Here is a 57671-nt window from a genome sequence, read left to right as displayed (position 1 = left end):
AGACGGTCCATACCAGTTAATTGCAATAAGTTAGCAATCAATTTAGCAGTAATTGGTTCACGAGAACGTGTCTTAGTATCTGAACGTGAATATGCTAAATATGGGATCACAACGTTAACAGTGTGAGCTGAAGCACGATGTAATGCATCAAGTACAATTTCAAGTTCCATAAAGTTTTCGTTAACAGGATCTTGAATTGATTGAATTACAAAAACATCGCACCCTCTGACACTTTCACCGATATTAACTTGAATTTCACCATCACTAAAATGATGTACGGCTGTTTCAATGAGTGGTTTATGCAAAATTGATGCAATCTTTTCGTTTAATGCTGGATTTCCGCCTAAACCAATGACCTTCATTGGATGCAATAATTGATGAAGTTCTTCCTTGTCCATAGCTACCTCTTTTAAATAAAAATCATATACAACACTATTATAAACAAAAATTTTCCTAAAAGCTTGAAAAAGAACAAAAAATCTAATTAATTATTCTTCTAGTTAACTATTACTTGCAAAATTCCTTTATTAAGTCAAGTAACTTTAAACTTTTAACAGCATAACTATCATGAGTTTGACGCGGCATTAAAATAAGCCGGCCATTTTTCATAAATTGGCTGTACCATCTAACGTGTTCAACTTTAACCCAATCTTTTTCCCCAACTACACATAAAGTAGGGATCACAATTTTTTTGATTGAATCTTCAGACATAAAACTTTCAGTAAGTTCTACTCTACTATCGCGATCAAGCCGTAAAAAGCGATGAAAACCTTCTGTTAAATAATGATATGGCCTTATTCCTGCCCCATTGACAAAAACTCCTGCTACAATCATTTTCTTAAAAAGGTGCTTATATTTGCTGGCAAGCATCATTGCTACCAACCCTCCAGCATCAAAGCCAAAACAGTAACATCCCTCTAAATTAAGCTGTTTAATAAAAGCATAAATATCTTCTACTTCGGTTTGATAATGCTCTGCACTCTCACCATTACTTAAGCCATGTCCTCTCATATCTACTACATAAACAGTATAGTAAAGAGATAGCGGCGATATTAACTTATCAAACATTCCACCATCAAGATGATGTCCATGTAGAAGCAATAATGGCTCACCCTTACCTAATTTATGATAATAAAGCTCAACGCCATTAACCTTTTCTCTCATTATTATTACCTTCGCTAATTAATTTACTATTATTTTGAGATTTTTGTTCTTTTCTTTCACAAATTAAACTCTTAATAATTTGCTTCCAAACAATATAATTCGCCTTAATATTATCTGGAACCATTTTAAAGTTAAAATTATGAACCATACTATCATCACGTTGCCAATAATGATAAAGCGGAACAGCATTAAAATAAAAACCCTCAGTTTCAGAAATATATTTCACATTAAAAATCTGATCTTCCATAAAGGCAAGTCCTTCAACAAACTCTAAACCAAATTTTCGTACAACTGCAGTTTTATATCCCTTATTCCACGTGTAACCTTTTACAGTTGAATTAAAAATATTGGTCATTTTGCCATAAGTTCTCAACTTCGACAGTTCGCCTTCTGCTGGACTTCCCACCATCCGATTTTTATGATGAGGTGAATCAATAAAATAGCCACAACTAACCATTGCAACAGTTGGATGTTGATGAAAAGCGCGCACAAAAAAATCAGTATAACCAGGTTCCACCCAGTCATCCCCATCATGGAAAGTAAAATATGGGGTATCCACATTTTTCATTCCAACATTTCGGGCATCAGAAAGACCGCCATTTGCTTTATTAATAATCTTCATATAGCGAAACTTGCTCCGATATGATTCCGCTACCTCAGCTGTCTTATCTTTAGAACCGTCGTTAACAATCAATAATTTAAAATTTGAATCAGTTTGCTCAGCCAAATGATCAAGTGCTTTACTTAAATATTTTTCCATATTGTAAACCGGCATAATGACGGTTAATTCAGGTTGCTCTTGCATATAAAATTTCTCTCCTCACATTGTTTCCTATTATAACATCTATTTAATGCTGAGGGTATTTATGCAATAACACTGAAGTATTAAGTCTTTTTTAGTTACCTCAACTTGGACTTGACGAATTCCTGACTTTTGCGAGTATAATGGTTGCATAATATTTAAGGAGAAAACAATCATAATGAAGAAAACTATTACATTTTTAACTATATTTTTAGCAACTGCGGTCGCGTTCTTTAACTTTTCAAGAACGACTTTAGCTGCAGATGATGATACACCTGTTGTAACTTTAGGAACTTCACTTACCACCAGTCAAAGAGAAGGGACAGTTAAAGTATTGACAGCTCCTCTTGATGGTGCCAATTATCAAACCATTACTGTAACAGGTAATGACTTAGTTAAATATCTCAATCCATCTGGTGACAACTTCACTACTGCTTCAGGCGTTTGGTCAAGTGCAATGATTCAAAAAACTGCTAAGGGTAGCGGAATTAACGTTAAAATCTTAGATTATAATGGTCAAAATAACATTACTACTATTACAGCTAATCAATATAAAAATGCTGCTCTAACAGCCGGAATTGAAGATGCCAATATTTATGTTACAAGTGCTCGTCCTATCGATGGTTCTGGGGCTTTGGCAGGAATTTATACAGCTTATGCCAAAAATGGAAATGCCTTAAACCAAAAACAAGTTAATGCAGCTCAAGATGAAATGGGGACTTTAAGTACTATCACCAAAGAAAATAAAGGAAAAGAAGGGTATAGCGACGCCCAACTTAACAATGCTGTTGCGGGTGCTAAAAGTGAAATGGCAAAAATTGGTAACAATATTTCTGATAGCCAAATTCGTGATATTGTAAATAATCAAATCAAGATCAATCATTTAGGTGACACTATCAATAACAACCAAAAGAATCAAATCATTAATGTTTTAATTGAAATTAGAGATTCTGGTGCTTTAAATGCTGGAAATTTCAAAGAACAAGCTTCAAAACTATCCCAAAAGATACAAGATGGCGCTAAAGGTATCTTTGATAAATTTAACACTCCTGAAAATCGCAATTGGTTTCAACAAATTATTGATTCAATTGTAAATTTCTTTAAAGGATTATTCGGTGTAATAATTATCAAATAATAACTAAAAAAACGAATGCACACGCATTCGTTTTTTCTATTCATTTTCATCCATATATTTATTGAGTAAGCTATCCACATACTCATTACCAGATTGACCTGCGTGACCTTTTACCCATTTAAATTCCATATTAGGAAATTTTGAAGCTAACTGATCAATTTCTTGCCATAATTCCTTGTTAAGGAGTGGACCATTAGCTTTTTTCCAGCCACGCTTTTTCCAACCTTTCATCCATTGAGTAGTTCCATTAATTACATATTGAGAATCTAAACAAAAAAGTATTTTTTCTTCATTAAAACCTAACTCAATAATCTTTTTCATAGCATTAATAAAGGCTGTCATTTCCATTTTATTGTTGGTTGCACCAAGTTCTCCACCAGCACCATCAATTCTTTGACCATCATATTCAATTAAATATGCCCAAGCAGCCTTATCAGTTGCAGCAACCTTACCGCCCTTTTTGCTTGCACCAGTATTTCTTGAACCACCATCTGTATAAACAGTTGCATAATAATCAGAGTTTTTAATTTCTTGTTTAACCATCTTTACTTGACCTTTTCTAGTTTTATTCACAGAATTTATAGCCTGATCTTTAATATTTTTACTAGCTAATTTTACCTTTTCAATTGCATTTTTCAAATTATCTTCTGATGGTTTCATTACTTCAAGTTTTTCTTCTTGACTCCAATTCATATAACTGGTCGCATCCGTAATTTTTTCAAAAGACTTATACTCTGCTCCACTAAAACCATCAACCTGAGCTTTTGCTTCATCCCAAGTGCGATAGATTCCCGGTACTTTTCCTTTTTTTACCGCATAAAACTTCATAGTTAGTTGACCTTTCTAAACGAAAAAACATGTTAAAATGTACTTATTATATTTTAAGGCGGTGCGTTATGTTCTTCAATTCAAAAAAATATACTGAGGAAGCCGAAAGAAATCGCAAACACAATTTATGGCAAGAGCCTTCAATGTTTAATATGATTTCTTTAGGTTTATTAGCAAGCTTTGCACCTACTAGACCTTTACTAAAAATGCATAAAAGGCGAATCGAAGATTCAGTAGAAATTGAAGAAAAAACTAAAAATTTTGAACAAATTCCAATTATTTATTTTCATGGTTTCCGTGGAGGCGACTATACTACCCAAGTAATGGTAGATCAAGCATGTAAAGATAAAAATAAAAAGGGATACTTAAAAGTTACTGCTAACTTATTAGGGAATTTCAAACTATCAGGGACATGGACAAATGATAAACAACCAATTATTCAAGTTGCATTCCGTCAACGAATTGTTGGTATCTATGGAATTGACTACTACCTAAGTTTTATATTGCCTTTTCTAGCAAAAAGATATAACTTTTCTCATTATACTGCCGTTGCTCATTCATTAGCCTGTCCTTGTATTATTAGAACCGAAATGAAAAATTGGCATAATAAAAAATTTCCACACTTAAAAAAAGCAGCTTTTATTGCTGGACCGTTTGATGGAGTTACTTATCTTGGAGATATTCCTAACGTCAATATTTTAAAAGAAAACGGACGCCCAAGTATGATGAATCCACACTATCTGTATCTTTTATTCAGACGAAAAAGATTCAATTCAAATATTGCCGTCCTTAATATTTATGGAAATGTTCTTGATAATACTAATACTGACAAATTTATTTCTGTTGTTTCCGCAAAAAGTATTCGCTATGTTCTAGCTCCAAATGCTCATTCATATCAAGAAGTGGAAGTCCGCGGAAAACAAGACGCAGAGCATAGCGGGATGCACGATAATCCATTTGTTATAGACATTGTTCACAGATTTATTGGAATAAAAAAATAGAAGGAGCCATTTTTGTGATTTTGCTTCACGACATAATTCGCATCATTATCATTACTAATACTATCCTTGCTTTTTACATTGTATTTCATAGAAGACGTTCTGTCTCTACTACTTGGGCATGGTTGATAATTTTATTAGTCTTTCCAGTTATTGGTATTATACTTTATGCGTTTTTCGGAAGAGGAATATCACAAGAAAACATTTTTGCTATTAATAAACAACACCACTTAGGACTACGTAATGTCCAAAAAGCAATTGCTAAAGCTCCAAAAAAAGTTAGTTCTTCCGATACCACTACTAAAGGAAAAATAGCCATTCATTACTTTAATAAAGATGGCTATTCTCCAGTGACTAAAAATAATCATGTTTCACTTTTTACAGATGGACGTAAAATGTTTGATAGCATGATTGAAGACATTGAAAATGCTAAAGAAACAATTAATGTTGAATTTTATACATTCTATAATGATGATATTGGAAATCGTATATTAGATTTACTAATAAAAAAAGCAAAAGAAGGAATTCAGGTTCGTGTTATTTATGATGCTTGGGGATCAATGGGAGCTACTAAAAGATGGTTTGATCAGCTTCGTAAAGTTGGAGGACAAGTTTTACCTTTTATCACTTCACGTAACATGATAACTCGCTATCGTATCAACTATCATTTGCACCGCAAAATCGTAGTAGTAGATGGAAGAATTTCTTGGACAGGTGGTTTCAATATTGGAGATCAATATTTAGGTAAAAATAAGAAATTTGGTTATTGGCGTGATAGCCAAGTTAGAATTGTTGGTTCAGCTTCTCTTCTTCTTCAAGAGCGCTTTGTCATGGATTGGAATGCATCCATCCAAAATGATTCTCAAATTATTACTTTCAATACTATCTTTTTCCCAGATTTAGACGAAACTGAAATTTCTCCAGGTGATATTGCTACTCAAATTGTTTCTGATGGACCTGACCGTTATGAACCATATATGCGTAATGGAATAATGCGACTAATGCTTTTAGCAAGAAAAAAACTCTGGATTCAAACTCCATACCTAATTCCAGATGACGCAATGCTTGCAACTTGGCAAATGATTGCTATGTCAGGCGTTGATGTTCGAATTATGATTCCATCAATGCCCGATCATCCATTTATTTATCGTGCAACACAATGGTATGCTAATGAACTTACTCGCTACGGGGTTAAAATATACATTTATAATAATGGCTTCATTCATGCTAAAACTGTAATTGTTGATGATAATTATTCTTCTGTAGGTTCAATGAACCAAGATTATCGTTCTTATGACCTCAATTTTGAAGATTGTGCTATTTTCTATGATAAAAATTTTGCTGAGCAAATGACAGCATCTTTTGAAAAGGATATGAAAGAATCAACTTTACTTACCAAAGAAATGATTAAAAATCAAAGTCGCTGGCTCAAAACTTTACAAAGTTTTTCAAGAATGCTTTCACCTATTCTTTAATAGAATTAAAATAGACCTCCAATTTCAATTCTTACACTTGAATCTAAATGTGGTTTAAGAACTTTCATAAAATGTTCAACATCCATATTGAATCTTAAAGCATATTGTCTGTCATTCTTAGTTTGAAATACACATAATACACTTGGCTTTTTAGGATTAGGGATATTGATAATTTTTACTGCATATAATTCATCATACTTGATTGTTCGCTTAAAATATCCTGCCACTACAATTCGCTTATTAGTTAAGCCTGTAAAACCATCAATTATACTTATTAATAAAAACAAAGCCAGAAATACCGTAATACCAACATCACCTCGAGCAATGTAATTCCAAGTAAATCCCAACCAAATAAATATTACTGCCCAAATAATTGAAGAAATGCGATAGCGGCAACGTACCACCAAGTTTGCTTGCCAATACCAACTATAACAAGCATAAAATAAAAATAGGGCATCAACTATAAAATAAAAATAAGATAAATTCGCCATAAAATATCCTCAACTAAAACAAACTTTATTTAATTATAACAAACTAAAAGGATTATAATTAAACTAAAGGGCTAACTTATGGAGGGGATTCATATGAGTATTTCAGAAAAAATCAAAGAATTAAAACAAGATATTCAAAAAGCAAATCACATAACATTCTTAACTGGCGCTGGAGTATCAACTCATTCTGGTATACCTGATTATCGTTCAAAAGGCGGAATTTACAACGGAATTGAAGAAAAACCTGAAACCATTTTAAGTGAAAACACTTTATTCAATCGCCCTAAATTATTTTATGATTTTGTAATGAATAATATGTATTTTCCTCAAGCAAAACCAAATCTAATTCATCAAAAAATTGCCAAAATTTGTAATGAAAAAGGAGAACTAATTACTCAAAATATCGATCAATTAGATAAAAAAGCAGGAAATGAGCATGTCATAGAATTTCATGGTAACCTATATAATATTTACTGTACTAAATGCAAAAAGCCTGTTTCATATAAAGAATACTCTCAAAATTATATCCACAAAAATTGTGGCGGTATAATTCGACCAGGTATTGTTCTTTATGGTGAAGGAATTAATCCAAATAACGTAACTAATTCAATCAATGCCATGAAAAATTCAGACTTAGTTATTATTGCAGGTACTAGTTTTATTGTTTATCCCTTTGCTCAGCTTCTTGCCTATCGTAAGCCATTTAGTAAGGTTTGGGTGATTAATAAAACTGAAATTCCAGCTCAAAATGTTAATTCAATTATTGGAGATGCAATAGATATTTTTCCTAATTTGTAATTGAATTACAGGCTACAAGTTGTTATTCTTGATGTAATGTTTTTTTATTTTTAATTTTTATACCAAAATAGGTGGTGGCAAAACATGACAGAAGTTTTTTACTATGATAATGTGACAATTGGCGATAATACTTATTTTTTGGCTGCAACCAACCTCGGTTTAGCCTATGTCGGGCTTAAAACTGCGGATAACTCCACTCCTATCTTTGGCTTTTATCCTAATAGAATGTTAATTCATGATGAAAAGAGATTAGCACCATACGTAGAACAATTAAAAGAATATTTTGCTGGTAATCGTCGCGATTTTGATGTACCAATCGATATTTCTGGCTTTGGAACGCCTTTTCAACGTAGCGTTTTAGAAGTTGTTAGGAAAGTCCCATATGGTTCTACAGTTAGTTATGGTGATATTGCAACATCTTTAGATAATGCGCGCTCAGTAAGAGCAGTCGCACATGCTGTTGCGCTTAATCCCGCTTTCATCTTCATTCCGGATCATCGAATAATTATGGCAAACGGAAAATTAGGTGGATATAGATTAGGGCCAAAAGAGAAAATGAACCTGATTAATTTAGAAAAGAGTTATGTTAATGTCCATTCTTAAACTTTATGCTCCATTTTTTGATGGAGGAAATTGGCTACACGTTATTTCTAGTGGTAAGGATTGGATGATAATCCTCACTTTAATTTTAATGGAGTGTTTACTTTCAGTTGATAATGCTGTAGTATTAGCCGCTCAAACGCAACGCTTATCTGATAAAAGTGAGCAAAGAAAATCTTTAGTATATGGACTTTGGGGAGCATATTTATTTCGTTTTATTGTAATTGGAATAGGTACTTATTTAATCAATTTTTGGGAGATAAAACTTGCCGGAAGTATTTATCTCTTTTATTTATGTTTTAAATTTTTCTATGATCAACGTCACCCAAAAGAAGTCGAAGAACATGAAAAAGAAAAAGAGAAACGACGAAAAAAACACCATAAAAATAAAACACAAAAAAAGCATGTACTTTCCCTATTTTGGAGAACTGTTATATCTATTGAAGCCATGGATATTGTTTTTTCAATTGATTCAGTTTTAGCAGCTCTTGCAGTTTCAGATAATCCCGTTGTAGTGCTAATAGGTGGAATGATTGGAATCTTATGTATGCGTGGAGTTGCGGAAATTATTATTAAACTAATGGAATTTATACCAGAACTTCAGCCAATGGCTTATTTACTAATTGGAATTATTGCATTAAAGCTTTTACTAGCGCTCCCACCACTTCATTATGAAATGCCAAACACCGCCTTTGCTATTATTGTATTTGCTATTTTAGGGTTAACAATTGTATTTCACTTTGTACGCGTTAAACGTCACGGTAAAAGACAATTATAATTTTCAAGTACAACTTTAGTTGTGCTTTTATTTTGGAGAAAATTATGGATTATTCAACTTATTTTTCAAATCAACCAACTGAAACTATTGCTCAGGATTTACTAGGACGACCGCTATATTTTGATAATGGAAAAGAAATACTAGGTGGATACATTGTAGAAACTGAAGCCTATTTAGGTAAAAAAGACCGAGCAGCTCATTCATATAATGGTCGACGTAGTCCTGCAAATGAAGGACTATACGGTAAAGCTGGCACTCTTTATATTTATTCACAAAGGCAATATTTTTTCTTTGACGTAGCAACTCAAGAAAAAGATGAACCACAGGGTATTTTAATTAGAGCAATTGAACCAAGCTTAGGCATTAATACAATGATAAAAAATCGTTCAGGAAAATCTGGTCCTCTCTTAACAAATGGACCTGGAAAAATGATGCAAGCTTTAGGAATTACTAGTCGCAAATGGGATTTACATTTTTTAGACGATTCTCCTTTTACTATTGATTTAAATGATAAACATAAAAAAATTCCCCAGGAAATAATTCCTTCTGCGCGCATTGGCATCAATCAATCTAATCCTGAATGGGCAAGCAAAAAGCTTAGATTTTTTGTGAAAGGTAATCCCTATGTTTCAAAAATGAAAAAACGTGAGTATCAAGAAAATCATGGTTGGACTTGACAAATCAAGATTTTTCCTTTAATCTATTTCTCAGTTAAATATTTCCAATGCAATAGAGGTTGCGACAAATCACGAAACCACCGCGAGTACGCGAATACTTTGACCGATGATGTAAGGATTGCCGCCGAAATAAACTTTTATTCGTGATAGAAGTTTGTTGGGCTGCAGGAGAATATGCTGCAGACTGTCTCGGTTCGTCCCCGGGGAGCGCTATAAGATTTGGTTTAATTACTGATGATTAACCTCGCTTGCATAAAGCGAGGATTTTTTTACGCTTTGTTGTATTGGCTTTGATAAAAATTGGAGGTTTTTTAGGTGAAGTCAAGGTTTAGATGGATAATTGCTAGTTTAACAATTATTCTCAGTTTATTTATTGGAGCAGGATTTACTAACGAAGTAAGTGCTGCAAAAAAAGATTCTGGAGTTCTTAAGATTGGTATGGAAGCTAATTATCCTCCATACAATTGGACTCAAACTAATGATGCAAATGGTGCTATTCCAATCGAAGGTTCAAAAACTTATGCTAATGGATACGATGTAAAAATTGCCAAAATCCTTGGTAAAAAAATGCACCGTAAGGTTGTAGCTGTTAAAACTGAATGGGATGGACTTCTTCCTTCTTTAACCTCTGGTAAAACCGATATGATTATTGCCGGAATGAGTCCAACCGCAGAGCGTAGAAAAGAAATCAACTTTACTAAACCTTATAAAAAAGGTACTTTTGTTGTCATTACTAAGAATAACAGTAAATACGCAAATGCGAAGAAACTATCAGATTTTAAAGGTGCTAAATTAACAGCTCAACAAGGTACTTTCCACTATAATTTAATTAAAGAATTAAAAGGTGCTAAGCGTGAACCTGCAATGCGTGACTTTTCAGCAATGCGTCAGAGTTTAATTTCCGGAACTATTGATGGTTATGTTGCTGAAGATACTGAAGCTACTTCATTTAAATTAGTTGATCCAGATATCAAAGCTATTCCTATTAGTAAGATGCCCGGTTTCCATGTTTCAGAAGAAGAATCAGTAACTTCAATTGGTATTGCTAAAACTCAACCAGGTCTTTTAAAAGAAGCTAATAAAATCTTAGCAACTATTCCAGCTTCTGAACGTACTAAGTTAATGACTGAAGCTGTAAAGCAACAACCAAAAGCTGACGACTCAAAGAATGGTAAAAAAGAAAGCTGGCTTGTTTCAACTTGGAAGCAATACGGCGGTATGATCATGAGTGGTATCGGTATGACTTTGCTCTTGGCATTAGTCGGTACCATCGTTGGATTCTTTATTGGACTTTTAGTAGGTATTGTTCGTACTATTCCATCTCCTACAACTCGTGGTAAGCGTTGGGGACTTAACATTGTTAAGTGGCTTCTTTCAGTTTATGTTGAAATTTTCCGTGGTACTCCAATGATGGTTCAAGCTGCAGTAATTTACTATGGTATTGCACAATTCTGGCACCTTAACTTAAATCGTACCCTAGCTGCATTAGTTATTGTTTCAATCAATACTGGTGCCTACCTTTCAGAAGTTATTCGTGGTGGTATTATTTCAACTCCAGAAGGTCAATTCGAAGCAGCCAGTGCTCTTGGTATGACTCATAATCAAAGAATGTGGCATATTATTTTGCCACAAGCTATCAAGAACTGCTTGCCATCAATTACTAATGAATTTATCGTTAACATTAAGGATACATCTGTATTGAGTATTATTTCAGTATCAGAATTATTCTTCGTTGGTACTACAATTGCCAGTCAAACATTCAAGTTCTTCCCAACTTACTTGATGATTTCAGCAATTTATCTTGTATTGACTTTCACTATTACTCGTATTTTCAACTTCATTGAAAAACGTCTTGAAGGCAATAAAAACTACAATCTTATGGCCAACCAAGTTCAAGTTGGCTCACCAAAAGATGCGGAGGCTAATAACTAATGAGTGAATCAAATGAAACTATTATCAGCTTGAAGCACATGCAAAAAGCCTATGGTGATCACCAAGTGCTTAAAGATATTAATGTAGACATTAAAAAAGGTGAAATTGTAACTATTATTGGTCCTTCTGGTGGTGGTAAATCTACTACTCTTCGTTGCATTAATTTGCTTGAGGAACCAACTGGTGGTGAAATAGATTTTCACGGTGAAAATATTCTTCATCCTGGCTATAATCGTAATGCTTTCCGCGCTAAGGTGGGAATGGTTTTCCAACAATTTGATTTATTTGAAAACAAAAACGTCCTTCAAAACTGCATGATTGGACAAGAATTAGTTTTAAGGCGTTCTAAAGCTGAAGCTAAAAAAATTGCAATGGAAAACTTAAAAAAGGTTGGCATGGATCCATTTATCAATGCTAAACCTCAACAATTATCTGGTGGACAACAACAACGTGTCGCAATCGCTAGAGCTATTTCAATGGACCCAGAAGTATTGTTATTTGACGAACCAACAAGTGCCTTAGATCCAGAAATGGTTGGAGAAGTACTTGATGTAATGCAAAAATTAGCTACTACTGGATTAACAATGGTAATTGTTACTCATGAAATGGGCTTTGCTAAAAAGATTTCAGATAATGTATTATTTGTCAGTGATGGTGTTATTACTGAACAAGGACATCCTGATGATTTATTTGATAATCCTCAAAATGCAAAAACCCAAAAGTTTTTGCGTAACTTTAAGAAGATGGATTTCTAAAAAATTAAGGATAGAAGTTTGTACTTCTATCCTTTTTTGTTACAATAAAAAAATAATTATTTGGAGGAAACTTATGAAAAACAAAGAATATTATTTCATCAAGCCATATAGCGCTGATTTACCAAAACCACCAGAAGAAAGCTTCAGCGAAATTCTAAGCGAAGCTTATTTGCACCCTTTCACTTGGAAAGCAAGAACTACCCGTAAATCTTATTGGATCAGTGTTTTAGTTAATTTAATTATTTCAGTTTTAGCAGGTATTATTATTTATTATGGTAATACAACTAATAATCTAGGTCTTAGATTAATTGACTATATTATAGCTACTGTGCTATTTATTTGGATATGGCTGGCTGGGCTAGGACAAATGATTCGCCGTCTTCATGACGTAGGCTATAGCGGTTATTGGTACTGGGCAAATTTAGTTCCATATGGAAGTCTATTTTTATTTTATTTGAGTTTACAGCCATCAACGCAAGCACCAACTGAATGGGGCACTTACCTATATAGCGATGTGGATGTTTATGGAATATTCGACCAAAATGAAGAAACTACTTCTAAAGTTCCAGTTCCAACTATTGGTCAAATTTTAAAAGAACACTTTTTTGACTGTTTCAAATGGAATGCTCGTTCAACTCGTACTTCTTATTGGGTAGGAACCGCCATTAACAGTGTTATAACTGCAGTTTTAGTGATTCCAATTTATTTCTTGTCATTCATGTTTAATTTAACTAATACTGTTAGTGACAGTGAATTTGATTCACTAATGCCATTTTTCTTAATTGTTATAGTTATTATGTTAGCCGGACTTATTTGGGCTTTCTTAGCTCAATTAGGACATACCGTACGCCGTCTTCACGATGCTGGAATGAATGGCTGGTGGTTCTGGATTACAATAATACCATATATTGGAAATTGGCTTTTAGCATTTTTACTTTTCCACCCAACTGTCGAACATGAAGTTAAATGGGATGGATATTTGTTTAATAAGAAAGATACTATTAGATAGTTAAAAATTGATAATCTATTCAAAATATAGATTATCAATTTTTTTGCTTCATTCTAAGAAAAAAGAACTATAATACATTTATAAGCTAATAAGCTTAATAAATTCAAAAGAGGCAAAAAATGAAATTCAAGAAATTATTAATTTCAGCTATATTATTAACATCTTCAGTTACTGCTTTATCAGTTGTTTCTATGCCTGCAAATGCTGCAACAACAAAAACTGCATCTGTAACTATTAAGAATAGCCCATTAACTAAAGACGGCTATCTTGTCAAAGTTACTAACGATATTTCTGGAAAAGTTTATGTTGGCGCAACTAACTACAAAAAACAACTAAAAAGTGTAACTCCACTAAAACATGCAAAAACAGTCAGTCCAAAGAATTTAAAGAAAATTAAATTTAGAATCGAAAAAGTAGCTACAATGAAAGGGAAAGCCTTTGGTGCTCCTGAATATTTAGTCGCTTCTAAAGATAAAAAGTACAGTGCTTGGACAACACAAACCGGCTTGCAATACTTCTACATGAACACTAAATCAATGCAAGGTGTTATTAAGCCTCTTAAACGTATTGCTAAGCGTTATAGCAATAAGATGGATGATTCAAGAGCTGGCAATTTAAAAGATGCTAAGAATAAAAAAGATCTTGAATTAGCTATTAAAGCTGCTAAAAAATTAAAAGGCAACCAAAGAAAGTTTGTTTTAACTTCATTAAATCAACTCAAAAAAGCCGGAACCATTAATAACGAAGGTACTAATTTATTATTATTCGGTATTCAATAACAAGAATTAAAATCATACAAAAAGCGCGGACCTAAAAATCCGCGCTTTTTTAAATTATATCTTCTTTTTCATTTTCTTGAGCAAGTTTCCAGCCAGTTACAAAATGCGTCTCACGCAAGCTTCTCAGTGCATTATAATCACTTTCCAAGCTATCAATTGCATCTTGTAGCTTTTTATTTTGCTTACGCATTTTATTCAATTCTGGATCATTTACAATGCTTTTTAAGTGAGCAGTAGCTGCAAGTTTTCTACGCCGACGTTCAAATTCTTCTTTTAAGCTCCCAAGCGAATTTTCATACTTAACTAGTTTTTTATTAATTTCTGGAATTTGATTGTTAAGTTTCTTAAATAGCTTATAAGGCATATTAGATTTAATTCGATTGCATTCACTACATGACAAAATCAAATTATCTAAATCATTGTTGTGAGAAAGTGATACCGGATCTTTATGATCAACACTTCGTCCGCGCCGACCGCAGTACTGACAGCGATAATGGTACTTAGCACGAATTCTTTCACGATCAATATAATCAACCTCATTAAGTTGAAAACTCACGTCTAAGCCCATTTTTTCAAGGTTTTTAGCAAATTCTATCCCTGAATCTGGAACGTAGTCAACTTGTCCAGTTTCACTAGCAATTACCGCTTCATTAAAGTCGTGCCTATTTATCTGCTGTTGAGCTAGTTCATTACCATCATAATCCTGAATAAACGCCTCATATCGCTTACGCATCTTTTTATCTTTAACTAGCCATCCATCCTCTTCATCTCCATCAAGCCCCACAAAAGTATAGAGAAGAGTTTGAGCAAAAGTATTCACACTACTATTGGCAAACTTCTCTGCTATTTCACCACGCTGAATACAGATGTCACAAATGCTAGTTAATTTAGGATTCATCAATCCCTTTTGCTTGAAATGCAGTGAATCTATCCTTAGACCACATCTACTGCATTGAAATTTCAATCTTATTCCCCCATTAACAAAATGCTAAAAGCTATTCTTTGCATTTTGTCCTTTCCAGCAAAGTCTCCTTTAAATAAGTCTGGCAAAATATGTTTAATAAAGTATTGTACACAAACCATGTCATCATATTTCTTGATAGTTTCAAGACTTTCTTTAAACATCTGCATATAAACAGGATTTGGATTTCCTAGTTCAATTTCACCATATGCTTCATAAAGTAAGTCTAACTTATCACAAATAGAGAGAATTTTCCCTTCTAAAGTATCGTCTTTAGCTTCTGAAAGACGCTTTTTGTAAATTTCTTGGAATTCTTTAGGAATTTCATCTTTAATAAATTTATGCGTCATAGTTTCTTCAACATCACCAATCATCTTTCGAAGTTGTGGTGTTGCATACTTTACAGGGGTCTTAATATCACCAATAAAGCGTTCTGTATAATCATGATTCAAGCTCTTTTCATAAAGAGCCTTCCAATTCACTTTTTGCTTTCCCTTAACTTCTTCGATGTCTCCCATCATCTGAGCAAGTTGTGCAGTTCTGAAGCAGTGGTCAGCAACTGAATGGTGGTGATATTTAAAGTAACCAGGTGCTCTATCAATTGATTCCAAACTGTTAAAACCTTGAATATATGCGTTTAATCCCATTCTTAATTCCTCCTTTTGTAATACTCTAAAATTTTATCTATGTTACCAAAAAAATATTTTTAATGCAAACAAAAAGTCAAGACCAATGTCTTGACTTCATATTCTTGTGTTAAACAGAGACTACTTGTTTTCGTCTTCTGCGGCCTTGTTAAGAAAAGCAACAACTGCTGCTACGTGAGCAACACGCTTCTTAGCGTTACGCTTGTTCTTAGGTCTTTGGTTTGGTTCACAACCAGTGTTGTAGTTTTCACCTTTACGCATAGCTATACTTCCTTTCAGATTTTCGAAAATCTAGTATAGTTTAACATTTAGAGTGAGTTTATGCAAGGTGTTTTTCTACACTTCTAAACTAGAATGAGTTGGCAATACTAAAATATAGTTCAAAATTCGATTGGCATAAGTAGAATTATTTTGAAAATCTTCAATAGCTGTCTTTACTTCTGGCAAATCATCAGTAATCACACCATCAACATGATCAAACATCAATTTTTTCATTAAGTTTGCATCATTTACCGTCCATGCATACACTGGATGATGATTAAGATGAGACTGCCAAATAAAGTCAGAATTCAGAGTTGAATATTCCATAGAATACCCATTTGCATTACTTTTAGGATAAGTAAAGTTGTAAGGCTGAATATACATTACATCAAGTTTAGGATTTATTTCATGAAGTCCTTCAATTACGCGATAATCCAACGATTGAACTTTATAGTGATTTTTTATAATAATTTTGCCGTATTTTTTATTGAATCGCTCAAGCATCTTTTTAGAATCATTAGGTGTAGTTTTTATTTCAATCAATAGTTTTTGATGCAATTTTTCTGCTTCATGCAAATATTGATCAAAGCTAGCTAATTTAGCACTATGACCATTTTCACGTGCTGTAAGCCTAGTCAATTGACTTAGAGTTAATTGACTTGGAGCTTTATCAACACCAGTTAGTTTCTTTAAATTTTCATCATGTAATACAATAAATTGCTTATCACGTGTTTCATGTAAATCAATTTCAACATAATCTGGCTTCATTTTAGCTGTTTTCTTTAAGGCTGGGATTGTGTTTTGAACTCCATTTTTACTACTTACTCCTCTATGCGAGACAACAATAGGAGCTTTTGAATCTTTTCCATTTAAATACAAAATGTTTGTAGTAATTGCTCCCCCAATTAGCGCAATGCCTAAAGTTATTACTCCCACAGTTAATTTAAATTTTTGTTTCGGTACAATATACTTATTTTCAGCACCAAAATCAACTAATTTAAATAAAATTAAAAAAGCAATTACAGATGACCATACTAAAATCAATTCACTAATTATTTGAATCGTAGTTAAGTTTATTACAGCTAATATTTCTGGTAATTTCCCAGGAAATACATCCCACACTAACTGCAAAACATATAAACTACAATAAAATCCTATTAACAATAACACGGTCATAATAAGTAAAATCAATAATTTTACTAATATTCTCCACCATCCAAAATTAGCTGTTTTATTCCAACTTTCTTTCATAGCTGGCCATGTTTTTTTATCATTAAAAATCATAATCGGCAAAGTTAAAATTAACCTAATTCCTAAAACGCCAACTATTAAGTAAAATACAATTAAAATTGTAAGTAAAATTCCATTTCTTGTCATATAGTCAAGAATGAACTCTGGAATTTGAATTTTTGAAAGAAGCGGTGTGCGATAAATAATATCTGCAAAAGGAATTATAAATAAAAAATATGCAATTAGTAATAATAATGATGATGGTCTTATTTTTTTACAGACATTAATAGTCTGCTTTATATTTTTTTGTATATTATAATTATTCGAACTAATATCACGAATTCCAATCAATAAAAAAGCAAACTCAGCATAAATAATAACCATTAATAAAATTAATTCAATTAATAACGCTATAAATACCATTGTATGCGTCGTAATTATGGTTACAATATTTTGATAAGAGACAAAGGGAATTGCTCCAGCTTGCAAAATATACGTTGTGAGATATCGAAATATCGGAATTACTATAAATTGACTAATTAAATCTATTCCTAGAAAAAGCATTAAATATTGCAAGAAATGCTCTTTAAAATTTATAGAATAGTGTTGAATATCTTTAAATTTCATTTTTTCTCCTCTAGTTTTTGCCTCAATTCTAACAAAAAAGGACACACTTTCTATAAAGAAAATGCATCCCTGATAGTAATTTCTTAATTTTAATATTAGCAAGTTTTTCCTTCTTGCATATCCTTAGCAGTTACACTACTTGGCTTATATTCTTCAACACTCACTGCTCCATCAATAATTCCACTATCATCTGATAAGCTTAAAGTAGAATTACGAGCATTAACTACTAAATTATTTTCTAAAAATCCCATTTCTGGCTTGGCGGTCCATAAGTCGAGACCTGCATTATTTTCAATCTTAATAGTATAATCTGGATCCTTCTTATCCAAAATTACAAATTGAAAGTTAGCACCAATTGTACAAGTTCCACCAAGCTTTGAATACTTATTAGATCCATCATTAAGTGCCAAAAGAACAACTTGGCCTGGTGACACATGTTTTTTGATAATTTCAGCTGCTTCTGGTTTAATATTCATCTTTACTTCTTCAGTCATGTTTTTCCCTCCTAAAATGGAATTTTCTTACTTGATATTAGCAAGAAAGCGTTTTTTATGCAAAAAATATGCTTTTTCGAGTAATTTTTATAAATTAAGCATTGCAAGCATTGCCAAAAAGGCTCAAAATGGTAAATAGGGTTTTTAGACGATTGTAATATGTGAGGGGGACCTTTTATGACCGTCTTGAAGAATATTGCTAAAGATAGAATCTTACAAATTACAGTATTAATTACTGTAGTGAGTCTTTTTTTTGCTAGACCACGACTAGCTGATATTAATTTTCATACATTATGGTCAGTGGCGGCAATGCTTACAATTATTCAAATATACGCTTATTTGCACGTACTAGATGTATTGGCATATAAATTAACTAGTATCGCTGATAATACACGTAAATTAAACATGCTATTTACGTTATTAGCAGTTATTTCTGGTATGTTTTTGGGTAATGATATTACTTGTTTAACTTTAATACCGTTATATTTAAATATAGCCAAGAAATATGATTTGCCACAGATTTTACCAGTTACCTTGATTGGTATGGGTGCTAATATTGGAGCTGCTTTTACTCCATGGGGAAATCCACACAATATCTTCTTAGTTAGTCGATATGATGTAAACGCTGTGCAATTTTTTGCATGGTCAATTCCTTATTTAGTAGCGTCTATGATAATTTTAGGGATTATTTTCTTATTTATCCCTAAAGAAAAAATACCTGTTCAGAAAACTGAAAGTATTAAAATTAGCTGGCGTCCAACTCTGATTACTACAGCCGTATTTATCTTTTTCTTCTTTGGTGTTTTCCGAGTTGTTAATATTGTCTGGCCAATGCTTTTAGCAATTGTATTGGCACTTTTGATTAATCCTAGAATAATGCTCAAGATCGACTATGCCCTACTTTTAACTTTCACTGGTTTCTTTATTTTTATCAGTGATATTCAACAAATTCCAGCAATTGTGAATGGAATCCATATGATGGTTGGTTCAGAAATGTCAACATACTTTGCTTCTATTATTACAAGTCAAGTTATGAGTAACGTTCCATCTACTATTTTGGTTGGTAAATTTACTACATACGCTGAAGCACTATTTCTTGGTTCTAACATTGGTGGATTTGGTTCCGCAATCGGTTCAATGGCAAACATGCTAGTTCTTAAGACTTTTAACCAACATGCTAGTGTAGATAAGACTAAGTTCTTTATTGATTGGTCTATTATGCAATTTATCGGATTAATTATCTTGACTGCTGCTGGTTGGATTTTACTATTAATTTAGAAATTTTTAAGCAATAAAAAAAGATGCCTTTAAAGCATCTTTTTTTATTGCTTAAAAATTATCAAATTAGTATAATTTCTATAACAAAATTTATCTATACAGGAGGAAAAATTATGTCACCCTTATTATGGATTATCCTTATTATCGTTGTCTTAATAGTAGCTATCTATATTACTACTTACAACGGACTTCAAAGAGCTAAAGTTTATACAGATGAAAGTTGGAGTCAAATTGACGTTCAATTAAAACGTAGAAATGATTTAATTCCTAATTTAGTTGAAACTGTTAAGGGCTATGCAAAACATGAAAGTGAAACCTTTGAAAAAGTGGTTCAACTTCGTAATCAATTAACACAAGTTCCAAGTGGAGACAGAGAAGAGACACTTAAAGTTTCTAATGAAATAACCGATTCACTTAAAACAATTTTTGCATTATCTGAAAATTACCCAGATCTAAAAGCTAACCAAAACTTCTTAAAACTTCAAGAAGAGTTGACTAATACAGAAAACAAGATTGCTTATGCTCGTCAATTGTACAACTCAAGTGCTGCACAATATGATCAAAAGTTATTAACTTTCCCATCAAATATTGTTGCCAAAATTCACGGCTTCAAGAAGGTTGATTACTTAGAAACTCCTCAACAAGAAAAAGAAGTTCCAACAGTTAAATTTTAATTTATAGGTAAAACAAAATGTTATACCAACAAATTGCACGAAACAAACGCAAGACTGTCATCGTTATGACAGCCTTTGTCATTATTTTAACTTTAGTAGGTGCAGGATTTGGCTACTTATTTAGCAACTCTCCTGGCGTAGGGATTGCCATAGCCTTTTTTGGTAGTTTAATTTACATGTTCATTGTCATGCAAAATCCTGCAAATATGGTTATGAGTCTTAATCACGCTCAAGAGATACATGAATCAGACGATCCAGAGCTTTGGCATATTATAGAGGATATGGCAATGGTCGGACGTGTCCCAATGCCTCGAGTCTTCATTATTCCAGATTCTAGTCCGAATGCCTTTGCCACGGGACGAGACCCGGAACATAGTGCTGTAGCTGTCACACAAGGTTTACGTGATATGATGAATCGTGAAGAGTTAGAAGGGGTTTTAGGGCATGAAATTTCCCATATTCGCAATTATGATATTCGTCTATCAACCATCGCTGTTGTTCTAGTTGGAGTAATATCATTTATTTCTGGAATGGCTAGTCGCTTTATCTGGTGGGGCGGTGGACGCAGTCGAGATGATGATGATCGTGAATCTAATCCAGTTGAGATGATTTTTAAAATTATTGCTATAGTATTTGTATTAATTTTAGGTCCACTTTCAGCAAGTCTTGCACAAATGGCACTTTCACGTAACCGAGAATATTTAGCTGATGCTTCTTCAGTCGAATTAACTCGGAATCCTCAAGGATTAATTTCTGCTCTTCAAAAAATTGAGGGCAGTGCTCCAATGAAGCAAGCAGATAGATCAAGCGCTGGAATGTATATTGAAAATCCATTTAAGCATAGCGGTTCTTTATTTGATACTCACCCACCGACAGAAGACAGAATTGCTAGACTTGAAAAAATGTAAACAAAAAACCATTTCCTAGGAAATGGTTTTTTGTTATCTCAAATGAATACCAGCATCTCTAAATAATTCTTCTCGCATAGCTGCTGGAGTTATTTGGTAATAATCATTGAACTTTTTATAAAAGAATGACTTACTTGAATAACCAACTCTTGAAATAATTTCTTTTAAGGAAATATCAGGTTGTGCAAGCAAAACTTTTGCTTCTTGCATTCGTCTATCATCAACATGATCTACAAAACTCTTCCCTGTTTTTTGTTTAACCATATTAGAAAAGTAATTTGGATTAAAACCGAAATATTTTGCAGTTTTAGATAATGAAATATCCTCAAAATTATTATCAATATAATTATCGAGAGCCTTTTTCTCAAATTTAGTCTTATCAAGACTCGTTGAAGAAACCATACGCTGATTACGAATTGAAATAATCAACATCACAGTTAGTTCAGCACCAATTAAAGCTCTTGTAAATAACTCCTCATTAAGATACCCATCAATAATATGACGCATAATTTGAGATGGACGAGTTAAAGGACTGTTCTTCATCCACAGAACATGTTCTTCACTTAAGCTTCGAGCAATTTTATCAACTATTGCTTCCTCTTCAATACCCTTACAAGCAAAATCGTTAAAAAATTTTCTATATTCAAATCCTGGTTGAAACTTAAATTTTGTAATTAAAGCATCTTTTGACTGATTAAGTACGGAATATTTGCTATTTTCTGTAAGTAATAAAACACTACCAGACTTCAAATTCAGACTTTTTTCACCACTCTTAATCGTTACACTTCCATTAACAACGTAGATAATCGTTGAAACATCCATTCGGTAATGATGAACGTCAGTATCATGATTTTCAAGATAGATGGTAAACAAATCAAAATTTTTATTGCCTGCCTCAAGCTTTACTTCATTACTTCCAGTCTTATCCGCTTTAAGTACACTCATAAGGTACTGATCCAACGCAACAGCTGTCATATGTCCATCCTTTCTATTTCTATTAAATATAACACTATACTTATATTATATATCAAAAGTTGATATTATTTTAGTGTAAGAGCTTACACTGTTGTAAAATAGACATTTTATATGATATTTTCTATAATTGTCTTGAGGGGTGCTATAAAATAGCTGAGAATATACCCATTGAACCTGATACAGATAATGCTGTCGCAGGGAAGATACTATTTTATACGCCGCCTAACTTAGGAGGCTTTTTTTATGAAAAATATCAAAATTAATAATTTGTCTTTTGGCTACGAAAAAGATAAAAATATTCTAAAAAATATTAATTTAAATCTAGAACCTGGAAAATTTTATTTATTATCCGGTCCTACAGGATGCGGTAAAAGTACACTTTTAAAATTGCTTGCAAATCTATATCCAAAACTAGCTGGACAAGTTTCATCAGGAAATATCAATCGAAATCATTCAACTTACGCCATGATGTTCCAAAATCCTAGTCAGCAATTCACCATGGCTACTGCCAGAGATGAAATTATTTTTGCATTAGAAAATTTACAAAAATCACCTCCTGAATATGAACATCGTCTAAAAATTGCCACAAAGTTTGCTCAAATTACACACTTATTAGATCAAGATATCTCTACAATGTCAGGCGGTGAAAAACAGCGCGTAGCTTTAGCAGTCTTAATTGCTATGGATGTTGATTATTTAATTTTAGATGAACCATTTGCAAGTTGTGACCCTGAATCTCGCATCTTTTTAATAAATAAGTTAAACCAACTCAAGAAAAAAGGAAAAACCATTATTTTAAGTGACCATAATTTAAATGATTATCAAAAAATCTGTGATGAAATTTTACAATATCAAAATAATAGTTTTGTCTTCCTTTCAAAATTAGAAAAAGCCAAAATACTTAATCAGGAAAATACTCAATTAAGCCTTAACTTCTCATTACCTTCAAAAAATGACAAGCCAACTTTTGTTTTAAATAAAACTTCCATTAGTCAAAATCGTTTATTACTAAATCAAAAATCTTTAAGCATCCCCCAAGAAAAAATCACCTTAATTACTGGTGCTAATGGAATTGGTAAAAGTTCCTTTTTTAAAGTTTTGACTAAAATGAATCCATATTCTGGTTCAATTAAATATCAAAATAATGAAATTTCTAAATTAAAATCACGTAAATATCTTCTTCACGTTGCACAAGTTTTTCAAAATGCAAGCGATCAATTCTTAAAAGTTACAGTTGAAGATGAAATTAATTTAAGTAAAAAGCTTTGCAAAAACAATTTCTTTTCAGATAAAAAAATCCAGGAAATGCTTAAATTATTACAATTAGATACTCATCTAAATCAAGTTGTCTATTCTTTATCTGGTGGTCAACAAAAAAAGCTACAAATTTTATTAATGCTTCTATCTGGTCATGATGTACTTTTATTTGATGAACCACTTAGTGGCCTTGATAAAAATTCTAGTAAAATTATTTTGCAACTAATCAAAGAAACTCAAAAAGAACTCCATCAGACCATCTTAATTATTAGTCATCAACTTCAAGAAATGGATAAATGGTGTGATTACCACCTTGTATTTGCCAATCGACAATTAACTTATGTGGAGAATTAATATGAATCCTAGCTTAAAATTTATCCTTGCTTTTATTATTTCCCTGGAAATATCACTCAAGGCAAGTTTAACTACTAATCTAATTATTATCGTTGCAATTTTAATTTATTTACTATTAAAAAAAATTAAGCCAAAATACTTGTTAAGTATTTTAGTTGCTCCTTTTATTGCAGCTTTTACGATTTTTGCTACATTATATTGGTTTTCACCTCATCCAGATAAATATTTTGCTTGGGTTTTATCAACGCGTATTTATGTCTATGTTCTAACAATTTCTTGTGTAATGATTGATACTAGTGCTGTGGAATTTGCTAGGTCATTAGAACAGAATTTACATTTACCAAGCAAGTTTGCTTATGGTGTTTTAGCAGCATTAAATATTGTTCCGCAAATGCAACAAGCTGTTAAGAAAATTCGAACCAATGCCATGATGCGCGGACTCTACCTTTCATTTTGGTCACCGCAACTTTACTTTAAGGCAATTATCGTTGCATTAAACTCCGCAGAAAATTTGGCACAAGGTATGCAATCTCACGGCTATCAAGAAGAAGCATTAAGATCAACTATTGTAAAAATACCATTAACCAAAAAAGACTGGATAATTTTTATCACAGTCTTAATTCTAGTTAATATTTTATTATTCTGTACATGTTAGTTTTGGAATTTCTCCAATAACTATTTAACTCTATTCAACCATAGAATTCCTAAACCTAGCAAAACAAATAATTCTGGTAAAATAAAGCTTTCCCAATCAAATGGTTTCTTCCACAAAACAATAAGTGCAATAATACCTATTAATTCCAGCATAATTCCCAGCTCACGTCTATTTTTCTTATTAAAATTACGCGGAATTTTCATAATCAAACTAATAACTAAACTAACAGCCCCGACAAGCACTAATAAGCTTGCGATAAAAGTCAACACTGATGAATTTTGATAATTTTGCCAAATTGGAATGCCGCAAATAAATAAAGCTGCTCCGCAAATCAAAAAATCAATACTCATTGTCCAAAGCGTCAGATCAAATCCTAATTCTCTGGCACAAAAATACGATATTCCAAAGCCGATTATTACATTTAAGATAACGATAATTAGCATTTTTCTAGTCCTCCGTTATCCTCATTGTACAACAAAACCTCCACCCATAATTTGAGTGGAGGTTTTAGTATTAATAATTCAACACAGAAGCTACACCAACTTTAACTATTTCAGCTTTTGAAGCTGGACTAGCTTTTTTGCCTTTTTGCAATTGTTTAACAGTGAAGTGGCCCTTCTTATTTTTCAATTCTTTAGCAGGAATAAAGACCTTGGTAGTCTTAGAACTAGTTTTCTTAGTCAAAACTTTATTTCCTTGGAAATACATTACTAAGTTGTTATTTGGAATTGTGTTGAAAGTATAACTTATGCCCTTCTTAGTTCTACCTGATTTAATAGCAACTGGAGTTTTGGCAGCGTAGTTATTTGATGTAACCTTACTAATTGGCGTTACACGTTTACCTTTGCTGTTTACTGCATATATGGTGAATGGTTTGTAACCCACAAACTTCACATTAGCAGTGAAATGACCATTATTAACTTTAGCGATTTTAACTTTTTTACCGTTATAATTGATAATAACTTTTTCACCTTTGGTAGCTAAACCAGAGAAGTTAAGTTCTTTGCTTTTTGTATCATATTTGATCTTTAATTTTTGAATCTTAGCTTCGTCAACTACTCGATTACTTGTAGCATTCACTGTTTGAGTCGATACACTAGTTGCGCTAATTCCTAATAAGACAGCGCTAGTTAACAAAATAAATGATTTCTTCATTTTATGCCTTCTTTACAGTATCATTTATTCCATTATAATACTTTATTTATGATATGGACTTCCACTATTAATCATGAAAGCTCGATAAATCTGTTCAATTAATACCACACGCATCAATTGATGTGGCATGGTAAGTTTACCAAAACTAATCAAATCATCAGCGCGCTTATTAACCGCCTCACTAGTTCCAAGACTACCTCCAATTACAAAAGTAATATCTGAATGTCCATAAGTTGCCAAATCTTGAATTTCTTTAGCAAATTCCTCGCTTGGTCTTTGCTTACCCTTGATTGCTGTTACATAAACATATTCTTTGTCCTTTATTTTGGACAAAATTCTTTCCCCTTCTATTTTTTTAACTTGTTCATCTTGAGCAGCACTTAATTTTTCAGGAGCTTTCTCATCTGGCACCTGGACGATTTTTACTTTAGCAAAACGGCTGAGTCTTTTTTCATATTCAGCAATCGCATCTTTAAAATATTTTTCTTTTAGTTTTCCAACACATACAATTTTAATATTCATGCTTATAGTATACCACGGCTAACTTTTCCACATTAGTTATGAAACAATATTTCTATATTTAGTGTTTATTTAAATTTAAGTACTATAATTAGTAGTCTATTCTTTATCTATCAGTAAATAATACCAATAGATAGAAAATTATCAGTAAATTTCGAACATTTATTTTAAATGCTATTTAGTTAGTCTTTATAGCCCTTACATATAATTACTATTGAGATAAATTATGAGATTATATTCAATTATTTTTTAAAAAAGCACATATTATTATCCACAATTCACAGAGTTATCCACAGATTTTAGCACAATGTTATAAATATGTATTTATTTTACGAATAATCAGATGTTACACAATATTTTTGTTAAGAAAAAAGAGTCTGCTATTAAAACAGGCTCTTTTTTAGTTGTTAGTCTAGTTAATTTCCTTGAAGTTTAACCTTAATATCTTGATTCTTACCATTTCTGTTAACTGTAACAGTTACAGTATCGCCAACTTTATGAGTATAAAGAATACTGTGAAGTGATGCAACATCGCTGATAGTTTTACCATCGACTTTAGTAATAACATCCTTAGTCTTAAGACCAGCCTTAGCTGCTGAACCATTACTTTCAATTTGAGCAATATAGATACCATTCTTAAGTTTAGAATCAATATCCATTCTAGAACGATATGCTTCTGGTATTCCATCAAGTGCAACAACTCTTACACCAAGCTGTGGACGGGTAATTTTACCCTTCTTAACTAATTGGTTAACAATAGTTACTACTTCATTAGAAGGAATAGCAAATCCCATTCCTTCAACAGAAGTACCATCAGTCGATTGTGATAACTTCATTGAGTTAATTCCAATGACTTGACCTGCTGAGTTAACAAGAGCACCACCTGAATTACCTGGATTAATTGCTGCATCAGTTTGAATAACTGTTTGTTGATTTGAAGAAGTAGTAATAGTTCTACTTGGTGCAGAAATTATACCTTGAGTTACAGTTGAAGCATATTCACTGCCTAGAGGAGAACCTACAGCAATTACACTTTGACCTGCTTGAAGAGTCTTAGAGTCCCCAAATTCAGCTACTTGAGTTACATATTTTGCATCAATTGAAAGAACTGCTAGGTCTGTTGTAGCATCAGTACCAACAATTTTGGCTTTTACAGTTTTACCATTTTCAAGCATAACTTCAACAGCATCACTACCTGAAACTACGTGATTATTAGTTACAATGTAACCTTTACCATTTGACTTCATATAAACAACCCCGGAACCTTCACTATAAGTTTCAAGTTTGTTGCTCTTCTTGCTACCAGAAGAATCATCACTTCCACCAAACAAACTATAAATACTATTTGATGAAGTAGATGATTGACGCTTTTGATTAATTACAGAAACAACTGCACCCTTTACTCTGTCATAAGCACTTGTCATAGTTCCACTAGTTTTAGCGCTTGATTTAGATAATTTGGAGCTTGTAGAAGAGATGCTAGTTTGAGCTTCATTATTTGAGTTTTGATTCATATGGTCGAGCACAGCATATGATGCTCCACCACCAATAAGACCTGCAACTACACCTACAATTGCAGTCTTTACTAAAATATTATTATTTTTCTTTTTTTCACTAACTCGTTTTTGTCTATTTGGATCTTGATTTTCCATAAAACTATCCTCCTGATTAACAATAATCATACTAGCTAAATTTGAAATTTATATGAATAAAGTTTGCAAAAATACTAAATTTTAACTAGCTCCGTAGGAATCTCTGGATCAGTATCCAGAATTTTTACATCGTTATCTAAATTAGCATCTCCATCTACTAACATTTCCATTGCCGTCTCATGAGCCAAATATTCTGTATTGTTATGACTACTTCGATGTGCCAAAAAAATATGTTTAGTTTTTGGACAAACAATATCAAGTAAAGCTTGTGCCGCATCTTCGTTGGATAAGTGACCAACATCTGATAAAATACGTTGCTTTAAAGACCAAGAATATGGTCCTTCTCTTAACATCATAGTATCATAATTGAACTCCATCATGTAGGCATCCGCCTCCTTAATTACTCCTTCAACATCTTGAGAAACATATCCCGTATCAGTCAAAAAAGCAATTCGTTTACCTTCACTTTCAAATACATAATATTGCGGATCAGCAGCATCATGACTTGTAGCAAACGCTGTCACATCCAAATCTCCAAACGTTTTAGTTTGTCCTGGCTCAATTATGTTCATCTGCTCTACAGGAAGTTTACCTATTTTTTTACTTTCTAATAAATAATTCCAAGTTCCACTATTAGCAAAAGCATTTACTTGTGGATATCTACGCATTAATACTCCTAAACCACCACTATGGTCAGTATGATCATGACTTAAAAATGCCATATCAATATCTTTAATATCTACTCCTACTTCAGCTAAAAGTTCACGTGTTTTTTTACCAGATAAACCCGCATCCATTAATATTTTATGTTGCTTAGTAATAATCAAACTAGTATTACCAGTAGATCCACTTGCTAAAACTGAAACTTGCACTTAGTATTTTCCTTTCCAAATTAATTTTTTTCAACATTATACGAAGTGTTATTTTGCAGCATTTGTGCAGTATAAGCATTAACACGTTTCATTGTAATATTTTTAGTTGTTTTATTCTCCACCCACACAAGCCAAGTTGGCAAGAAAATAATGCTTCCTTTAACATCAGTCAATTTAGAATACCCCAACTTAACCTTTATCACTTTAGAGTTATTAACAATTTCACGATCAGTATACATTGCTCTAACTGCATGCCATGGACTAATCGTTGACTGCAATTCTCTAACTGAACTAATTGGTCCCAAATATGACATGGTATAATTAGTGATTTGTCCATCTTGAACAGTAATTGTCAATTGAGCATCATTATCATAAATTTGCCCATAATCTGAATTTTGTACAAAAGTATAATTATTTTCCCCAGACATATCAGGTTCATATCTAAACTGTTTACCATATGGAACATTTTTGGGATTATTTTTAAATTTTTCCAATTGTTTTAAAATTTCTTCGTGCTTACCTTTAATATCAACTTCTTGTTTAGGTGTAGCATATAAATTATTATCACTTTTTGAATAATGTGCATCCATATTAGTTAAAGAACTAACTTTACCTGATAAATAGTTGCGATTTTTCGCTGCTAAATAATATCCCGAAGCTTGTTTATCAGATAATTTTTCTGGTAAATCTATTCCATCTGCTCGCATTTCTGAACGAATATTGGTTGTTGAAGTATTATTTGCCCCGGCTGTACTCAGATTAACTGGTGAGCGCAAAATCTCAACCCCTAAATAAATATCTATTAAGGCAAAGACAATTAAAAACAACCATTCAATTCTTTTATGATCCATTTTTACTTCACCTCATCTGTAGAAACTTCTTCAGTCTTCTGAAATACACTTATATCCTGCTTAAGCCAGTCAGCTTCACTCTTCCATTCACCAAATGCCTTAATGTAATAAGTAGGTACTAAATTTACCAAATTATCATGACTTTGATCACTCTCAACTTTAAAACCTACCATAATTCGTTCAATTTCAGATTGATGTAAACCATGCTTAGAAAGCGTAGAAATCATATCATAAGTTGATTCTAAAGTTTGTGTTTGCCCATCAAATGGAATTGGAATTTGAAAATTTGTACTGTTAAACGCGACTGTTACAGAATCTGATGAAAACTTAGTATCAACTTGTAAATCATGATCATTCAAAAATACTGGTATTCCTTCAATATAGTTGGTATAACGAACACTATTCTTGTCAGCATCAAAAAAGCGCAAATCTTGTTCAGTTAATCCTAACCTATGTACATAATATATACTGTCAAATAAACGATTAGTTGCAGTTGGCACTTTAGCTTTTTCATAATGAGTATATAAATAATCATGATGATTATTTTCGCCAGATTGGGGCACTCTTAATCTAGTATAGTAGTTATAGGAATATGTCGTATGTCCATTTTTATTAGTACGACTAGTTACTCCAGATGTTCCTAAAAGGCGAGATACAAAATATGAATCTGATTGAGTTGATGTAAGATAACTATAAACATTCCAGTTTTCAGATTTTGAATAAAACGCTGAATACCCAGATTTTAATCTTACAAAATTAACTGCTTCTTTATTTTTAGCAATTTTTACGTAATGACGTAAAGTATCAAAATTCGCTTTTTTCAAGTTTATTCGATATAAAGAAGTGTTTTGATCATTACCAAGGTAGAGCCATTTGTTAGTTTTCGGAATAAAAATTCTATTAAACTCACGATCTCCTTTTTGCATCTTAGTTTTAGTAAAAAGACCAAAGGTAATTTCATCGGGATAAGACAATTGAATAAAATCTGGATTATTTAAGATATTTTCATATTTTTCTCGAGCAGAGCTAACCTTTTTTATTCCATTTTCTGCTTTAACATTTTGCAATTCTTTAGAAAATTCAAATGGCAAATTATTTTTTGAATCATATAAACGATATAATTTTCCATCAACAAAGCCATAAGCATTAGTAGGAATATACAAATCATACAAAGACTTACTATTACGCGTTCTAGATTGTTGGCGCGTTAATTGCGACTGATTAATATGACTAAAGCGCTGATCACTAGTCATAATAAAAATCCAAAGAATAATCGAGAGAATGATAACGAATACTGTAGCAATTTCTAAAAATAAATCACTAAACTTAAATTTAAACTTCATCCCAATCATCCTCCTCACTCATTGGTTCATATGGAAGCGAAATGTAAAAAGTTGAACCGCGTCCCTCACTACTATCCGCCCAAATTCTACCATGGTGGGCTTCAATAATTTCTTTAGCAATTGCCAATCCTAATCCTGTTCCTCCTTGAGCACGTGAACGAGCCTTATCTACTCTATAAAAGCGATCAAAAATTTTACCCAAATCTTTACGAGGGATTCCTAATCCTTGATCAGAAATACTTAAAATAACCCTACCTTGGCTTTCATTAAGTCTAACGGTTATTACACCACCATCTGGGGAATACTTAATAGCATTATTCATAATGTTATCAATAACTTGCATCATTTTGTCTGTATCAATTTCAACCCAAATAGCCTGTTTGCCTAATTCTCGCTTAATTGTGTATTTTTTCTTATCACTTTTATTTTTATCATTTTTTACAATCATATCAAAACGATTTAAGATATGAGCCACAAAATCATTTAAGTTAACTAATTCTAATTCCATCTTAGAAGTTCCACGATCCATTCTAGAAAGACTAAGTAAATCATTAATCATTCTAATCATACGATCAGTTTCTTCTTGAGTTACTTTTAAAAATTTAGGTGCAATTTCAGGATCTTTCCACGCACCTTGATTTAATGTGTCAATGTAAGCACTCAAACTAGTTAACGGAGTTCTTAATTCATGCGAAACATTAGAAACAAATTGTCTTTGCATGTTTTCGTTTTTCTGTTGTTCAGTTACATCATGGAGTACACAAACACTACCAGAAACAAAACCTGTTACACGCTTAATTAATGAAAAGCTAGCATGTAAAATCATTTCATCTCTAGTGCCTTGATTAACTGTAACAACAATTTCTTTTTGATTAGAAATTATTTCCTGTGAAGACTCATTTAATCCCAAAACTTCTGAAATTGGTTTATTAACAATAGCTTTCTCAGTAGTATTTAAAAAGTTCAAAGCCATTTGGTTAACAATCGTGATATTACCATGTCTATCAGTAGCAATTACTCCATCGCTCATATGTGACAAAACACTATCTAATCGGCGTCTTTCACTATCTGATTCTTCCTGAGAACGTTCTATTCTTACCGATAAAGTATTGAATGCTTTTCCTAATTGACCTAACTCATCATTTGAATAAATTTTTACTTGGCTTGAATAATCCCCATCTGCAATATTTAATGCTTGATCTTGCATTTCTTCAATTGGTCTTGTTATTGCTCGAGAAATAACTAAAGATAAGATTGCACCAAGAATTGCTGCAATTAATGATGTAACTAAAAACATCATAGAAGTATTTCTTAAAGTTTGAAATACATTTTGCATACTTGCCTTTACATAAACAGCTCCTATAATATTAGTAGCACCTGTTCCACTTGTTAAAGGCGTAATTTGAATCATATAATTACCATTATCATCAATTATTTTAGTAAGCGGACGTCCTGTAGAAGTAACTTGTTTTACATTATTGTTATTAACACGCTGTCCAATTCTACTACGATCATTAAAGCTAGAGACAGCACGAATAATATCCTTATTATCAACTACAATGATTTCACTAATTGAATCATTGCTATAATCATTAATAATTCGACTTAACTTATCATTTGTTCCCTTATTATCTTTAGTTAATTGGTTTGCTAATTGGCTTGTAACCACATTTTGAAGTTGAATTGATGATTGAAAGTTTTCAATACTACTTTGTTCAAGCTGACGTGTAAAATACGCCCCAATCACTTCAATTGTTGCAAGCAACATTAACATAAATACTACAGCTAACTTTGTATTAATTGAATTAAAGGTCTTTTTTATTTTATTTACTATTTCTTTCATTTTTATTTTTACCCAAAAACGCAAAAAAGAAAGCCACAGAAATTAAAACTGTGGCTTTCTTAATTATTCTTCGGTTGGTTGCTTTACATAATAGCCTACGCCACGACGAGTTACCAAAATTTGCGGTTGAATTGGATTATCTTCAATCTTTTCTCTAAGTCGGTGTACTGTGACATCTACTGTACGAACATCACCAAAATAATCATATCCCCATACTGTTTGTAATAAGTGTTCACGAGTCATAACTTGACCCATATGTTGAGCTAAATAGTAGAGAAGTTCAAATTCACGGTGAGTAAGTTCAATTTTTTTACCATTTTTTTCAACAATATAAGCATCTGGCATAATAACCAAATTGCCAATAGTAATATTTTTATCAGTTTCTTTTTGACTTGCAGCTTCTGCTTTTTTAACAATGTCACGACGACGCAAGTTTGCTTTTACACGAGCTACTAATTCACGATTAGAAAACGGCTTAGTTACATAGTCATCAGCCCCCATTTCAAGACCTAAGACTTTATCAATTTCAGTATCTTTTGCAGTTACCATAATAATAGGCATATCATGAGTTTGTCGTACTTCACGAGCAACTTCCAAGCCATCTTTTTTAGGTAACATCAAATCCAAAATCATTAAATCTGGATCATATTCGTCAACTTTTTGTACAGCCTCTTCACCATCATAGGCTGTGTCGACATCGAAGCCTTCCTTAGTCAAATTAAATTTAATTATATCGGAAATCGGCTTCTCATCATCGACGACAAGAATCTTCTTTGGCATGTCGATGCCTCCTTTGCCCTTTTATTATACTGGTTTTTACTCAATTTAACAAAAAAATCAAAAAAATTATAAAAAAAGACTTGCATTTTATTTCATTTCATTGCATAATAATATCTGTCAGCTGGTGAGCTGATAAAAATATGGGTGGCTAGCTCAGCTGGCAGAGCAACGGACTCTTAATCCGTGGGTCCAGGGTTCGATCCCCTGGCCACCCATCACGAAGGCACTACTGAGGTAGTGCTTTTTTGTATCTTTTCAATCTTTTAACCAGGTATATTTGCTATTTTCCTGCTAAAATAAAGATAATAGATAAACTTAATTTTTAGGAGGTAAAATTATGAACAACGAAAATGTATTCTTTAATCCCGGTGACGCAATTGCATCTTCACATGATTATAAAGAAGCTCGTAGGAGCGCTCAAATCATCAAAGCTGATAGACCAACAGCTGGTCAAATTGTTATCGCACAAAACTCCAAAAATGGTACATATGCAATTTACTTTGCAGATAAAACTAGAGATGAAGCTCATGGCGAACCTTATAAGATAAAGGATAAGCTCTAATCATTAAGTCGCAATTGCGACTTTTTTATTTTTTTGAAGTTTTTTTAAAAAAAGTCTTGTCAAAAGTCAAAATTCTTGATAATATTATTAACTGTCAGCGGTACAAAAGCTGATGAAAATATGGGTGGCTAGCTCAGCTGGCAGAGCAACGGACTCTTAATCCGTGGGTCCAGGGTTCGATCCCCTGGCCACCCACTAATATAAAAATGGCACTGCAAGGAGTCGGTGCTTTTTTTATCTCTTTTCAAAAGAGCAAGGCAAATTTTTGTCTTGCTCTTTTTTGTATTCCTGTATAATCTTGTTAATTCAGAATTATTTTTCATATCAAAAATCATGATAAAATAATACATAACTATTTTATTAAAGGAGAAAAAATGAAAACTTACTACTACACTCACCTAACTGATGACCTAGTTGATTCTCATAATCAAAGTTTTAGTTTACCAGATAACTACACAATTCTCCCTTCTAAACCTTTACAAAAAATTTGGAATATTATCGCTCGTACTTTAGCATTTGCATTTGGTTGGATATATTCTAGGTTATTTCTGCATGTGCATATTGTAGGAAAGAATAAACTTAAAACCGTCCAAAATACAGGTTATTTTGTCTATGGTAATCATACTCAACCAATGGGAGATGTGTTTAATCCCTTAACTATTTTTTCTCCTTATCGTTTTTATGCAATTGCAGGTCAAGCTAACTGGGGCATCCCCGTTATAGGAAAACTATTAGTTCGTTATGGGGGACTTCCCGTTGGACGAGATATTAAGCAATCCATCAAATTAATTAAATCAATTAAGAAAGTTATATCTAATAAAGGCATCATTGCCATTTATCCAGAAGCTCATGTGTGGCCATATTATACTAAGATTAGACCATTTGATGCTACAAGTTTTCATTTTCCCATTAAACTAAATACGCCCTGCTTTGTAATGACCACCACTTATCACAAGCCTCATTTTGGTAAACATCCAAAAATTATTACTTATATCGACGGTCCCTTTTATCCAGACCAAGCCCTTTCAAGCAAAAAAGCGCAAGAAAAGCTTTACAATGAAGTTAGAAATACAATGCAACTTCGTAGTAAAACTAGTAACTATAATTATTGCCATTATATCCAAAAAAATAAGGAGGTCCAAAAATGAATATTTTATTTTGTGGAGATTCTAATGCCGAAGACGGCGTATTAATTTCAACATTATCATTATTAAAAAACGTTGATGAAGTCCATATTTACATTCTTACCATGTACACTCAAAGCGAAAAAAAGAACTATCATCCATTTTCTAAAACAGCTGCAGATTACATTCGTACTCTGGTTATTAATCAAAATCCAAAAAATTCAGTTGATTTGATTGATTGCAGTAGTCTTTTTATCAAACAACCTCCTACAGCGAATATGAATACAAGATTTACTCCTTATGCTATGCTTCGACTATTTGCTGATGAATTACCACAAATTCCTGATCGTATTCTTTATCTTGATGATGATATTATCGTTAGAAAAAATCTAACAGATTTTTATGAACAAGACCTTACAAATATTGAAATGGTTGGAGTTTTGGATTACTGGGGAAAGTTCTTTTTCCATAATATTCATAATAAGAAGGTGTTTGACTATTTAAATTCTGGCGTATTACTTCTTAATATGAAAGAAATTAAAAAGACTGGACTCTTTTCAAAAGTTCGTCACATGATGCAAGTTAAGAGAATGTTTTTACCAGATCAATCTGCTCTTAATAAACTTGCTACTAAGAAAAAGATTGCTCCTCGACGCTTTAATGAACAATATCGCTTGCAAAATGACACAGTTATTCAGCACTTTACGACAAGTTTTCGTTTTAAACCATATCTTCACACTCAAACTGTTAAACCCTGGGATGTGGATAGAGTCCATAGCGTATTAAATTTACATGAATATGATGATATACTTAACGAATACCTTAAAATAAGAGATAATTTAAGAAAGAAGAATTAGTTTTTTTAAAATTTGGAGGAGCTTATGACGATACCTATTTTTTATACAATTAGTGATAATTATACACCTTACGCAGCTGTTTCTATTAAGTCACTAATTGACCATGCAGATGACAAAAAAGACTACACTATTACTCTTTTAGTGCAAGAAATTACCGATGAACATAAAAAAGCACTTGAAAACTTAGCAACTTCAAATGTTCATATTAATATTTTTCATATCAATGATGAAATGGTTCAACCTATTCACCAAGGCGAAGAAAATTACTTACGTGGTCAATTTTTTACAATGTCAATTTTCTATCGTTTATTTATTCCTGAACTATTTCCAGAATATGATAAATGTGTATATCTTGATGCAGATACAATTATTAATGCAGACATTGCACAACTTTACGAAACAGATATAAAAGACAATATGTTTGCTAGTTGTCCAGACTTATCTATCCGTTATATGCCACTACTACAAGAATATATTAAAGAATGCCAAGGAATATTCCCACCAGAAAAATATATTAATAACGGAGTGATTGTCTTTAATATGAAAGCTTTTAGAGACAAAAAATTTATTGATAAGTTCTACTATTTAATGAATAAGTACCACTTCGATAATGTAGATCCTGATCAAGCATACATGAATGAAATATGTGAAGATAAAATTTACCATTTAGATAAAGAATGGGACGCAATGCCAAATGAGAGCATTCCTGAAATTCAAAATCCTAAAATTGTTCACTATAACTTATTCTTTAAGCCATGGCATTTTAAAGATGTTCAATATGGTGATTACTTCTGGAATGTTGCCAAAACTACCGAATTTTATGATCAATTAAAACAAGAACTTGCTAGTTTTACAGATGAAGACAGACAAAGAGCTCGCAATGATTTAAAATTGATGGCTGAAAAAGTCAAGCATATCGAGCAAGAACCTTACACTTGGGCTAAAGTAAAACAGGTAGAGGATGTAAGAATTTAGAGGCAAATTATGACGGTTCCAGTTTTTTATAGTATTAGTGATGATTTTACAAAATACGCGGCAGTTTCATTACATTCCTTAGTAAAAAATGCCAATCCCAAAACTGACTATACTGTTTATTTTTTAAATCAAGATTTAAGCGATAAACACAAAAAAGATTTGGAAGATTTAGGTGCTAAAAACGTTCATATTAAGTTTTCTCATATTGACGATCAATTAGTTGCTCCTATTAAAAATCGTAAAGAAAACTATCTACGAGGAGATTTTTTTACGATGTCAATTTTTTATCGCTTATTTATCCCGGAATTATTTCCAGAATATAATAAAGCAATCTACATCGATAGTGACACAATTATTAATGATGATATCGCTAAACTCTACCAAATAAATTTAGAAGATAATTTATTTGCAGCTTGTACTGATTCATCCATTCAATATGTTGACAAAATGATTAAGTATATTAAAGATGTTTTAGCACTTGACCCTAAAAAATATATTAATTCAGGAATGCTCGTAATGAATTCTAAAGCATTTCGTGATGAAGATTTTGTTGATCATTTTTTAGATTTGCTTGAAAGATATCACTTTAACTGTATTGCTCCAGACCAAGATTATTTAAATGAAATTGGTGAAGGTAGAATTTTACATTTGGATGCGAAATGGGATGCAATGCCAAATGAAAATACCCAACCATTGAAATCTCCAAGTTTAATTCATTATAATTTATTCTTTAAGCCATGGCATTTTAATGGAGTTCAATATGAGTACTATTTCTGGAACAATGCTCGTGAAACTAAATTCTACGATATATTAAAAAAAGAACTTGATAATTACACAGAGACCCAGAGACAAAAAGACAAAGAAAAATTAAATAAAATGCTCGAAAAAGAGGATATAACTAGCAGAGATCCTCACAATTGGGCTAGAGTTAAAGAGCAAGGACCTGTAACATTATGATAATTGGAGATAACCGTGATAAAGTTATTGAAAATATAAAACAAGCTGCAAATAATCGTAACTTTACCGCAAAAGTAGAAATCGGCGACCCACAAATGTCACTAGAAGAACGATTGCAATTAGTTGACGAATTTTGGAAAAAACAAAATGGTCTACGTAGTAAGTTTAATAACGATATGGGGAGAATTATGCTTAATGCTTTCGCCCATACTTTATCTGCTTCTACTGAAATTAAAGGAATCGAAAACCTAAAAGACTTACCTCGTGGAGGAGCGATAGTTACTGCCAATCATTTTAATCAAACTGATGCACTAACTATTAAGCGTTTGGCTCAAAAGTGTCATCATAAACTATCCATTGTAATTGAAGATACTAATTTGATGTTGCCAGGCTTTTTTCGCTATTTAATGAACTATATTGGTACTATTCCTTTAGTTAATAGTCCTAGCTATATTGGCAGCAAATTCCCCAAGCATCTTCATGATGCTTTAGAAGATAATAATTGGGTGTTAATTTTCCCTGAACAAGAAATGTGGTGGAATTACCGTAAACCTCGTAAACCTCAGCGTGGTGCTTATTATTTTGCTGCTAAGCAAAATGTCCCAATTATTTCAACTTTTGTAGAAATTCAAGCAACGGATAAGCTTGAAAAGGGCAGTGATGAGTTTTATCAGACTAAATATATCGTCCATGTTTTGCCAACTATTTATCCTGATAATACTTTAAATGCTAATCAAAACTCTAAAAAAATGATGGAACAAGATTATAAGCAAAAAGTAGCTGCTTATGAAAAAGCATATGGTAAAAAGCTAGACTATGACTTTACTAACTGGGATATTGCTGGCTGGCGTGGAAAATAATTTTGCATAAATATTTTTCAGGTGATAGAATTACCCATAAACTTAATAAGGAGGATAATTCTAATGAAAGAATTCACTAAGGATACCCTTGCAGAGTTTAATGGAAAAGATGGTAAACCTGCTTACGTTGCAGTAGACGGTGATGTTTATGATGTTTCAGCACATTATAGTGATAAGAGCCATTACACTGCGGGAGAAGATATAACTGCAGCTTTTGCTCATTCTCCACATGGAAAAGATATGCTCAAGCATTTACCAAAAGTTGGTAGCTTTAAAAATTAAAATGGACCTCACAGTTTTGTGAGATCCATTTTTTGTTAGGAATTAGTTATATTTTTTATGAGTAATAATTAAAGCGCTAAATACTTTTCAGCGTTACGTAAATCTTCAATTGACAATTGTCCTGGAGCTGATGTTTTGCCAACTGCCCCAAATGATAAACTTGAACCAAATACTTGACCAGCTATCCGTGTTACTTTTCCAATGTCTCCCATTGCCATAGTAATCAATGGATTATCAATTTCTTGGCTCACCTTATTAGTTGCTTCTAATAATCTTAAAACATCCCTTGCAGAATGTGGCATACATGCAAGTTTAGGTATATCAGCTCCCAACTGGACCATTTTCTTCAAACGAAATTCAATGACATCCTTAGCTGGAACTTTTTCAAAATCATGATTACTCATTATAACAACTACATTATAATTATGAGCAAGCTTTACAAGTTCTTTTACTCGAAGTTCATCATGAAATAATTCAATATCGACTGCATCTCCAAGTCGATGTTTAATTACTTCTTCAACCAAATCTAGATAATGATGTTCATCTAATTCACGAACTCCGCCTTCATTTTTAGTTCGAAAAGTTATCAAGATTGGAAGCTCTCCAACTATTTCGCGTAACTTTTTAGCAGTTGAAATCAAGTTATTATGATGTTTTATTCCATCATCATAATAATCAATTCGCCATTCCATTAAGTCAGGTTTTGCCACAACTATATTTTTTGCTGAAGATAAAATTTCTTTTTCAGTGGTACCAACATTTGGAACAGCGATTTTAGGTAATCCTTCACCCAAAACAATATTTCTAATTTTTACAGTCATTTTTATGGCCTACTTTTCATCTTCAAACATAATTTTGCGAATATAATCAGTTGGCATATCTTTACCAGTCCATAATTTAAATGCGGCAGCACCTTGTTCAATCATCATACCAATTCCATCAAATACATGCTCGACTCCTGCCTTTTGAGCGACTTTCATAAGTTTAGTAGTTCTTGGTGCATAAACTGTATCAAAAACAACCATATCTTTATGGAACCATGATGGATCTGATACCAAAGTCTTATCTTCTAATGGCTTCATACCAACTCCTGTTGCATCACAATAAATATCTGATTCACTTATAGCTTTCTTAAATGCTTCTTGATCAGCTAAATCAGTCAGTGAAACTTTGCAGTCAGTATTTTCTTCAATGGTTTTTACATTTTTTTCAGCTTGAGCCCATTTATCATCTTTGATGTTAAAGATTTTTATTTCTTTAACTCCATCAAGTGCAGATTGTACTGCAATCGGTGTAGCAGCTCCTCCAGCACCAGCTAAAGTCATTACTTTATCTTTAATGTCAATTCCTTCATCTTTAAGTGATTGAACAAACCCAATCCCATCAGTAGTATAACCAGTTAAAACACCATCATCATTAACGATCGTATTTACTGCATCACACATTTTAGAAGCAGGAGAAAGTTTATCTAAATACTTAATAACTTCCTTTTTATTAGGCATTGAAACATTGGAACCACGCATATCAAGCGTACGAATAGCATTTACTGCACCTTCAAGTTTATCATTTCCAATTTCAAAACATAAATATGCATAGTTAAGACCTAATTTAGCAAATGCATTATTATGCATAGTTGGTGACATTGAGTGACGAATTGGATATGCCATAAGTCCAATTAAAATTGTATGTCCATCAAGCCAACCAGTAATTGGTCCATCTATTCCAGTAATTTTGTTAGTCATTTTTGTAAACTCCTTATAAAATCAATTATCTTATTAATCTATATTTATGATACCGCTTGCATTTATACCGATAAATAAAATAAAATTGTTTTATTAATTAAATTATTCTATGATTCATTCAGATAACCAACCGTTAAACATGGGAGATAAATATGAACTTGAAGCATTTAGAATTTTTCATTACATTGGCTAAAACAGAACATATGGCAAAAGCAGCTGAATTATTAGGAATATCTCAACCATCCCTATCTTATGCCATTAATAATTTAGAAGATGAATTAGGAGCTCCTCTTTTTGAAAAGGATGGACGTAATATTAAATTAACTAACTATGGAAAAATATATCTAGCATATGTTCAAAATAGTCTTAATACTTTAAAAAGAGGAAATGAATATATTTCTGAACTGCTAGACGTCAATCGCGGACATATTAATTTAGGCTTTACTTATACAATGGGACAAGACTTGGTTCCTAGACTAGTTCATGAGTTTAAGCAAAAAAATCCTCAAGAAAAAATTTCTTTTGAGTTTAAACAAGGTACAACAAATCAATTAGTAAATGATTTATTAAATGATAAATTAGATTTAATAATTGCTTCTAAACCAGAAAAAATAAGCATTAATAATAAAATTAATGCTTATCATCTTGTTGACCAAGAAATGGTAGCTGCAGTTCCTATAAATCATAATTTAGCTAAATATGATTCAGTTTCTATAAGAGATCTAATTAAATATCCTTTTATAATGTATTCATCTAAAAGCGGATTACGTCCTCGATTAAATCAAATTTTCAAAAATGCAAATGTTATCCCTAATATAAAATTAGAAGCAGTAGAAGACCATACAATTATTGGTTTTGTTCATTGGAACTACGGTGTCGCAATTATTCCAAATCTACCTCAACTTAATCCAAAAGAAGTTAAAATTTTACATTTAAAAAATAATATTGGAGTTCATCCTATTTATATCATCACTAAAGCAAATCACTTTTTAACGCCATCTGCCACACAATTTTTAGAATTTTGCCAAACTTATTGTAGAATTCAATTTTTAAATAAAGGAAAAATGATATAGAAATTATTACTGATTAAAAAATTTTTTATTCTTCTGAAGCACCAGTTACAGCATCTGGATCTTCAATTTCATTATTAAATTTTCTTTGATATGAATTAGTATTATCAGCAGCCATTGTTCCTGCAACAAATCCCGAAGCATAACTCCATGAATTCATCATACTTGGCATTGAATCATGTCCATTTGCTCCACCAATAATTTCACCTGAAGCATAAAAATTCTCAACTGGTTGCATATTTATATCAAGTAGCTGCATATGATTATTTGTTTCATAACCACCTAAAGTAGTACAAAAGCGCTGCTTTTGTTCAATGATATAGTAGGTATTTCCTTCATATTTATGTAAGTACTTCTTATCTCTTCCAAATTCAGGATCATAACCTGCTTTAGCCATTTCATCATAATTATCAATAGTTTCCTGAAGAGTTTTATAATCAATTCCTGCTTTTTGAGCTGCTTCTTCAAGAGTTCCCTTAACTAAGATTGGGCTCTTTTTACCATCTAAGTCAAAATAACTTTGAATTTCTTCTCTAGTAAATCCATATTTTAACAGCAACTCATAAAATTTATCCCAAGTTCTTTTATCCATTACAATATAAGCAACTTGACCTGGTTGTTTGCCAATTGCATCCCTAAAATGAGTATATGGTGCTGATTCATTTACAATACGTTTTCCTAATTTATTAACAAAAATTGCACCTAAATCTGTTGCCTTTTTAGTAGAATAAGTTGTTAGTTTAGCAATTCCAGGTTCGACTTCAAGTCCATGTGGATAAACTTTATACCAATTAAGATTTCGAGTTACCAAATTCATATTCTTAGCAAAATCAAAATAATCTCCTGTAGAAGTCATCGGACCATAATATGGAATACTTGTCTTATGTGACTTATAATCGCGTGCACCCCAGCCACCTGCAGACAAAATAAGTGACTTAAAATTAACCTTTGTTGTTTGATGCTTACCTTCAGCAAGCAAAGAAGTTAGAATACCATTTTCTTTATTAAGTTTTTCAACACGGGCATCAAGTAAAATTTTTCCGCCCTTTTCTTTAAAAGCTTTAGCTACTTTAGTTATTAATTCGTATGAACTTTGACTTGGCATTTCAATTTGGCGATTAATACTATGTTCAACTGTTTGAGTTTCTGCTTTTTGATAAGTAAGATTTGCAAAATCAGCAATAAAATCAACAGCTCTTCCAATATTATTAGCAAGCAAATTAGATAACATTGGATAATTCGTTCCACGACTTTCACGAGTAATATCTGCTACCAATTTTTCTGGCGAATCTTCATTTGCAATCTTACCAAATAATTCCTTTGAAATTCTTGATCCGGTTCCTACAACATTTGACCCATTTAAAATAGTAGCACCACCTAAATAGCCATTTTTCTCAAGTACTATTACACTCTTTCCCATTGAAAGTGCACGACTGGCTGCCATCAATCCTGCCATTCCACTACCAATAACAGCAACATCAACATTTATTTCAACATCTTCATGCTCAGTATTTACAGGCTTTGAATCAAGCTTAATATCATTTTCTTCTAAGGCCTTTTTACCAGAATCAAGAATTGCTTGCGTCATAATTGTGGCACCACTTACTGCATCCACATCAAAACTTTGTCTATTTAATACTTCGTTTTTCAATTTATCAAAAGCTTGATTAAAAATAGCTGGTGTTTCTGAGTTATTAGTAATTTTAATATTATTGATTTCATCATTATTAATATCAATATCAAAATCAATTTTTCCGTTTCGCCCATCAGCTTGTGCTTTAATTATTTTTTTATTCATAATTTTACCTTTCTATTATTTAAATCGCTTTCATTATATATGAGATAATTATTTATAAAAATAAACAAAGTTCTTAGTTTTAATAGAAATAATCTAACAATTAAGAGCTTTGCTTATAAGATATTTATCTTTCAATATTAAATTTTTTGCTACGCTTAATTAAAATTAATGCCAAAATTACTGAAACAATCGTAATAATTGCAGTAATCCAAAATACAGCTTACGTACTTGTAGAGTTTGCCTTTAAAACAAAAGCTGCTACAAGAGGAGCTACAAAATAAACAACCGCAGGTGCAAAGCTATAATATGATGTGATTTTACCATGATTTTCAGGAAAATATGAAGTTAACACAGATAGACCAACTTGCCATACACCACCAGCAGCAAAAAATCCTACTAAAAATGCACCAAGTGCACCGATTATTTCTGAGGGAATTAAAACCATCATCAATAACCCAATTGCTGTAATAATTTGATAAATAAGAATTAAATTTAATCTTTTAACTTTAGTAACTAATGCAGAAGTTACAAATACAGATATTAATGAAGCGATTGAATACCATGAAACTAATTGATTTGCATTTACTGCAGTTTGGTTCAAAACGTATTGTCCATAATATGGTGCATATAATGAAAATATATAAAATGAAAAACAAAGAGTAAATCCTAATGTAATAATCATCACACCATCAACAGCTAATTTAGGCTTTTCAACTGATAAATTTTTAATTTTTTCTGTATGCGTTTTTTGATTAGATTCTTTTTTCTTAAGCTGTGGAGCAAATACTGCCTTTAATGTAATAAATATATCAATTACTAAAACAATTGATAATACAATTGCTGTTACTTTAGGACTTTTAATAAGTTTTACCCAGAAAGGGAAAAGCATTTGCATTACTTGCATTGCAGCTTTCACAAATGAATTCATTGTAGCAGTTTTATCCGGAAAAGCATCTGCTAATGCAGGATACCCAGCAGTATCACCAAATGAATTAGTGGCACCAAAAAATATTGCAGCAATTCCAGCTATCCAAACGTTATTTGCATAGGCTGCTCCTAACAAAAATATAATATCGCACACCAAAGCAATGAGAAGTGTCTTTTTTCTACCAATTTTATCTGAAATTGCACCAGCAAACAAAATTGTAATAATTCTACCTAGTCCTACCATCGCCATTACAATAGAAATTGCTGTGTCACTTGCATTCCATATTTTTGCTAAAACTTGTCTATACTGACTAATAAAAATTGTAGCAGCTCCAACAACGGCATAATTTAAATAAACAGAAGTAGCTGCACCAATATAATGTTCTTTTTTCATAGTTTACCCCCTAGCCAAACAATAACAGCGCTTTCATATTTATAATATACCGCTATATTAAAACTATTAATAATTGAAACTAATTGTCATTATATACGCTTTTTCAATATCAAATAATTATTGATATTTAAGGGAATGAAATAATTTAAATTTATTTGAATAATAAAAAAGACGCATTTTTCACTTTTTTACAGTAAAAATGCGTCTTTTTTTACATTTTTTATTGATTTTATTAAATTAAATATAGTTTTTATTAATGATTATTGAAAATAAAAAATATCTAACCAAACCTTAAATGATATTAAATTTGTTTTTTACACTATCAATATATTTTTTTTGAGCAGAATCTTTTATTTTATATTGTGGAATTGGTTCTTTAACAGGGTTTAGGTCTTCATCAACTGCTACGTAAGTAAATACAGCTTCACCAATTTTTTCTTTATTACGTCCATCTAAAGAAATATGATTAACTTCTGCATAAATTGTCATAGTATGTTTTGTAGTTTTAAGCAAACTAACACAAAAATTGATATGATCTCCAGCATGTGCTTTTTTTAAAAAAATAAATTTATCTATTCTTCCAGTTAATGTTCTAGTATGACAATAAGAATTAGCAAATATCCCCATTGCGGAATCAATATTATTAATAATCTTTCCACCATGCGCAACGTTCATATGATTTAGCATTCCTGCTGTTACAAAATAATCTCCCATTTCACGTTTAAAAAACTTATTACTCATACCTTATTCCTCAGCAATTTGTTTTAAAATATACTTTTTTATTTTACCATTAGCTGTTTTAGGTAAAGAATTAACAATCCAAAGTTTTTCAGGCCAAAGCTTTTTATCAACTTTATTATCCTTTAAAGCATTAATCAGTTTTTCTTTATTCATGTTTAAATCTGGTCTTTTTAGTACGACAAATGCTCCAATTCTCTGTCCTAATCGAATATCTGAAATACCTAAAACAGCTACGTCTTTAATGTTATTACAATTTCTAACTTTATCCTCAACTGCACGTGCGGAAATATTTTCTCCACCACGAATAATTTTATCACTACTTCTGCCATCTACTTCAATAAGATTATCAGAAGTATAATGTCCTAAATCACCTGTAATAAACCATCCATTATCAAAAGCATTGGCTGTTTTATCTGGTTGACCCAAATATTCTTTAAATAAGATAGATCCTCTAACTTCAATCATACCTTGAATATTTGGTTGTAAAATCTCTATTTTATTTTTTATTAAACGTACATCAACATTACTTATTGGCTTTACAGCAGTAGTTATACTTCCATGTTCTTCAAAATACTTCTTTGGAGTATAACTAAATGGAACTGCTTCAGTTAAACCATAACAGTTATATAAAGGAATATGACGAGCTTTAGCCTTGTTTAATAGTGATTTTTTAATTTTATCACCACCACAAACAAGCATTTTCAAATTGTTTAAACTTTTTAGTTTATATAATATATCGTACATAACTGTTGGTAAGCTATCTATATAAGTAATTGGATATTTTATAATCAATGCTGCCATTTCTTTTAAATTATAGTGGCGCATTATTACCATTGTACTACCAGCAATTATTGTTGAAATTAAACCATGATGAAACCCAATAGCATGATACATCCCTGATGGCATCAAAATCATATCTGTATTTGTTATTCCAAATGCAGAATTATATCCATATTCTGCAGCTAAAATATTTTTATTAGTTAATACTACTCCTTTAGGTAAACCACTAGTGCCAGAAGTATTTAATATTAACAAAGGACTTTCTATATCATTTACATAATTTCTAAATAAATTAGATGATTTTTTACGAATAAAATATTTTAAATCATCAAACTTACTAATAGAATACCCGTTTAATTTTTCAATATTAAAAAATGTATCCCGCCCTCTTAGTGCATGTTGAGCAATAATTGCATGAGGTTTAAATCTAATCAATAAATTTTTAATCTCATCAATATCAAAATGAGGATTTAAGGGGTTTATTACAACTTCTAATTTAATACAGGCAATAATCATTACAATATTTTTAATATTAAGTTCAAATTGTAATGCAACTATATCTCCCTTTTTTATACCTAGTTTTTTTAAAATATTAATTTTTGTATTAGCTAACTCATCTATCACGCCATAAGAATACTTTTTATTTTTTTCTATTATAAATACTTTCTGTGGGGTATCGTGTATTCTTTCTTCCCACAGTTCCTTTATATTATTTGGATATTCATTCATTTTTACCTCCTATAAGAGGTTAATTAAATTATCTATAATTTTATTAGCATCTCCAATAATTCCATATTCCGCTAATTTAAAAATTGGAGCAGTTTTATCTGTATTAATTGCAATAATATGTTTAGATTTATTCATTCCTACTGTATGCTGAACAGCTCCAGAAATACCAAATGCATAATAAACATCTGGCGAAACGGTTAAGTTAGATATACCAATCATTTTATCAGAGCTTACCCATCCTTGATCAGTAACAGCTTTAGTTGCCGCAACACTTGCATTTAATTTCTTAGCAAGTTCTTGCAAAGGCTTAAATCCATTCATATCTTGTAACCCTTTACCACCTGCTACAATTACTTTTGCATATGATAAATCATTATTAATATCAGGATTAGGAATATATACCTTTGTATCTTTCAATAAGTCATTCCAATTAATTATTTTTACTTTTGCTTGTTGAGCTTTATCAAATACACCATTAAATGATAGCGAAATGATTGCTGAATTTTTAATTGGTGTTTCTCTACTAGCCCTTGTATCTTCGATATTTCTAATAACTGTAAAGGAATTTGGGCTTTCCTTAATACTTGCAACATGAGGTACAAATATTGTATTTAATTTAGCTGCTAATCTTGAAGCAATACTATTACCTAAATTATTATCTTCGAAAACAACTAGATAATCGTTTTGTTTTTGTAAAATATCATAAATGATTTTTACTATACTATTAAAGTTAGTTACTTCAAATTTTTTACTATCATAAATAATAGTATTAATACCTGTTGAAGAATATTTTTCTTTAATATCTTCAGCATGATTAGTAAACACAATAGTTTTCAAATTTTTAGCAAAATTATCTTTTAATCCCGCTAAAGTACTAATATTTGTGCTTTTATCAACGTTTTTATCTTCAATTTGAATATAATATATTGGTCTCATTTTAAAATTCCATCATCTTTAAGTAAATCAACTAATTCTTGCACTGAATTTGGATCTTTATTCAAATCAAAAATCACTTTTTTATGTTTCTTTTGATCTGCAATAATTTGACTTTCATCATTATTATTTTTATTTACTTTAATATCCGTAACTGGCACAGTTAAAGCATTATGCAATTTAACAAAACTTGGTAAATGAGGGTTATTAATCATATCTAATACGGAAATTACGGCTGGCAATTTATATTGACCCCGAATCTTTCCTTTTCCTAAATTAGATTCATAATTAAATTTAGTATCAATAGCTGATACATAATCATAATAAAAATAATCTAATTTTTGAGCTATATATGCGGAGAGTATATCTGAATTTGTATTGTAGCCACTAAGAATTAAATCATAGTCTTTTTTATTTTTTTGAATATAATTAATGAACTGATCTGTAATATAGTTTTCTTGCAATGGATCATTAATATCTACTCCACTAAATTTAACAACATTATCTACTCCCATAGCTAAAGCTTCATGCAAAACTCTATCTGCTAAAACCCCCTTTTCAAATGTATATGCATCAACTGTGCCACCATTTTTTTCTATCCAACTCAAAGCAAATTCAATTGCTGCTTTATCTGTTTTACTCAAAAAAAGATTATCCGTATGATATGTAACTTTATTTTTATGAACTGTGTATACTTTTGAGTCTGTAATAGCTGTTTTTACAATAATAGCAATTTTCATTTTCTACCTCTAACTTAATTCATATTCTTTTTCTACTTCACGTGCGATCGTCATTCTTTGAATTTCATTTGTACCTTCAAGAATTTGAAAGCCTTTAACATCTCGCATAAGCTTTTCAACCGGATATGCTTTTGTATATCCATATCCTCCTAAAATTTGAACTGCATCAGAAGTTTCCTTTTGAGCAACATCAGTTACATATAATTTTGTCATTGCACCTTCTTTTCGCACTGATTGCCCAACATCCATCATCTTCATAGTGTTATTTACTAATAATCTAGAAGTTTCAACAGCAGTTGCCATATCTGCAAGCATATTTTGTACAGATTCAAATCGACTAATAGGTTTACCAAATTGTTCACGTGCATTTGCATATTTTGCCGCTTCATTTAAAGCTCTTTGCATAATTCCAACTGTTAAAGTAGACACATATGCTCGTGATAAATTTAAGCTATTTAAAGCAATATTAATCCCTCGTCCCTCTTTACCAATTAAATTTTTAACAGGAATATGCACATCTCTAAAGGCAATTGGAACTGTATTTGAAAGTCGTAATCCCATTTTATCTTCATGTTTTCCTACCCAGATTCCTGGAGTATTTTTATTAATCATAAATGCAGATAATCCATGGTTTCCATTATCAGAAGTTCTAAATATTCCAATGTATATATCAGCAATTCCACCATTAGTAGCAAAAGCTTTGTCACCATTTAATATATATTCATCTCCTCTTCTAATTGCAGTTGCTTTAACTGACCCTGCATCAGAACCTGCATCTGCTTCTGACATTGTAAAAGCTGCAAAATGACCAGGTTCAATAATATTAGCTAAGCGTTGTGCTTGCTCTTTAGTTCCAGCAAGCATTACACACCTCAATGCTACAAATGATGTAATTAAAGTTAATGCATAACCTGCATCATATTCTGCAATTTTTTCAAATACTAAAGCAGAATCTTCATAAGATAGACCTGCACCACCATATTCTTTAGGAATTTCTAGCATATGTAATCCTATTTGAATAGCAGGTTTAAAAAGTTCCTCTGGACAATATCCTTCTTTATCATATTTTTTAATCAATTCTGGCTTTAAATATTTATCTCCAAATTCTTTAGCTAAATGAATATATTCTCGTTGTGTTTCAGTATACTGTAGTGCCATTTTTATACTCCTATTTAATAGGTTCACCTAAATGACGAATATCTCCTGCTGCACCATCAGCAATCATCTTATTTATTTTTTCGTCACTATAGCCTAAATCATTCTTTAAAACTTCTCGAGTATCCGTCCCTTGTGCTTTTGACGGAGTTAAAACAGGGTTACCTTGGGATTCAAATCTAACAGGATTGGTTGGGATATATCTTTTTGCACCTGAAGGAAATTTCATTAGACGAATTTCATCATTATCTAAAGCCTCTGGATCTTTATAAATCTCTTCTGGAATTTGACAAGCTTCAAGAGGTAAATCCTCTTTTCCAAACAAATTTATCCAATATTTTAAAGGTTTCTTTTTAAATGCATCTTCAAGAATAGCAATGACTTCACTACTTGTACCATTTTCGTTTAAAGTATCCATCTTGTTATAGCGAGTATCCCCAACTACATCATCACGACCAATATTATGCATAACTTTATCAAAATCACGATCATATTCTGGAACACATAATACAAACCAGCGATTATCTGATGTTTTATATGTATCATTAAATGGATTAGTAACACTTTTACGACTCTTAGGATATTTATTTCCGTATTGTGCAGAAACCATAGCAATGTTTTGCATAAATATTGCAGCATGATTTAAGTTAACAGTAACTTTATCTCCCATACCTGTTCTTTGAGCTTGTAGAAGTGCCGCACAAATACCAGCTGCTAAAGTCATAGAAACTTGAAAATCACCATAACCATTAACAGGATTATAAGGATTACTACCTTTATCTACAGTAGTTCCCTGTACTCCTCCTCTAGCTTGATAAGCCGTTGCATCATATCCAGCAGCATCTTTTTTAGGACCATGTTCACCATAACCACGATCTTGGGCAAAAACTAATTTTGGAAATTCCTTATGTAAACTTTCCCAAGTAATTCCCATATGTTCTAAACTTTTAGTTCTAACCGAAGTAAGAAATACATCTGCATCTTTTAATAAGTCTTTAAATGCTTGCATCCCTTCTGGCGTCTTCATATTCAAAGTAATAAAACGTTTATTCATATTAGAAACATCAAAACCTAAGTTTTCATTATCTTCATATTTCATGCCAAAAACCGCGCCTTGAGTTCTACCTGCATCACCTTTTGGAGCTTCAACTTTAATAACATCTGCTCCCCATTCACCAAGTACACGTCCTACAGTAGGAGCTGCTAAAAATTGTGTTAAATCAATTACTTTTATTCCCTTTAAAATTTTATTTGTCATAAATATTCTCCATCCTTTAAATAAAATAAAAGAAAGCAAACCAAAAATTTGATTTTTTGATTTGCTTCCTCCTTTCACTATCTGCTTAATAAATTAATTTGATTTTAAAGGCTATTAATTGGAGTGTGTCCTCCATCCTTGATTAACAAACGTCCAGCAGTCAATCTTTGGACTGAACGTGGACCCTCTTCAAGCCACATAGCACGACAATCACGATACAAACGCTCAGCAGGACCGTATGGATTATCTTGGAAATAACTAATACCTCCAAAAATTTCAAGCATGTAATCAGATGCAAGTTTTACAGTATTAATACTTTCAAGTTTTGCCATAGAAGCTTTCTTTGTAATATCTTTACCTTCTTCATAATCTTTAGCGAGATCCCAAAGCATTAATCTAAGTGCATGAATTTTTGCACCTACGTCAGCAATTTCAAAAATAATAGACTGACGTTTAGCAAGTGGTTTACCAAAAGTTACACGATCCTTCGCATAAGCGATTGACATTTCAAGCATTCTTTGAGCCATACCTAAGTTGGAATCTGCAATATGTGCACGTGATAATGACAATGAAGAAATAGCAACTTTCATACCTTCACCACGTTTACCTAACATGTACTTATCAGGAATTCTCATATTTGTAAATTTTAAATCTGCATGTCCAGCACCACGACACCCCATCATTAATGGCATTTCATGCGCTTCAAATCCTGGAGTATTTGTTGGTACAAAGAACGCTGATAATCTCTCATCGCCTTCTTTATCTGGATCAGTAACTACAATTAAATAGGTAAAATCAGCAACATCAGCATGTGAAATCAAAGTCTTTTCACCATTGATAATCCAGTCATCTCCATCTTTAACGGCTGTAGTGTGTAAATCAGCACCAGTACCGCCTGTTTTTTCAGTTAAAGCAAAGTTAGCAAAAATAGATTTATCTTGGAACTTATCCATATATTTAGCTTTTAATTCATCACTACCAAAATCATTCAATATTCTCCAATTCATGTCTGAAGCATGGTGTAAATGCATACGAATCCCGCCTTGCGTACGTGAAAATTCTTCTTGAACTTGTAAAATTTGTTTTTCGTTCAATCCCCAACCACCATATTCTTTTGGCAATGCAAAACGATACAAATCGTGCTTAATAGCTATTGGGAAGAAATCTTTTGGAAACTTTCTATTCTCTTCAATATATGAAGTCATTTGATCAAACTCATTATCAGCCAAATGACGAATTTCCTTTAAATAGTTTTGAAAATCTTCGTCTGACATACTTTCGCCTGGTTTAGTAGTATGCATAATTGGCGTTTCTTCATATGGTGGCATTGTATGTAATTTCTTTTCTTCTGACATAATATATTCTCCTTTTATCTTTTTTCTTCTTAAAAGCGCTTATTTAATTGACAGCTTCATTATCAAATTTCCATACAAATTTGTACAATTGAGATCAAAATGTTAACCATAAATTATTTAAATAATTCACGGAATATTTTTAATGAAAATAACTATTATTTTGTAATTACTACTAATATTTTTATTATTTTAATCACTTTATTTTTTATGAAAGCGCTATTTGACAATGATATTAGAAAAATTTATAGTTAAGTAAAAGTTATATATGCTATGAGGAAAAGTTATGAATTTAAATCAATTATATTATTTTCGTGAATTGGCAGAACAACGTCAATACACTAAAGCGGCTGATTCTTTATTTATTAGTCAGCCAACTTTATCAGTTTCTATTAAACAATTAGAAAAAGAACTCCATTGTAAATTATTTAAACATTCTGGAAGATATGTTGAATTAACCAAATACGGTAGAATTTTTTATAATACTGTAGTTTCCTCACTTACTACATTAGATAACGGAAAAAGAAAATTAAAGCAAACAATCAATCAAGATAAAGGAAACATCCACATTGCTGGTATCCCGACAACAATTGGAACACTTCTACCCAAATTAGTTGCTTCATATCAGCAAATTGTAGATACGTCACCACATTTTATTTATCATGATAATCCTTCATATCAAATTTGTAAGGGAATTGAAAATGGATGGTATGACTTAGGAATTTGTTCATTTGTTCCTGAATTTAAAAATTTTACTTATATTCCATTTTATACTGAAGATATTGTTGCTATTGTTTCTGAGAAAAATGAACTAGCACAAATTAATGAAATAACACCCGAAGAATTGAGAGGAGAAAGCTTAATAACTTATTCTCAAAAAATTCAAATTGGAAAAGATGTAACTAATGCTCTTTTATCAATAGCTTCAGATTTGAATATTACTAACAGAATGCATGATGAATTAGCAATCGCAGGTCAGGTATTGACTAATAATATTATTGGCATAGTTGCAGATACTATCTATTTGGATGGTTTTGATATTCACAAAATCAAACTTGATATTCCTAAAAATACTCGAACTGTTTACCTAGTTTATGATCCTGAAAGATACTTATCACCTGAAATTTTAGATTTTATAGACTTTTTAAATAGCGAAAAATCAAATATTAATAAATATAACAGCAAAGCAAACTCAATATAAAAATCAACTTATTAATAAAATAAAATCTACTAACTAAAGAAATATTTCAGTAGTAGATTTTTAATTTTTCTCAAAGTTTATATATAAAAATAAATAAAGCTGTATAATAAAATATCTAAAAAAATATAAAATTACTGATTGTAAGCGATTGCCTCTTGTAAATAATGAGTTATATAATAATTATATAATTATAAAGTGAGGCGATATTTATGAACATAAATCAACTATACTACTTTAAAGAATTAGCAAAGCAACGCAAATTTTCTAAAGCGGCTAAGAATTTATCTATTTCGCAACCTAGTTTATCTAATTCTATTAAATCTCTAGAAAAAGAATTAGGCTGTAAACTTATTAATCGCTCTGGTAGTCAAATAACACTAACTAAATATGGAGAAATATTTTTTAAAGCTGCTTCTTCATCAGTCAATATTATTGAAAAGGCAAAAAATGAAATAAATCAATACAAACGTCAAAAAGATAATATTATAAAGATTGTAAGTATCCCTTCTGCAATAAGCAATTATCTTCCAGCAGTTATTCAAAAGTTTAAAAATGAATTTTCGTCAAATACTACATTTATCTATCAAAATAGTCTATCTAATGATATCTACCAAGAATTAGAGAAAGGAAATTTTGATATTGGTATTTGTTCAAAACTTGATACCAACCATAAACTTAAATTTATTCCATTGTATAACGAAGATATTATAGTATTTGTTCGTCCGGAACATCCCTTAGCCAGTCTTTCAGAAATTAACCTGGAAGACTTAAACAACTATAATATTATTACTTATTCTCAAGATACTGTTTTAGGTCAAAAAATAACCCAAGCTCTTTCCTATAATTCTTCATCTCTTAATCTTTCTCCAACTCTTGATAATGACTTAAGTATCGCTGCTCATGTACTGACTAATAATTCTGTAGGAATAGGCGTCGACAGCGCTTTTTTAAATGATTTTAATCTAACCAAAATCAAACTAAAAGTTTCCAAAAATACCAACACCGTTTATTTAGCTTATAATCCCAAACTAGACCTTTCTGCTAATTTAAAACAACTAATTAATTTAATGACCAAAAAAATGGCTATTCCTGAATCGGATTAGCCATTTTTATTTAATGTTTAGATGCTCCAGAATTAGCATCTGTATTATTTGTTTCTTTATTTGCACTATCAGCTGCAATTCTACCAAAAGTAAAAATATCTGCTAGTGAATTACCGCCTAAACGATTACCCGCATGTAGACCACCTGCAACTTCTCCAGCAGCATACAATCCTTTAATTATCTTACCTTGAGTATTAATAACATGAGCTTTAGTATCAATCTTTAAACCACCCATTGTATGATGAATTGCAGGTTTACGTGGAGTAGCATAAAATGGAGCAACTTCACATTTTAAGTTAAACGCACTTTTTCCAAACTCTGGGTCTTTTCCCGCTTCAACATAAGAATTATATTTTTTAATAGTATTAACTAAAGTCTCAGGATTCATACCTAATTTTTGCGCTAATTCTTCTAATGTATCTGCTTTAAATAATGTGCCTGCTTTTACTTGAGCGTCAATTGATTCTTGAGTTGTATTATACGCAGTTTCTTTTATTTTATCATCTGCAATTAAATAAAATAGTCCACCATTTTCAATTGCTGCTTTTGCTAGAGTATCTCTTTCAGCAAACTCATTTACAAATCTTTCTCCCTTTTGGTTAACCATAATAAAGTTCTCAGGTGGAGTTTGTAATCCAGTAAACAATTCTCCAGTTTTTGGATCAGATACTGGCATTAACTGAATGAATCCCATTCCAACAAGTTCTGCATCAGCTTCTTTGCCTAATCCAATCCCATCTCCAGTAATTGCCGGAGAATTAGTTGTGGCAATATTGTCATCAATATGTTTCCAATATGTGTTATATTTTTGAACCATTGAGGTATTTGCACCAAATCCACCAGATGTTAAAATTACACTTTTTGCATGAATCGTAATTTTTGAACCATTACTTTTTTTAGCTACTACACCTGTGACAGTTCCATCTTCTATTATTAAATGTTGAGCACGAGTTTCTAGCAAAATGGTTCCATTATGATTTTTAACCCAATCACCTAACACATGAATAAAAGCATAGCCCATTGGCTCTACTGGCTTGTGGCCTCGACGCCAAAGAGCACCGACCGGCATAGTAACTTGACTTTTATCAAATTTTACACCTAAACCAGCTAACCAATTCACTGAGTCTAATACATTATCAACTAGTTCTTTGACTAAATCATAATTACCATGAATTTCATTTCCATGAAGATCAGTTCTTTTTCCACCTAAATAAGTTTGAATTTCATGTAATAATGTAGAATCAAATAAATAATCATCATTAGAATCGAGATAATTTTGAATTTGCGTTTGTAACTTTTTAAAATCAGCTTGATATTCTAAATCTATATTTTCAAGTGGAATGGATGCTAATTTTTTCAAGTCTTCTTTTTCACCATTTAAAGCTTTAAAATGTTTTTGCCAAATTGGGTCAGCAGCATTCATCGGTCCACCAGCTCGAGTAGTGTTTCCTCCAATTTGAGGATATTTTTCAAGTAATATTACATTTTTCCCATGTTCAATACTTCTAACGCTTGCAGCTAAACCTGCTCCACCAGCTCCTATAACTACTACATCAGTAGTATATTCTTTGTCTTGTGCACTATCACTAACAGGCTTAGGTCGCTTCTTCCATTCGATACTTTTACCACCGGCGCTATCAATTGCTTCTGCAACTCCATCAATTACGCCATGACTTGAAATAGTAGCACCACTGATTGTATCTACATTTAAAGTTTGACCATCTATTATTTGTTGAGGCAAACGTTTAAATACTTCATCAGCCACACCTTTTGTTTCTCCACTAGAATCAATATCAATTTTTTCAATTTTATCTTTAGAAAGAACCACTTTCATTGGCATAAAACTTGAACCGTGGCCTTTTGCTCTTACATTATATATTCCTGATTTCATAGTATCTTCTCTCCTTATAAGACTATTTTACAAGTCTTTAATTCCGCAATGCAATATTATTTGTCCTATAATGAAATTGGAGATAAAAATATTAAGGAGGATTGATTTATTATGTTAGAGTCGGAAAGACGATTACATTATATTGATACCATCTTAAAATATAGTAGCTTTAATAAAGCTGCGCATGAGTTATATATAACACAGCCTTATTTAACACAAATTATTCAGGAAATTGAAAGAAAAAAAGTTGGTACCACTATAATTAATCGATCTCAGCGTCCATATTCATTAACTAATGCTGGCCGGATTTACTATAATTATTTGGAAAGAATATCTTATGATACTCAAGAATTAGATAAAGAATTAATTCCATATACTCACCCAAATCAAAAGTTAATTCGCATTGGCATCTTAGAAAGCTTGGGGACAATTCTATTACCTAAACTTTTACCGTCATTTTTAGATAGTCATCCTGAAGTTGAAGTTCAATTGTTTGAATCATCACCTCAAAAAAACGAAAAAGATTTATTAAAAGAAGAAATAGATTGTTACATCGGACAAAATCCAGAAACTCTCACGCAAGGTGCAAACTATGTTGCTAATGGTACAGAGCAATATTATATAATAATTCCTTCTAAATCATCTTTTTACAAAAAGAGTAAATTTATTTTAAATTATTCAGA

At 31.7% G+C, this 57671-nt stretch carries 59 protein-coding genes, 2 tRNA genes and 2 riboswitches (1 of these 63 running past the window's edge); of the genes, 29 read left to right on the top strand and 32 right to left on the bottom strand.

The annotated features are described in order from the left end of the window. From ACTHPI_RS09085 to ACTHPI_RS09075, 3 genes are all read right to left on the bottom strand, one after another. A protein-coding gene (locus tag ACTHPI_RS09085) for a ribose-phosphate diphosphokinase (protein WP_445353815.1) crosses the window boundary here: on the bottom strand, nt 1-398 show its 5' end (the start). It extends 589 nt beyond the left edge of the window; 398 of the gene's 987 nt are visible here — the first part of the coding sequence; it begins with the start codon at nt 396-398; the stop codon falls past the left edge of the window. A 109-nt stretch (nt 399-507) separates the two neighbouring features. Beyond that, nucleotides 508-1164 (bottom strand): alpha/beta fold hydrolase, encoded by a 657-nt coding sequence (locus ACTHPI_RS09080; protein ID WP_445353814.1) that lies wholly within the window; start codon nt 1162-1164, stop codon nt 508-510. Next, nucleotides 1148-1969 carry a glycosyltransferase family 2 protein gene (locus ACTHPI_RS09075; protein ID WP_445353813.1) on the bottom strand — a complete coding sequence of 274 codons (822 nt, stop codon included), beginning with the start codon at nt 1967-1969 and terminating at the stop codon, nt 1148-1150. The genes ACTHPI_RS09080 and ACTHPI_RS09075 overlap by 17 nt, the downstream gene beginning before the upstream one ends. A 175-nt stretch (nt 1970-2144) precedes the next feature. On the opposite strand from ACTHPI_RS09075, the gene ACTHPI_RS09070 reads away from it, so the two are divergent. Beyond that, a complete protein-coding gene (locus ACTHPI_RS09070) occupies nt 2145-3101 on the top strand; it encodes a DUF1002 domain-containing protein (protein WP_445353812.1) in 957 nt (318 codons plus the stop codon). Between the two features lie 36 nt (nt 3102-3137). Here ACTHPI_RS09070 and ACTHPI_RS09065 read toward each other — a convergent pair whose 3' ends face one another. Continuing rightward, on the bottom strand, nt 3138-3929 hold the full coding sequence (locus tag ACTHPI_RS09065) for a ribonuclease H family protein (RefSeq protein WP_445353811.1): 792 nt from the start codon (nt 3927-3929) through the stop codon (nt 3138-3140). 68 nt (nt 3930-3997) lie between these two features. On the opposite strand from ACTHPI_RS09065, the gene ACTHPI_RS09060 reads away from it, so the two are divergent. Together ACTHPI_RS09060 and cls are read left to right on the top strand one after the other, a co-directional pair. Further along, nucleotides 3998-4930, top strand: coding sequence for an alpha/beta hydrolase (locus tag ACTHPI_RS09060; RefSeq protein ID WP_445353810.1), 933 nt, complete (start codon nt 3998-4000; stop codon nt 4928-4930). Between the two features lie 14 nt (nt 4931-4944). Further along, the gene (gene cls / locus ACTHPI_RS09055; RefSeq protein WP_445353809.1) at nt 4945-6402 is read left to right on the top strand and encodes a cardiolipin synthase; all 1458 of its coding nucleotides are present in this window, start codon (nt 4945-4947) and stop codon (nt 6400-6402) included. A gap of 5 nt (nt 6403-6407) precedes the next feature. Here the strand turns inward: cls and ACTHPI_RS09050 are convergent, their stop codons facing one another. After that, the gene (locus tag ACTHPI_RS09050) at nt 6408-6893 is read right to left on the bottom strand and encodes a hypothetical protein (protein WP_445353808.1); all 486 of its coding nucleotides are present in this window, start codon (nt 6891-6893) and stop codon (nt 6408-6410) included. 93 nt (nt 6894-6986) lie between these two features. Here ACTHPI_RS09050 and ACTHPI_RS09045 point away from each other — a divergent pair, with 93 nt between their 5' ends. The 8 genes from ACTHPI_RS09045 to ACTHPI_RS09010 all read left to right on the top strand — a co-directional run bounded on the left by ACTHPI_RS09045 (nt 6987) and on the right by ACTHPI_RS09010 (nt 14221). After that, on the top strand, nt 6987-7691 hold the full coding sequence (locus ACTHPI_RS09045) for an NAD-dependent protein deacylase (RefSeq protein ID WP_445353807.1): 705 nt from the start codon (nt 6987-6989) through the stop codon (nt 7689-7691). An 84-nt stretch (nt 7692-7775) separates the two neighbouring features. After that, complete coding sequence (locus ACTHPI_RS09040; RefSeq protein ID WP_445353806.1) at nt 7776-8294, top strand: methylated-DNA--[protein]-cysteine S-methyltransferase; 519 nt, start codon at nt 7776-7778, stop codon at nt 8292-8294. Then, nucleotides 8281-9069: a TerC family protein gene (locus ACTHPI_RS09035; protein WP_445353805.1), complete on the top strand. Its 789-nt coding sequence runs from the start codon at nt 8281-8283 to the stop codon at nt 9067-9069. Before ACTHPI_RS09040 ends, ACTHPI_RS09035 begins: the two co-directional genes overlap by 14 nt. 44 nt (nt 9070-9113) lie before the next feature. Further along, nucleotides 9114-9746, top strand: coding sequence for a DNA-3-methyladenine glycosylase (locus ACTHPI_RS09030; protein WP_445353804.1), 633 nt, complete (start codon nt 9114-9116; stop codon nt 9744-9746). A gap of 45 nt (nt 9747-9791) precedes the next feature. After that, a riboswitch (Lysine riboswitch) is annotated at nt 9792-9967 on the top strand. Nucleotides 9968-10061: 94 nt separating this feature from the next. Then, complete coding sequence (locus ACTHPI_RS09025; RefSeq protein WP_445353803.1) at nt 10062-11678, top strand: ABC transporter substrate-binding protein/permease; 1617 nt, start codon at nt 10062-10064, stop codon at nt 11676-11678. Next, nucleotides 11678-12433 (top strand): amino acid ABC transporter ATP-binding protein, encoded by a 756-nt coding sequence (locus tag ACTHPI_RS09020; protein ID WP_445353802.1) that lies wholly within the window; start codon nt 11678-11680, stop codon nt 12431-12433. Before ACTHPI_RS09025 ends, ACTHPI_RS09020 begins: the two co-directional genes overlap by 1 nt. 73 nt (nt 12434-12506) lie before the next feature. Next, the gene (locus ACTHPI_RS09015; RefSeq protein ID WP_445353801.1) at nt 12507-13442 is read left to right on the top strand and encodes a DUF805 domain-containing protein; all 936 of its coding nucleotides are present in this window, start codon (nt 12507-12509) and stop codon (nt 13440-13442) included. 119 nt (nt 13443-13561) lie between these two features. Continuing rightward, on the top strand, nt 13562-14221 hold the full coding sequence (locus tag ACTHPI_RS09010) for a hypothetical protein (protein ID WP_445353800.1): 660 nt from the start codon (nt 13562-13564) through the stop codon (nt 14219-14221). 49 nt (nt 14222-14270) lie between these two features. Here the strand turns inward: ACTHPI_RS09010 and ACTHPI_RS09005 are convergent, their stop codons facing one another. The 5 genes from ACTHPI_RS09005 to ACTHPI_RS08985 all read right to left on the bottom strand — a co-directional run bounded on the left by ACTHPI_RS09005 (nt 14271) and on the right by ACTHPI_RS08985 (nt 18441). Next, entirely contained in the window at nt 14271-15185 is a 915-nt protein-coding gene (locus ACTHPI_RS09005) for an HNH endonuclease (RefSeq protein ID WP_445353799.1), read from the bottom strand. A gap of 2 nt (nt 15186-15187) precedes the next feature. After that, nucleotides 15188-15829: a YfbR-like 5'-deoxynucleotidase gene (locus ACTHPI_RS09000; RefSeq protein ID WP_144354585.1), complete on the bottom strand. Its 642-nt coding sequence runs from the start codon at nt 15827-15829 to the stop codon at nt 15188-15190. Nucleotides 15830-15949: 120 nt separating this feature from the next. Continuing rightward, the gene (locus ACTHPI_RS08995) at nt 15950-16090 is read right to left on the bottom strand and encodes a hypothetical protein (RefSeq protein WP_155833163.1); all 141 of its coding nucleotides are present in this window, start codon (nt 16088-16090) and stop codon (nt 15950-15952) included. A 75-nt stretch (nt 16091-16165) separates the two neighbouring features. Continuing rightward, nucleotides 16166-17947 carry a glycerophosphoryl diester phosphodiesterase membrane domain-containing protein gene (locus ACTHPI_RS08990; RefSeq protein WP_445353798.1) on the bottom strand — a complete coding sequence of 594 codons (1782 nt, stop codon included), beginning with the start codon at nt 17945-17947 and terminating at the stop codon, nt 16166-16168. 95 nt (nt 17948-18042) lie between these two features. Continuing rightward, entirely contained in the window at nt 18043-18441 is a 399-nt protein-coding gene (locus tag ACTHPI_RS08985) for an iron-sulfur cluster biosynthesis family protein (protein WP_445353797.1), read from the bottom strand. Between the two features lie 177 nt (nt 18442-18618). On the opposite strand from ACTHPI_RS08985, the gene ACTHPI_RS08980 reads away from it, so the two are divergent. From ACTHPI_RS08980 to htpX, 3 genes are all read left to right on the top strand, one after another. Continuing rightward, a complete protein-coding gene (locus ACTHPI_RS08980) occupies nt 18619-19719 on the top strand; it encodes an SLC13 family permease (protein WP_445353796.1) in 1101 nt (366 codons plus the stop codon). Nucleotides 19720-19832: 113 nt separating this feature from the next. Continuing rightward, entirely contained in the window at nt 19833-20393 is a 561-nt protein-coding gene (locus ACTHPI_RS08975) for a LemA family protein (protein ID WP_445353795.1), read from the top strand. Between the two features lie 17 nt (nt 20394-20410). Next, entirely contained in the window at nt 20411-21301 is an 891-nt protein-coding gene (gene htpX, locus ACTHPI_RS08970; protein WP_445353794.1) for a zinc metalloprotease HtpX, read from the top strand. 33 nt (nt 21302-21334) lie between these two features. Here the strand turns inward: htpX and ACTHPI_RS08965 are convergent, their stop codons facing one another. Further along, nucleotides 21335-22276: a helix-turn-helix transcriptional regulator gene (locus ACTHPI_RS08965; RefSeq protein ID WP_445353793.1), complete on the bottom strand. Its 942-nt coding sequence runs from the start codon at nt 22274-22276 to the stop codon at nt 21335-21337. Nucleotides 22277-22399: 123 nt separating this feature from the next. Then, nucleotides 22400-22494, top strand: a riboswitch (TPP riboswitch). Between the two features lie 25 nt (nt 22495-22519). Between ACTHPI_RS08965 and ACTHPI_RS08960 the strand changes: the two genes are divergently transcribed. Next, nucleotides 22520-23887, top strand: coding sequence for an ATP-binding cassette domain-containing protein (locus ACTHPI_RS08960; protein ID WP_445353792.1), 1368 nt, complete (start codon nt 22520-22522; stop codon nt 23885-23887). A 1-nt stretch (nt 23888) separates the two neighbouring features. Then, nucleotides 23889-24542 (top strand): energy-coupling factor transporter transmembrane component T family protein, encoded by a 654-nt coding sequence (locus ACTHPI_RS08955; protein ID WP_445353791.1) that lies wholly within the window; start codon nt 23889-23891, stop codon nt 24540-24542. Nucleotides 24543-24562: 20 nt separating this feature from the next. Here the strand turns inward: ACTHPI_RS08955 and ACTHPI_RS08950 are convergent, their stop codons facing one another. From ACTHPI_RS08950 to yycF, 9 genes are all read right to left on the bottom strand, one after another. Continuing rightward, nucleotides 24563-24985 carry a hypothetical protein gene (locus tag ACTHPI_RS08950; protein WP_445353790.1) on the bottom strand — a complete coding sequence of 141 codons (423 nt, stop codon included), beginning with the start codon at nt 24983-24985 and terminating at the stop codon, nt 24563-24565. 70 nt (nt 24986-25055) lie between these two features. Next, nucleotides 25056-25697, bottom strand: a complete 642-nt coding sequence (locus ACTHPI_RS08945; RefSeq protein WP_445353789.1) for a hypothetical protein — start codon at nt 25695-25697, stop codon at nt 25056-25058. A gap of 42 nt (nt 25698-25739) precedes the next feature. Continuing rightward, nucleotides 25740-26219 (bottom strand): 23S rRNA (pseudouridine(1915)-N(3))-methyltransferase RlmH, encoded by a 480-nt coding sequence (gene rlmH / locus ACTHPI_RS08940; RefSeq protein WP_144354570.1) that lies wholly within the window; start codon nt 26217-26219, stop codon nt 25740-25742. Between the two features lie 413 nt (nt 26220-26632). Next, nucleotides 26633-27868, bottom strand: a complete 1236-nt coding sequence (locus tag ACTHPI_RS08935; RefSeq protein ID WP_445353788.1) for a S1C family serine protease — start codon at nt 27866-27868, stop codon at nt 26633-26635. A 74-nt stretch (nt 27869-27942) separates the two neighbouring features. Beyond that, nucleotides 27943-28740: an MBL fold metallo-hydrolase gene (locus tag ACTHPI_RS08930; protein WP_445353787.1), complete on the bottom strand. Its 798-nt coding sequence runs from the start codon at nt 28738-28740 to the stop codon at nt 27943-27945. A gap of 20 nt (nt 28741-28760) precedes the next feature. Beyond that, nucleotides 28761-29591, bottom strand: coding sequence for a two-component system regulatory protein YycI (locus ACTHPI_RS08925; protein WP_445353786.1), 831 nt, complete (start codon nt 29589-29591; stop codon nt 28761-28763). A 2-nt stretch (nt 29592-29593) separates the two neighbouring features. Further along, nucleotides 29594-30934, bottom strand: coding sequence for a YycH family regulatory protein (locus ACTHPI_RS08920; RefSeq protein WP_445353785.1), 1341 nt, complete (start codon nt 30932-30934; stop codon nt 29594-29596). Next, nucleotides 30924-32777 carry a cell wall metabolism sensor histidine kinase WalK gene (walK, locus tag ACTHPI_RS08915; protein ID WP_445353784.1) on the bottom strand — a complete coding sequence of 618 codons (1854 nt, stop codon included), beginning with the start codon at nt 32775-32777 and terminating at the stop codon, nt 30924-30926. The genes ACTHPI_RS08920 and walK overlap by 11 nt, the downstream gene beginning before the upstream one ends. A 63-nt stretch (nt 32778-32840) precedes the next feature. Next, nucleotides 32841-33557 (bottom strand): response regulator YycF, encoded by a 717-nt coding sequence (gene yycF / locus ACTHPI_RS08910; RefSeq protein ID WP_445353783.1) that lies wholly within the window; start codon nt 33555-33557, stop codon nt 32841-32843. Between the two features lie 142 nt (nt 33558-33699). On the opposite strand from yycF, the gene ACTHPI_RS08905 reads away from it, so the two are divergent. The 9 genes from ACTHPI_RS08905 (at nt 33700) to ACTHPI_RS08865 (ending at nt 39174) form a co-directional block, all read left to right on the top strand. Beyond that, a tRNA-Lys gene (locus ACTHPI_RS08905) sits at nt 33700-33772 on the top strand. A 122-nt stretch (nt 33773-33894) separates the two neighbouring features. Further along, on the top strand, nt 33895-34119 hold the full coding sequence (locus tag ACTHPI_RS08900; protein ID WP_445353782.1) for a hypothetical protein: 225 nt from the start codon (nt 33895-33897) through the stop codon (nt 34117-34119). 122 nt (nt 34120-34241) lie between these two features. Continuing rightward, nucleotides 34242-34314, top strand: a tRNA-Lys gene (locus ACTHPI_RS08895). 179 nt (nt 34315-34493) lie between these two features. Then, nucleotides 34494-35267 carry a lysophospholipid acyltransferase family protein gene (locus tag ACTHPI_RS08890; RefSeq protein WP_445353781.1) on the top strand — a complete coding sequence of 258 codons (774 nt, stop codon included), beginning with the start codon at nt 34494-34496 and terminating at the stop codon, nt 35265-35267. After that, on the top strand, nt 35264-36100 hold the full coding sequence (locus tag ACTHPI_RS08885) for a glycosyltransferase (protein WP_445353780.1): 837 nt from the start codon (nt 35264-35266) through the stop codon (nt 36098-36100). Before ACTHPI_RS08890 ends, ACTHPI_RS08885 begins: the two co-directional genes overlap by 4 nt. 24 nt (nt 36101-36124) lie before the next feature. After that, nucleotides 36125-37075, top strand: coding sequence for a glycosyltransferase family 8 protein (locus tag ACTHPI_RS08880; protein ID WP_445353779.1), 951 nt, complete (start codon nt 36125-36127; stop codon nt 37073-37075). Between the two features lie 9 nt (nt 37076-37084). After that, nucleotides 37085-38032: a glycosyltransferase family 8 protein gene (locus ACTHPI_RS08875; RefSeq protein WP_445353778.1), complete on the top strand. Its 948-nt coding sequence runs from the start codon at nt 37085-37087 to the stop codon at nt 38030-38032. Next, the gene (locus tag ACTHPI_RS08870; RefSeq protein WP_445353777.1) at nt 38029-38892 is read left to right on the top strand and encodes a lysophospholipid acyltransferase family protein; all 864 of its coding nucleotides are present in this window, start codon (nt 38029-38031) and stop codon (nt 38890-38892) included. Before ACTHPI_RS08875 ends, ACTHPI_RS08870 begins: the two co-directional genes overlap by 4 nt. Nucleotides 38893-38955: 63 nt before the next feature. Further along, complete coding sequence (locus ACTHPI_RS08865; protein ID WP_445353776.1) at nt 38956-39174, top strand: cytochrome b5 domain-containing protein; 219 nt, start codon at nt 38956-38958, stop codon at nt 39172-39174. A 68-nt stretch (nt 39175-39242) separates the two neighbouring features. Here ACTHPI_RS08865 and aroD read toward each other — a convergent pair whose 3' ends face one another. Both aroD and ACTHPI_RS08855 read right to left on the bottom strand, forming a co-directional pair. Beyond that, nucleotides 39243-39995 (bottom strand): type I 3-dehydroquinate dehydratase, encoded by a 753-nt coding sequence (gene aroD, locus ACTHPI_RS08860; protein WP_445353775.1) that lies wholly within the window; start codon nt 39993-39995, stop codon nt 39243-39245. Nucleotides 39996-40004: 9 nt separating this feature from the next. Continuing rightward, on the bottom strand, nt 40005-40916 hold the full coding sequence (locus tag ACTHPI_RS08855; protein WP_445353774.1) for a shikimate dehydrogenase: 912 nt from the start codon (nt 40914-40916) through the stop codon (nt 40005-40007). Nucleotides 40917-41068: 152 nt separating this feature from the next. On the opposite strand from ACTHPI_RS08855, the gene ACTHPI_RS08850 reads away from it, so the two are divergent. Next, nucleotides 41069-41989 (top strand): LysR family transcriptional regulator, encoded by a 921-nt coding sequence (locus ACTHPI_RS08850; RefSeq protein WP_445353773.1) that lies wholly within the window; start codon nt 41069-41071, stop codon nt 41987-41989. Between the two features lie 25 nt (nt 41990-42014). On the opposite strand, the gene ACTHPI_RS08845 is transcribed toward ACTHPI_RS08850, so the two are convergent. From ACTHPI_RS08845 to ACTHPI_RS08805, 9 genes are all read right to left on the bottom strand, one after another. Further along, nucleotides 42015-43784 carry an FAD-dependent oxidoreductase gene (locus ACTHPI_RS08845; protein ID WP_445353772.1) on the bottom strand — a complete coding sequence of 590 codons (1770 nt, stop codon included), beginning with the start codon at nt 43782-43784 and terminating at the stop codon, nt 42015-42017. Between the two features lie 220 nt (nt 43785-44004). After that, entirely contained in the window at nt 44005-45105 is a 1101-nt protein-coding gene (locus ACTHPI_RS08840) for an MFS transporter (protein ID WP_445353771.1), read from the bottom strand. A gap of 291 nt (nt 45106-45396) precedes the next feature. Then, entirely contained in the window at nt 45397-45846 is a 450-nt protein-coding gene (locus tag ACTHPI_RS08835) for an acyl-CoA thioesterase (RefSeq protein ID WP_445353770.1), read from the bottom strand. A gap of 3 nt (nt 45847-45849) precedes the next feature. Further along, nucleotides 45850-47355, bottom strand: coding sequence for an AMP-binding protein (locus ACTHPI_RS08830; protein WP_445353769.1), 1506 nt, complete (start codon nt 47353-47355; stop codon nt 45850-45852). 9 nt (nt 47356-47364) lie between these two features. After that, a complete protein-coding gene (locus ACTHPI_RS08825; protein ID WP_445353768.1) occupies nt 47365-48291 on the bottom strand; it encodes an electron transfer flavoprotein subunit alpha/FixB family protein in 927 nt (308 codons plus the stop codon). After that, entirely contained in the window at nt 48288-49028 is a 741-nt protein-coding gene (locus ACTHPI_RS08820) for a hypothetical protein (protein ID WP_445353767.1), read from the bottom strand. The genes ACTHPI_RS08825 and ACTHPI_RS08820 overlap by 4 nt, the downstream gene beginning before the upstream one ends. Before the next feature lie 9 nt (nt 49029-49037). Next, nucleotides 49038-50186 (bottom strand): acyl-CoA dehydrogenase family protein, encoded by a 1149-nt coding sequence (locus ACTHPI_RS08815; RefSeq protein WP_445353766.1) that lies wholly within the window; start codon nt 50184-50186, stop codon nt 49038-49040. Between the two features lie 10 nt (nt 50187-50196). Continuing rightward, nucleotides 50197-51441: a CaiB/BaiF CoA transferase family protein gene (locus ACTHPI_RS08810; protein WP_445353765.1), complete on the bottom strand. Its 1245-nt coding sequence runs from the start codon at nt 51439-51441 to the stop codon at nt 50197-50199. A 104-nt stretch (nt 51442-51545) separates the two neighbouring features. Beyond that, entirely contained in the window at nt 51546-52796 is a 1251-nt protein-coding gene (locus ACTHPI_RS08805) for an acyl-CoA dehydrogenase family protein (protein ID WP_445353764.1), read from the bottom strand. A 283-nt stretch (nt 52797-53079) separates the two neighbouring features. Here ACTHPI_RS08805 and ACTHPI_RS08800 point away from each other — a divergent pair, with 283 nt between their 5' ends. Together ACTHPI_RS08800 and ACTHPI_RS08795 are read left to right on the top strand one after the other, a co-directional pair. After that, nucleotides 53080-53994 carry a LysR family transcriptional regulator gene (locus tag ACTHPI_RS08800; protein WP_445353763.1) on the top strand — a complete coding sequence of 305 codons (915 nt, stop codon included), beginning with the start codon at nt 53080-53082 and terminating at the stop codon, nt 53992-53994. 209 nt (nt 53995-54203) lie between these two features. Further along, nucleotides 54204-55097: a LysR family transcriptional regulator gene (locus ACTHPI_RS08795; protein WP_445353762.1), complete on the top strand. Its 894-nt coding sequence runs from the start codon at nt 54204-54206 to the stop codon at nt 55095-55097. A 10-nt stretch (nt 55098-55107) separates the two neighbouring features. Here the strand turns inward: ACTHPI_RS08795 and ACTHPI_RS08790 are convergent, their stop codons facing one another. Continuing rightward, on the bottom strand, nt 55108-56988 hold the full coding sequence (locus ACTHPI_RS08790; protein ID WP_445353761.1) for a flavocytochrome c: 1881 nt from the start codon (nt 56986-56988) through the stop codon (nt 55108-55110). A gap of 111 nt (nt 56989-57099) precedes the next feature. Between ACTHPI_RS08790 and ACTHPI_RS08785 the strand changes: the two genes are divergently transcribed. Next, nucleotides 57100-57671 (top strand): LysR family transcriptional regulator (locus ACTHPI_RS08785; RefSeq protein ID WP_445353760.1); only part of this gene is annotated, 572 nt, incomplete at its 3' end.

Source organism: Lactobacillus sp. PSON, assembly GCF_052615405.1.
Note: the sequence above shows the minus strand (reverse complement) of the source record. Positions and strands in the feature narration are given on the sequence as shown.

Excerpts from the sequence above, each read along its gene's own strand:
- ACTHPI_RS09080 (WP_445353814.1), bottom strand. The coding sequence starts at position 1,164 with ATGAGAGAAAAGGTTAATGGCGTTGAGCTTTATTATCATAAATTAGGT.
- ACTHPI_RS09075 (WP_445353813.1), bottom strand. The coding sequence starts at position 1,969 with ATGCAAGAGCAACCTGAATTAACCGTCATTATGCCGGTTTACAATATG.
- ACTHPI_RS09070 (WP_445353812.1), top strand. The coding sequence starts at position 2,145 with ATGAAGAAAACTATTACATTTTTAACTATATTTTTAGCAACTGCGGTC.
- ACTHPI_RS09065 (WP_445353811.1), bottom strand. The coding sequence starts at position 3,929 with ATGAAGTTTTATGCGGTAAAAAAAGGAAAAGTACCGGGAATCTATCGC.
- ACTHPI_RS09060 (WP_445353810.1), top strand. The coding sequence starts at position 3,998 with ATGTTCTTCAATTCAAAAAAATATACTGAGGAAGCCGAAAGAAATCGC.
- ACTHPI_RS09050 (WP_445353808.1), bottom strand. The coding sequence starts at position 6,893 with ATGGCGAATTTATCTTATTTTTATTTTATAGTTGATGCCCTATTTTTA.
- ACTHPI_RS09045 (WP_445353807.1), top strand. The coding sequence starts at position 6,987 with ATGAGTATTTCAGAAAAAATCAAAGAATTAAAACAAGATATTCAAAAA.
- ACTHPI_RS09040 (WP_445353806.1), top strand. The coding sequence starts at position 7,776 with ATGACAGAAGTTTTTTACTATGATAATGTGACAATTGGCGATAATACT.
- ACTHPI_RS09035 (WP_445353805.1), top strand. The coding sequence starts at position 8,281 with ATGTCCATTCTTAAACTTTATGCTCCATTTTTTGATGGAGGAAATTGG.
- ACTHPI_RS09030 (WP_445353804.1), top strand. The coding sequence starts at position 9,114 with ATGGATTATTCAACTTATTTTTCAAATCAACCAACTGAAACTATTGCT.
- ACTHPI_RS09020 (WP_445353802.1), top strand. The coding sequence starts at position 11,678 with ATGAGTGAATCAAATGAAACTATTATCAGCTTGAAGCACATGCAAAAA.
- ACTHPI_RS09015 (WP_445353801.1), top strand. The coding sequence starts at position 12,507 with ATGAAAAACAAAGAATATTATTTCATCAAGCCATATAGCGCTGATTTA.
- ACTHPI_RS09010 (WP_445353800.1), top strand. The coding sequence starts at position 13,562 with ATGAAATTCAAGAAATTATTAATTTCAGCTATATTATTAACATCTTCA.
- ACTHPI_RS09000 (WP_144354585.1), bottom strand. The coding sequence starts at position 15,829 with ATGGGATTAAACGCATATATTCAAGGTTTTAACAGTTTGGAATCAATT.
- ACTHPI_RS08995 (WP_155833163.1), bottom strand. The coding sequence starts at position 16,090 with ATGCGTAAAGGTGAAAACTACAACACTGGTTGTGAACCAAACCAAAGA.
- ACTHPI_RS08990 (WP_445353798.1), bottom strand. The coding sequence starts at position 17,947 with ATGAAATTTAAAGATATTCAACACTATTCTATAAATTTTAAAGAGCAT.
- ACTHPI_RS08985 (WP_445353797.1), bottom strand. The coding sequence starts at position 18,441 with ATGACTGAAGAAGTAAAGATGAATATTAAACCAGAAGCAGCTGAAATT.
- ACTHPI_RS08980 (WP_445353796.1), top strand. The coding sequence starts at position 18,619 with ATGACCGTCTTGAAGAATATTGCTAAAGATAGAATCTTACAAATTACA.
- ACTHPI_RS08975 (WP_445353795.1), top strand. The coding sequence starts at position 19,833 with ATGTCACCCTTATTATGGATTATCCTTATTATCGTTGTCTTAATAGTA.
- htpX (WP_445353794.1), top strand. The coding sequence starts at position 20,411 with ATGTTATACCAACAAATTGCACGAAACAAACGCAAGACTGTCATCGTT.
- ACTHPI_RS08965 (WP_445353793.1), bottom strand. The coding sequence starts at position 22,276 with ATGACAGCTGTTGCGTTGGATCAGTACCTTATGAGTGTACTTAAAGCG.
- ACTHPI_RS08960 (WP_445353792.1), top strand. The coding sequence starts at position 22,520 with ATGAAAAATATCAAAATTAATAATTTGTCTTTTGGCTACGAAAAAGAT.
- ACTHPI_RS08955 (WP_445353791.1), top strand. The coding sequence starts at position 23,889 with ATGAATCCTAGCTTAAAATTTATCCTTGCTTTTATTATTTCCCTGGAA.
- ACTHPI_RS08950 (WP_445353790.1), bottom strand. The coding sequence starts at position 24,985 with ATGCTAATTATCGTTATCTTAAATGTAATAATCGGCTTTGGAATATCG.
- ACTHPI_RS08945 (WP_445353789.1), bottom strand. The coding sequence starts at position 25,697 with ATGAAGAAATCATTTATTTTGTTAACTAGCGCTGTCTTATTAGGAATT.
- rlmH (WP_144354570.1), bottom strand. The coding sequence starts at position 26,219 with ATGAATATTAAAATTGTATGTGTTGGAAAACTAAAAGAAAAATATTTT.
- ACTHPI_RS08935 (WP_445353788.1), bottom strand. The coding sequence starts at position 27,868 with ATGGAAAATCAAGATCCAAATAGACAAAAACGAGTTAGTGAAAAAAAG.
- ACTHPI_RS08925 (WP_445353786.1), bottom strand. The coding sequence starts at position 29,591 with ATGGATCATAAAAGAATTGAATGGTTGTTTTTAATTGTCTTTGCCTTA.
- ACTHPI_RS08920 (WP_445353785.1), bottom strand. The coding sequence starts at position 30,934 with ATGAAGTTTAAATTTAAGTTTAGTGATTTATTTTTAGAAATTGCTACA.
- walK (WP_445353784.1), bottom strand. The coding sequence starts at position 32,777 with ATGAAAGAAATAGTAAATAAAATAAAAAAGACCTTTAATTCAATTAAT.
- yycF (WP_445353783.1), bottom strand. The coding sequence starts at position 33,557 with ATGCCAAAGAAGATTCTTGTCGTCGATGATGAGAAGCCGATTTCCGAT.
- ACTHPI_RS08900 (WP_445353782.1), top strand. The coding sequence starts at position 33,895 with ATGAACAACGAAAATGTATTCTTTAATCCCGGTGACGCAATTGCATCT.
- ACTHPI_RS08890 (WP_445353781.1), top strand. The coding sequence starts at position 34,494 with ATGAAAACTTACTACTACACTCACCTAACTGATGACCTAGTTGATTCT.
- ACTHPI_RS08885 (WP_445353780.1), top strand. The coding sequence starts at position 35,264 with ATGAATATTTTATTTTGTGGAGATTCTAATGCCGAAGACGGCGTATTA.
- ACTHPI_RS08880 (WP_445353779.1), top strand. The coding sequence starts at position 36,125 with ATGACGATACCTATTTTTTATACAATTAGTGATAATTATACACCTTAC.
- ACTHPI_RS08875 (WP_445353778.1), top strand. The coding sequence starts at position 37,085 with ATGACGGTTCCAGTTTTTTATAGTATTAGTGATGATTTTACAAAATAC.
- ACTHPI_RS08870 (WP_445353777.1), top strand. The coding sequence starts at position 38,029 with ATGATAATTGGAGATAACCGTGATAAAGTTATTGAAAATATAAAACAA.
- ACTHPI_RS08865 (WP_445353776.1), top strand. The coding sequence starts at position 38,956 with ATGAAAGAATTCACTAAGGATACCCTTGCAGAGTTTAATGGAAAAGAT.
- aroD (WP_445353775.1), bottom strand. The coding sequence starts at position 39,995 with ATGACTGTAAAAATTAGAAATATTGTTTTGGGTGAAGGATTACCTAAA.
- ACTHPI_RS08855 (WP_445353774.1), bottom strand. The coding sequence starts at position 40,916 with ATGACTAACAAAATTACTGGAATAGATGGACCAATTACTGGTTGGCTT.
- ACTHPI_RS08850 (WP_445353773.1), top strand. The coding sequence starts at position 41,069 with ATGAACTTGAAGCATTTAGAATTTTTCATTACATTGGCTAAAACAGAA.
- ACTHPI_RS08845 (WP_445353772.1), bottom strand. The coding sequence starts at position 43,784 with ATGAATAAAAAAATAATTAAAGCACAAGCTGATGGGCGAAACGGAAAA.
- ACTHPI_RS08840 (WP_445353771.1), bottom strand. The coding sequence starts at position 45,105 with ATGAAAAAAGAACATTATATTGGTGCAGCTACTTCTGTTTATTTAAAT.
- ACTHPI_RS08835 (WP_445353770.1), bottom strand. The coding sequence starts at position 45,846 with ATGAGTAATAAGTTTTTTAAACGTGAAATGGGAGATTATTTTGTAACA.
- ACTHPI_RS08830 (WP_445353769.1), bottom strand. The coding sequence starts at position 47,355 with ATGAATGAATATCCAAATAATATAAAGGAACTGTGGGAAGAAAGAATA.
- ACTHPI_RS08825 (WP_445353768.1), bottom strand. The coding sequence starts at position 48,291 with ATGAGACCAATATATTATATTCAAATTGAAGATAAAAACGTTGATAAA.
- ACTHPI_RS08820 (WP_445353767.1), bottom strand. The coding sequence starts at position 49,028 with ATGAAAATTGCTATTATTGTAAAAACAGCTATTACAGACTCAAAAGTA.
- ACTHPI_RS08815 (WP_445353766.1), bottom strand. The coding sequence starts at position 50,186 with ATGGCACTACAGTATACTGAAACACAACGAGAATATATTCATTTAGCT.
- ACTHPI_RS08810 (WP_445353765.1), bottom strand. The coding sequence starts at position 51,441 with ATGACAAATAAAATTTTAAAGGGAATAAAAGTAATTGATTTAACACAA.
- ACTHPI_RS08805 (WP_445353764.1), bottom strand. The coding sequence starts at position 52,796 with ATGTCAGAAGAAAAGAAATTACATACAATGCCACCATATGAAGAAACG.
- ACTHPI_RS08800 (WP_445353763.1), top strand. The coding sequence starts at position 53,080 with ATGAATTTAAATCAATTATATTATTTTCGTGAATTGGCAGAACAACGT.
- ACTHPI_RS08795 (WP_445353762.1), top strand. The coding sequence starts at position 54,204 with ATGAACATAAATCAACTATACTACTTTAAAGAATTAGCAAAGCAACGC.
- ACTHPI_RS08790 (WP_445353761.1), bottom strand. The coding sequence starts at position 56,988 with ATGAAATCAGGAATATATAATGTAAGAGCAAAAGGCCACGGTTCAAGT.